This window comes from Candidatus Nitrospira salsa (assembly GCF_965152625.1).
Genome location: NZ_CBCUCO010000004.1, coordinates 487,814 through 545,484, shown reverse-complemented (window position 1 = coordinate 545,484; position 57,671 = coordinate 487,814). Strand labels below are relative to the sequence as shown.

General features: G+C 47.4%; 48 protein-coding genes, 3 tRNA genes and 1 other RNA gene (1 of these 52 cut by a window edge). 27 read left to right on the top strand and 25 right to left on the bottom strand.

The window, feature by feature from the left end; genetic code table 11:
- The 7 genes from ACWQXP_RS16605 to ACWQXP_RS16575 form a co-directional block, all read left to right on the top strand.
- A protein-coding gene (locus ACWQXP_RS16605) for a class I SAM-dependent methyltransferase (RefSeq protein WP_454063980.1) crosses the window boundary here: on the top strand, positions 1–300 show its end. The gene continues 363 nt to the left of window position 1, outside the view; only the last 300 of its 663 coding nucleotides appear in the window; the start codon falls outside the window, past its left edge; it ends in the stop codon at positions 298–300.
- Positions 301–561: 261 nt separating this feature from the next.
- Positions 562–635, top strand: a tRNA-Gln gene (locus ACWQXP_RS16600).
- A gap of 409 nt (positions 636–1,044) precedes the next feature.
- Positions 1,045–4,032 (top strand): PAS domain S-box protein, encoded by a 2,988-nt coding sequence (locus tag ACWQXP_RS16595; RefSeq protein ID WP_454063979.1) that lies wholly within the window; start codon positions 1,045–1,047, stop codon positions 4,030–4,032.
- Complete coding sequence (locus tag ACWQXP_RS16590) at positions 4,029–4,736, top strand: response regulator transcription factor (protein WP_454063978.1); 708 nt, start codon at positions 4,029–4,031, stop codon at positions 4,734–4,736. Before ACWQXP_RS16595 ends, ACWQXP_RS16590 begins: the two co-directional genes overlap by 4 nt.
- A 322-nt stretch (positions 4,737–5,058) precedes the next feature.
- Positions 5,059–5,454: a response regulator gene (locus ACWQXP_RS16585; protein WP_454063977.1), complete on the top strand. Its 396-nt coding sequence runs from the start codon at positions 5,059–5,061 to the stop codon at positions 5,452–5,454.
- A complete protein-coding gene (locus ACWQXP_RS16580) occupies positions 5,447–5,920 on the top strand; it encodes a response regulator (protein ID WP_454064723.1) in 474 nt (157 codons plus the stop codon). Before ACWQXP_RS16585 ends, ACWQXP_RS16580 begins: the two co-directional genes overlap by 8 nt.
- Before the next feature lie 524 nt (positions 5,921–6,444).
- Positions 6,445–7,857: an SEL1-like repeat protein gene (locus ACWQXP_RS16575; RefSeq protein ID WP_454063976.1), complete on the top strand. Its 1,413-nt coding sequence runs from the start codon at positions 6,445–6,447 to the stop codon at positions 7,855–7,857.
- Positions 7,858–8,160: 303 nt separating this feature from the next.
- Here the strand turns inward: ACWQXP_RS16575 and ACWQXP_RS16570 are convergent, their stop codons facing one another.
- A complete protein-coding gene (locus ACWQXP_RS16570; protein WP_454063975.1) occupies positions 8,161–8,751 on the bottom strand; it encodes a Tll0287-like domain-containing protein in 591 nt (196 codons plus the stop codon).
- A gap of 429 nt (positions 8,752–9,180) precedes the next feature.
- Positions 9,181–10,308, bottom strand: coding sequence for a Rieske 2Fe-2S domain-containing protein (locus ACWQXP_RS16565; RefSeq protein ID WP_454063974.1), 1,128 nt, complete (start codon positions 10,306–10,308; stop codon positions 9,181–9,183).
- 549 nt (positions 10,309–10,857) lie between these two features.
- Between ACWQXP_RS16565 and ACWQXP_RS16560 the strand changes: the two genes are divergently transcribed.
- From ACWQXP_RS16560 to ACWQXP_RS16510, 11 genes are all read left to right on the top strand, one after another.
- Positions 10,858–12,363, top strand: a complete 1,506-nt coding sequence (locus ACWQXP_RS16560) for a TM0106 family RecB-like putative nuclease (RefSeq protein ID WP_454063973.1) — start codon at positions 10,858–10,860, stop codon at positions 12,361–12,363.
- Positions 12,364–12,435: 72 nt separating this feature from the next.
- A complete protein-coding gene (locus ACWQXP_RS16555; RefSeq protein WP_454063972.1) occupies positions 12,436–13,578 on the top strand; it encodes an efflux RND transporter periplasmic adaptor subunit in 1,143 nt (380 codons plus the stop codon).
- Between the two features lie 280 nt (positions 13,579–13,858).
- A complete protein-coding gene (locus ACWQXP_RS16550; RefSeq protein WP_454063971.1) occupies positions 13,859–14,578 on the top strand; it encodes an ABC transporter ATP-binding protein in 720 nt (239 codons plus the stop codon).
- A 12-nt stretch (positions 14,579–14,590) separates the two neighbouring features.
- Positions 14,591–15,799 carry an ABC transporter permease gene (locus tag ACWQXP_RS16545; protein ID WP_454063970.1) on the top strand — a complete coding sequence of 403 codons (1,209 nt, stop codon included), beginning with the start codon at positions 14,591–14,593 and terminating at the stop codon, positions 15,797–15,799.
- A complete protein-coding gene (locus ACWQXP_RS16540) occupies positions 15,796–16,998 on the top strand; it encodes an ABC transporter permease (protein ID WP_454063969.1) in 1,203 nt (400 codons plus the stop codon). Before ACWQXP_RS16545 ends, ACWQXP_RS16540 begins: the two co-directional genes overlap by 4 nt.
- 192 nt (positions 16,999–17,190) lie before the next feature.
- The gene (locus tag ACWQXP_RS16535) at positions 17,191–19,197 is read left to right on the top strand and encodes a response regulator (RefSeq protein WP_454063968.1); all 2,007 of its coding nucleotides are present in this window, start codon (positions 17,191–17,193) and stop codon (positions 19,195–19,197) included.
- A gap of 267 nt (positions 19,198–19,464) precedes the next feature.
- Positions 19,465–19,842 carry a response regulator transcription factor gene (locus ACWQXP_RS16530; RefSeq protein ID WP_454063967.1) on the top strand — a complete coding sequence of 126 codons (378 nt, stop codon included), beginning with the start codon at positions 19,465–19,467 and terminating at the stop codon, positions 19,840–19,842.
- Positions 19,843–19,918: 76 nt separating this feature from the next.
- Positions 19,919–20,515, top strand: a complete 597-nt coding sequence (locus tag ACWQXP_RS16525; RefSeq protein ID WP_454063966.1) for a hypothetical protein — start codon at positions 19,919–19,921, stop codon at positions 20,513–20,515.
- Positions 20,516–20,540: 25 nt separating this feature from the next.
- Positions 20,541–21,143 carry a nitroreductase family protein gene (locus ACWQXP_RS16520; RefSeq protein ID WP_454063965.1) on the top strand — a complete coding sequence of 201 codons (603 nt, stop codon included), beginning with the start codon at positions 20,541–20,543 and terminating at the stop codon, positions 21,141–21,143.
- Between the two features lie 271 nt (positions 21,144–21,414).
- On the top strand, positions 21,415–22,326 hold the full coding sequence (locus tag ACWQXP_RS16515; RefSeq protein WP_454063964.1) for a TraB/GumN family protein: 912 nt from the start codon (positions 21,415–21,417) through the stop codon (positions 22,324–22,326).
- Positions 22,327–22,605: 279 nt separating this feature from the next.
- A complete protein-coding gene (locus ACWQXP_RS16510; RefSeq protein ID WP_454063963.1) occupies positions 22,606–23,202 on the top strand; it encodes a class II aldolase/adducin family protein in 597 nt (198 codons plus the stop codon).
- Positions 23,203–23,492: 290 nt separating this feature from the next.
- Here ACWQXP_RS16510 and ACWQXP_RS16505 read toward each other — a convergent pair whose 3' ends face one another.
- Positions 23,493–23,705: a tetratricopeptide repeat protein gene (locus ACWQXP_RS16505; protein WP_454063962.1), complete on the bottom strand. Its 213-nt coding sequence runs from the start codon at positions 23,703–23,705 to the stop codon at positions 23,493–23,495.
- 415 nt (positions 23,706–24,120) lie between these two features.
- On the opposite strand from ACWQXP_RS16505, the gene ACWQXP_RS16500 reads away from it, so the two are divergent.
- Positions 24,121–24,915, top strand: coding sequence for a hypothetical protein (locus ACWQXP_RS16500; protein WP_454063961.1), 795 nt, complete (start codon positions 24,121–24,123; stop codon positions 24,913–24,915).
- Between the two features lie 367 nt (positions 24,916–25,282).
- Here ACWQXP_RS16500 and recR read toward each other — a convergent pair whose 3' ends face one another.
- The 7 genes from recR to ACWQXP_RS16465 form a co-directional block, all read right to left on the bottom strand.
- The gene (gene recR, locus ACWQXP_RS16495) at positions 25,283–25,921 is read right to left on the bottom strand and encodes a recombination mediator RecR (RefSeq protein ID WP_454063960.1); all 639 of its coding nucleotides are present in this window, start codon (positions 25,919–25,921) and stop codon (positions 25,283–25,285) included.
- A gap of 18 nt (positions 25,922–25,939) precedes the next feature.
- Positions 25,940–26,266 carry a YbaB/EbfC family nucleoid-associated protein gene (locus tag ACWQXP_RS16490; RefSeq protein WP_454063959.1) on the bottom strand — a complete coding sequence of 109 codons (327 nt, stop codon included), beginning with the start codon at positions 26,264–26,266 and terminating at the stop codon, positions 25,940–25,942.
- Positions 26,266–28,095: a DNA polymerase III subunit gamma/tau gene (dnaX, locus tag ACWQXP_RS16485; RefSeq protein ID WP_454063958.1), complete on the bottom strand. Its 1,830-nt coding sequence runs from the start codon at positions 28,093–28,095 to the stop codon at positions 26,266–26,268. The genes ACWQXP_RS16490 and dnaX overlap by 1 nt, the downstream gene beginning before the upstream one ends.
- Positions 28,096–28,197: 102 nt before the next feature.
- An RNA gene (gene ffs / locus ACWQXP_RS16480) (signal recognition particle sRNA small type) lies at positions 28,198–28,297 on the bottom strand.
- Between the two features lie 96 nt (positions 28,298–28,393).
- Positions 28,394–28,483 (bottom strand) — tRNA-Ser (locus ACWQXP_RS16475).
- 219 nt (positions 28,484–28,702) lie between these two features.
- Positions 28,703–29,515: a hypothetical protein gene (locus ACWQXP_RS16470; RefSeq protein WP_454063957.1), complete on the bottom strand. Its 813-nt coding sequence runs from the start codon at positions 29,513–29,515 to the stop codon at positions 28,703–28,705.
- Between the two features lie 188 nt (positions 29,516–29,703).
- Positions 29,704–29,949 (bottom strand): hypothetical protein, encoded by a 246-nt coding sequence (locus ACWQXP_RS16465; protein ID WP_454063956.1) that lies wholly within the window; start codon positions 29,947–29,949, stop codon positions 29,704–29,706.
- A gap of 190 nt (positions 29,950–30,139) precedes the next feature.
- Here ACWQXP_RS16465 and ACWQXP_RS16460 point away from each other — a divergent pair.
- The 4 genes from ACWQXP_RS16460 (at position 30,140) to clpX (ending at position 33,933) form a co-directional block, all read left to right on the top strand.
- A tRNA-Leu gene (locus ACWQXP_RS16460) sits at positions 30,140–30,222 on the top strand.
- A gap of 372 nt (positions 30,223–30,594) precedes the next feature.
- Entirely contained in the window at positions 30,595–31,914 is a 1,320-nt protein-coding gene (gene tig, locus ACWQXP_RS16455; protein ID WP_454063955.1) for a trigger factor, read from the top strand.
- Positions 31,915–32,019: 105 nt separating this feature from the next.
- Positions 32,020–32,646, top strand: coding sequence for an ATP-dependent Clp endopeptidase proteolytic subunit ClpP (gene clpP / locus ACWQXP_RS16450; RefSeq protein ID WP_454063954.1), 627 nt, complete (start codon positions 32,020–32,022; stop codon positions 32,644–32,646).
- Positions 32,647–32,673: 27 nt separating this feature from the next.
- The gene (clpX, locus tag ACWQXP_RS16445) at positions 32,674–33,933 is read left to right on the top strand and encodes an ATP-dependent Clp protease ATP-binding subunit ClpX (protein WP_454063953.1); all 1,260 of its coding nucleotides are present in this window, start codon (positions 32,674–32,676) and stop codon (positions 33,931–33,933) included.
- A gap of 118 nt (positions 33,934–34,051) precedes the next feature.
- On the opposite strand, the gene ACWQXP_RS16440 is transcribed toward clpX, so the two are convergent.
- From ACWQXP_RS16440 to mreB, 10 genes are all read right to left on the bottom strand, one after another.
- Positions 34,052–34,276 (bottom strand): PEP-CTERM sorting domain-containing protein, encoded by a 225-nt coding sequence (locus ACWQXP_RS16440; RefSeq protein ID WP_454063952.1) that lies wholly within the window; start codon positions 34,274–34,276, stop codon positions 34,052–34,054.
- 63 nt (positions 34,277–34,339) lie between these two features.
- The gene (locus ACWQXP_RS16435; RefSeq protein ID WP_454063951.1) at positions 34,340–34,756 is read right to left on the bottom strand and encodes a hypothetical protein; all 417 of its coding nucleotides are present in this window, start codon (positions 34,754–34,756) and stop codon (positions 34,340–34,342) included.
- A 620-nt stretch (positions 34,757–35,376) separates the two neighbouring features.
- Entirely contained in the window at positions 35,377–37,845 is a 2,469-nt protein-coding gene (gene topA, locus ACWQXP_RS16430; protein ID WP_454063950.1) for a type I DNA topoisomerase, read from the bottom strand.
- A 6-nt stretch (positions 37,846–37,851) separates the two neighbouring features.
- Positions 37,852–38,985, bottom strand: coding sequence for a DNA-processing protein DprA (dprA, locus tag ACWQXP_RS16425; protein ID WP_454063949.1), 1,134 nt, complete (start codon positions 38,983–38,985; stop codon positions 37,852–37,854).
- 6 nt (positions 38,986–38,991) lie between these two features.
- Positions 38,992–40,551: an Rne/Rng family ribonuclease gene (locus ACWQXP_RS16420; protein ID WP_454063948.1), complete on the bottom strand. Its 1,560-nt coding sequence runs from the start codon at positions 40,549–40,551 to the stop codon at positions 38,992–38,994.
- A 97-nt stretch (positions 40,552–40,648) separates the two neighbouring features.
- Positions 40,649–41,767 carry a rod shape-determining protein RodA gene (gene rodA, locus ACWQXP_RS16415; protein WP_454063947.1) on the bottom strand — a complete coding sequence of 373 codons (1,119 nt, stop codon included), beginning with the start codon at positions 41,765–41,767 and terminating at the stop codon, positions 40,649–40,651.
- Positions 41,764–43,662, bottom strand: a complete 1,899-nt coding sequence (mrdA, locus tag ACWQXP_RS16410; RefSeq protein WP_454063946.1) for a penicillin-binding protein 2 — start codon at positions 43,660–43,662, stop codon at positions 41,764–41,766. Before mrdA ends, rodA begins: the two co-directional genes overlap by 4 nt.
- A 54-nt stretch (positions 43,663–43,716) precedes the next feature.
- A complete protein-coding gene (locus tag ACWQXP_RS16405) occupies positions 43,717–44,223 on the bottom strand; it encodes a hypothetical protein (RefSeq protein ID WP_454063945.1) in 507 nt (168 codons plus the stop codon).
- A gap of 9 nt (positions 44,224–44,232) precedes the next feature.
- A complete protein-coding gene (gene mreC, locus ACWQXP_RS16400; protein ID WP_454063944.1) occupies positions 44,233–45,111 on the bottom strand; it encodes a rod shape-determining protein MreC in 879 nt (292 codons plus the stop codon).
- 15 nt (positions 45,112–45,126) lie between these two features.
- Entirely contained in the window at positions 45,127–46,170 is a 1,044-nt protein-coding gene (mreB, locus tag ACWQXP_RS16395) for a rod shape-determining protein MreB (RefSeq protein WP_454063943.1), read from the bottom strand.
- 544 nt (positions 46,171–46,714) lie between these two features.
- On the opposite strand from mreB, the gene leuC reads away from it, so the two are divergent.
- The 3 genes from leuC (at position 46,715) to ACWQXP_RS16380 (ending at position 51,059) form a co-directional block, all read left to right on the top strand.
- Positions 46,715–48,118, top strand: coding sequence for a 3-isopropylmalate dehydratase large subunit (leuC, locus tag ACWQXP_RS16390; protein ID WP_454063942.1), 1,404 nt, complete (start codon positions 46,715–46,717; stop codon positions 48,116–48,118).
- A gap of 51 nt (positions 48,119–48,169) precedes the next feature.
- Positions 48,170–48,790 (top strand): 3-isopropylmalate dehydratase small subunit, encoded by a 621-nt coding sequence (leuD, locus tag ACWQXP_RS16385; RefSeq protein ID WP_454063941.1) that lies wholly within the window; start codon positions 48,170–48,172, stop codon positions 48,788–48,790.
- A 262-nt stretch (positions 48,791–49,052) separates the two neighbouring features.
- Positions 49,053–51,059, top strand: coding sequence for a cation:proton antiporter domain-containing protein (locus ACWQXP_RS16380; protein WP_454063940.1), 2,007 nt, complete (start codon positions 49,053–49,055; stop codon positions 51,057–51,059).
- Positions 51,060–51,254: 195 nt separating this feature from the next.
- Here ACWQXP_RS16380 and ruvB read toward each other — a convergent pair whose 3' ends face one another.
- Both ruvB and ACWQXP_RS16370 read right to left on the bottom strand, forming a co-directional pair.
- Complete coding sequence (gene ruvB / locus ACWQXP_RS16375; protein WP_454063939.1) at positions 51,255–52,268, bottom strand: Holliday junction branch migration DNA helicase RuvB; 1,014 nt, start codon at positions 52,266–52,268, stop codon at positions 51,255–51,257.
- Positions 52,269–52,422: 154 nt separating this feature from the next.
- Complete coding sequence (locus ACWQXP_RS16370) at positions 52,423–52,974, bottom strand: hypothetical protein (RefSeq protein WP_454063938.1); 552 nt, start codon at positions 52,972–52,974, stop codon at positions 52,423–52,425.
- 206 nt (positions 52,975–53,180) lie between these two features.
- On the opposite strand from ACWQXP_RS16370, the gene uvrA reads away from it, so the two are divergent.
- Complete coding sequence (gene uvrA, locus ACWQXP_RS16365) at positions 53,181–55,688, top strand: excinuclease ABC subunit UvrA (RefSeq protein WP_454063937.1); 2,508 nt, start codon at positions 53,181–53,183, stop codon at positions 55,686–55,688.
- 17 nt (positions 55,689–55,705) lie between these two features.
- Here uvrA and ACWQXP_RS16360 read toward each other — a convergent pair whose 3' ends face one another.
- The 3 genes from ACWQXP_RS16360 to ACWQXP_RS16350 form a co-directional block, all read right to left on the bottom strand.
- Positions 55,706–55,891: a hypothetical protein gene (locus ACWQXP_RS16360; RefSeq protein ID WP_454063936.1), complete on the bottom strand. Its 186-nt coding sequence runs from the start codon at positions 55,889–55,891 to the stop codon at positions 55,706–55,708.
- A gap of 220 nt (positions 55,892–56,111) precedes the next feature.
- Complete coding sequence (locus tag ACWQXP_RS16355) at positions 56,112–56,447, bottom strand: hypothetical protein (protein ID WP_454063935.1); 336 nt, start codon at positions 56,445–56,447, stop codon at positions 56,112–56,114.
- Positions 56,448–57,367: 920 nt separating this feature from the next.
- Complete coding sequence (locus ACWQXP_RS16350; protein ID WP_454063934.1) at positions 57,368–57,547, bottom strand: hypothetical protein; 180 nt, start codon at positions 57,545–57,547, stop codon at positions 57,368–57,370.
- Positions 57,548–57,671: the final 124 nt, after the last annotated feature.

The following is a 57,671-nucleotide window of genomic DNA, read 5'->3' as shown; positions in this document are numbered from 1 at the left end:
GCGCACCATGTACCAAATCCACTTCAATTTTGGTACTTCATTAAAACGACGGCGAAACCGGGAGCTCCTGTTTTGGTCATGGATTTGATTCGCCCGGAATCCACCGAGGAAGCCCACACCCTGGTTGAACAATATGCGGCAGAGGAACCAGAAAAATTACGGCAAGACTTCTATAATTCGCTCCTTGCGGCTTTTACCGAAGACGATGTCGCCGCTCATCTTGCGGAACTCAACCTGAGTCGGTTACTGCTTGACGTGCCCGATGACCGACATTGGATTGTTGAAGGTCGAGTGTTCTAAGAATCTCGAACCGAAGGGCTGCCATTTGATCTTCTTTGGCACGGCAGTTGGTGACCTTTGACACGATAGTTGTACAACTGAATAGCAATTCCTGTTCAAACTATTTTAGAGTCTCAATCCAACTGAAGAATCTACTACAAATCGTCCAAATGACACCAGGAGATTCTACAGAACGAACATCAGAATTTTATTGAAATGGCCCCACCCCAAGGTCAAGATCTTGACTCGGACTGGTTCAGGCCTTAATGTAGAGGTCTTGGTTGGGGGATCGTCTAGGGGCAAGACATTAGATTTTGGTTCTAAGAACCCAGGTTCGATTCCTGGTCCCCCAGCCACTTCTTTTCTTTTGAATCAACTGAATCACTTCAGACCTCTTACTTGATTTTTTCCCTGTATCAAAAACAGGAAGCCTTCCAGCGTCTGTTGCTAATTGGACTCACATCCCTACCACGCCGAATAATGCGTTTCAGGAGTCAGTGAAATCAGGCAGATTGTTCTTATAATTAACGTGATTCACAAAACACATTACCGTTGACAAAGTTGCGAAATACCCTCTTCGAAGGTTTAAGATGAGAAGAATCAAGTAACAGCATCATGCCCAGCAATCACATCAGGAGATCGAGACATTGATTGCATGCAAGTGCACAGCAGATGATATGAAAAGGCTTTGCACGACACTGTTATTGAAGATTGAATGTTCAATAAACGGTCCTGTCATCCTATTCGCCAAAGAAGGATTCCAGCATGAACTCATTTGCTGCTACCGATGTTGAACCAAAATCAAAGTTAGGAAGCCGCTTTACGATCATTACGGTCATGTTTCTCAGTGTGCTCCTTGGGCTGTTGGCCTACACCATCACGACGATCCACCAGGAGCAGTCAAATGCTCGACTTATTGACATCGTAGGTCGCCAACGCATGCTGCTTCAGAAGCACATGAATGAAGTGTTTCTGGCTTCCCAGCTGGTCTCCGCTGACTATCAATCGACCAGGTCCTTGATTCATTCTACCCTCGATGCCCTTATTGAAGGGCAGGCCGTTGCTCATAATCCTACAACGAATCAACAACAAGTACCAGCCATACCAACTCAAGAAATCAGGCGCAAACTCCTAGAGCAACGTAATCACTTCGACACCATCATCGATTCCGCTGACCATTTACTTTCGTTAGTCGCGGATCATGGGGATTTTCGACGACAACTTCAAACCCTTCGCACCCAAAATTCAGCAGCAATCAGTATAGCCGACGACGCCGTCAAACTCTTGAATGTTCATGCTGAGTCGAATTTTTCAACGATGGTGCTATGGGAATCTAGCATTGCGGTGTTAGTCGCATTGCTAGGGATATTTGTTACCGCACAAGGCATACGAGCCGGCCAAAAATTAGAAAATGAAGTGGTAGAACGGAAACGTGTAGAAACCGCATTGCGGAAGAGTGAAATGTTCCTACACTCGATCATTGAAAATATTCCTGACATGGTATTTGTCAAAGATGTAGAAGATCTTCGTTTTGTTCATTTCAACAAATCCGGTGAAACCCTCACGGGGTATACCAAAAATACGATCATAGGAAAAAATGATTTTGACATTTTCTCAAAAGAGCAAGCAGAATTCTTCTCAATGAAAGACCAAGAAGTCATATCATCAAAAGAAATGCTCGACATTCCAGATGAAACCATCCAAACAAAATTTAATGGTTTGAGGCACTTACATACGAAAAAGATTCCGATCCTCAACCAACAAGGTTTCACTGAATATCTGCTAGGAATCTCGGAAGACATTACGGAACGGTTGCTTTCTGAAAATGCCTTACGGCAAAGCGAAGAACGCTACCGAGCACTATATGAGGATAATCCGTCTATGTATTTTACCGTCTCTCAAGATGGAAGAATCCTCTCCGTTAACCAATTTGGTGCTCAACAACTTGGATATTCAGCTGAGGAGTTAATTGGATGGCCTGTTATAGATCTATTCTTGCAAGATGATAGGCTTCCGGTTCAGCAACGCTTTGAGTTCTGCTTGCAAAATCCTTTGTCTCTTTTTTCTTGGGAGTTTCGTAAAGTACGGAAGGATGGGAGTATTCTGTGGGTGAAAGAAGTCGCACGAGCGGTATATAGCAAAGGAGGAGAGATTGTTGTCCTGATTGTTTGTGAAGATGTTTCGGATCGCGTAGAGTCAGAAAACTCTTTGCAAGAATGGAAAGCTTTGACCGAAAGCATCCTAGGTCAGCTACCCAAAGGATTTGCATATCGTTGCCTCAATAACAAGTCATGGTCCATTATATATGCAAGCGATGGCATTAAAGAAGTGACAGGACACTCGACTTCAGCCTTTCTGAGTGGCGAGGTCACATACGATACGCTCATGGCACCGGGGGAAAACGAGCGAGTCTGGCCTATGATCCAAGATGCTCTGGCTCAACACATTCCATATGAAAATGAGCATCAAATCATCACCAAAGATGGAACAAGGAAATGGATACTGGCCCGCGGCCATTTTATTTTTGATGAGATCGGACAACTCCTCTACCTCGATGGATTAAATGTCGACATCACTGAATACAAACGGATCGAGAATGAACTACGGGCCAGTGAGGCACGGTTTCGATCTCTCGTTGAACACGTTCCGTTTTGTATCCAGGAGGTCGAGATCAATGGGAAGATTAGCTCAATGAATCAAGCAGGGCAGAGAATGTTGGAAGTCGAGACCGAGGACCAAGTCATTGATTGTTCATATCTCTTTTCAGCAGACGAGAGCGAACATGAAGTCATAAAAGAGTACTTTACAAAAGCGGTGCAAGGCGAGCCCGTCAGCTTTGAGTACAAGGTGACCACTCATGGCAACGACAAGGTTTTTTCCAAAAATTTTATCCCGCTTCGCGACAGCAACGGAAACATCTTGAAGATTATCGGAATTTCAGATGATATCACGGAACGAACGTTTGCCGAAGAACGCTTGCGAGAAAGCGAGGCTAAACGGATCGAAGCTTTGAAACAAAGTGATGCGCTCAAGTCAGCCTTGCTCTCATCGGTCTCTCATGAATTGCGAACGCCTCTCACCGCCATGAAAACGTCAGTCTCCACGATTTTAGGGAATGCACCAAGCAGGATGACCGAACTCCAGCAAGAGTTTCTTGAAGGAGTCGACAAAGAAATCAATTATATGAGTCGTTTGGTTGATAACTTGTTAGATATGTCACAGATTGAAGCTGGCACGCTCATCCCGCATCAGGAATGGCATCTTCTAGAAGATCTAATCGAAGGCGCGATCCGTCGCACAGAATTAACATTAGAAGTCCGGAACATCGAAGTCTCCATTCCTGACAATCTCCCTCCGCTCTTTGTCGACGCAGTGGAAATACAACAGGTCCTCATCAATTTACTCGACAATGCCATCAAATATTCAATGCCAAACTCGTCGATTCAAATTGATGTCTGCACTGAGGAACAACATATTGAAGTCAAAGTCTCCAACACAGGAGAACCTCTTCTCCCTCAAGATGTCGAGCGTATCTTCGAACGTTTTTATCGTCGGCAAACATCGTACACACAACCCATCAGAGGCACCGGGCTGGGCTTAGCCATTTGCAAAGGGATCATTGAGGCCCACGGCGGGCGGATTTGGGCTACGTCAACGGGAACAGAAGTCACGATGACTTTTACGATCCCCTTAACTGAAGCCATGGTCAGCTTTACCCTTGAAGGACGGCACAAAGTGCAAGGTGAATTATGAGTCAAGGTGCACGAATCCTTGTGGTGGATGATGAGCCACAAATTCGTCGTTCGTTGCAAGTCAATTTGGAAAATAAGGGCTACGTCGTCATCACGGCTGCGTCTGGAGAAGAAGCATTAGATGCTATCGCCCAACGACAGCCTGATGTCGTCATTATCGACCTCATCCTGCCAACGATTAACGGGATTGAACTCACCCGCCGGATACGGAAGCAATCTCCGGTCCCTATCATTGTTCTCTCAGCCATTGGCAATGAACAAAAAAAGGTTGAAGCGCTTGAGACTGGAGCTGATGATTATGTCACCAAACCTTTTGGCATGGAAGAATTAACCGCAAGGGTCAGATCGGCCCTTCGTCGAACGGTCATGGTCCCTGGTACTGAACCAATATTCAAAAGTGGATCACTCACGATCAACTTTGAGCGACGTGAAGTGCGGTTGGATGACGAACCAATCAAACTCACTCCGACAGAGTATGATCTACTGAAATATATGATTCAATTCACAGGTAAAGTTCTGACACACCGAACGCTCCTCACCGCTATTTGGGGAGAAGCGTATGCGGACCAAGCCCAATATCTTCGAGTGTTTATTGGACAGCTCAGAAAAAAAATTGAACGCAATACATCACGACCCCAGTACATTTTGACAGATCCCGGTGTGGGCTATCGTTTCACTCACGATACACAAGAACATCAACCATAAGTTCCTTTGTTGCAAATGGAAAATGCGTTTCATTCTTTCGTATCCAACACTTCTTAATCCCTTCTCTCACCGTCCACTAACACCCCCCCGGCGTCTTTAAACCAGTCCCTTTCAAAAAGAGATGACGAAGCAGAACACAACTCATTCGATGGACACATTTACGCCTTTCCTCAGAATGAGCGAAGGCTACCTCGTGAAATCTTTATATAATCTTTATGAAATACAATCCTGTTACGAATAGTACCCTTACGTCCTTGCCCAGTAGACTATTTAGATAATCAAGAAATGTGATGAAGACTCTCATTCATTTATAGGCTGCGACATGCCAGCACATATTTTAGTTCTCGACGACGACCAGGATATTGCATTGATGTTGAAAGACCGCCTGAACTTTCTGGGATATCACGCAACGACAGCCAACAACGGCGCTGAAGGTCTGGCAATGCTTGAAACCTTGACCATAGACGGAATCTTACTCGATGTCCAAATGCCGGTTATGGATGGATTGACAATGCTGAAACATATACAGGATCAACATCCACAAGTCCCTGTCATCATGATGACGGCTGAGCTCAACAAGGATAGCCTGATTCAATCTCTGGAACGAGGCGCTCGGGACTATCTGCTGAAGCCAATCGACCCTGAACGTCTTATGAAGAAATGTTCGACGGTTTTTATACCGAGAAAGGATACGGTGAATGATTGTGAACATGTTTGAATGCCTAGAGTCATTTGAGGAGATAAAACGTGGTCATAGGCAACAAATTCTGATAGTGGATGATTATGAAAGCGGACGGCTCGTACTCCGGGCGAGACTCGAGATGCTGGGATATCAATGTCATGAAGCTGGAAATGGGGCAGAAGCCCTGAATGCTATCCAGAGCGAACACTTCGATCTAGTAATTACTGACCATAACATGCCCGTCATGACAGGCTTGGAATTACTCCAATGTTTAGCTGAGAGATCAGAAACTCAACGACCTCCAGTTATTTTTGTCTCCGGCCATCTTTCAGATGATTTGCGTAATGCTGCCCTAAGAGTGGGAGCAAGTGCTATTCTGGCAAAACCTTACGACGATGAAGAACTGATGAGAGAAATTACCTGCATCTTCAAACCATTATTGAATCAGAGCCAGAAATCGACGAAACAGGAATGCCGTAGAGGTTTGCAAGTAAATCAATAACCAACTTTGCAGCGCTTGTCAGACTCATAACTTCAACACTTTTGCCACACGGTAACTTCTCACTTCTCTACCTCAATTCGATTTTTTCAATTTGTAGAAATACACACGGCATTTTATCGTCTTAAGAGCCGAGACAATCCCTGGCGTCTTAAAGCGAATTCTGCGTTCTTATTTATAAATATAAATCAGATGTGTTCGCATTTTACGATGGCACGTAAATTGACTTTATCGTCAGAGTATACTAGCGTTAAGCCCATTTTCTGTCCGTTTGTCAGCAACTTACGTGTAAAATGCCTGAAGGAATGAACGAGCGTCCCTCGACAGATCATTTCCAATGACCATCTACCATTGACATCGAGACAGAGCAACACATGCCATGGTCGATTCCATATTATTAGCCTATTCCAAAACTACTCTTTTCATACAATATCTATTGGGTCGAGATAGTCTGCGTGATACGCCATTCACCGACATCGCTCTTTCTCATGAGATTATCAAGGCCTTATTTTATAAGGAGTATTCACATGTTTGATTCATTTAACCTCGTAAGCAGTCGGTTGTTAACACGATATGCTTCCATGAACAGAGTATGGATCAGCGCGGGCGTCATGCTTATGCTCCAGGGGTGCGCCTATTTAGATGTAGTCGATGGTGATGCGGACAAAACACAATTCACATCGATACAAGAACAACGCCTCCATAACCTGGCGACTGACAAGGGAGATGTCGAGGCCCAAGTGCAGTTAGGAGAGTTATATGTCATCGGTCACGATGCTCCTCAAGACCTTGAAAAAGCCAGCTATTGGTATCAGCAAGCTGCAGATCAGGGAAATATCACCGCCCAACTACGCTTAGGTGAAATGTACATGATGGGCCATGGGGTGTCTCAAGATCATGACGAGGCCAGCCGCTGGTATCGCCTCGCCGCCAGCCAAGGAGATGCCTTAGCTCAATTACGGCTTGGCCGATTATATGATCAGAGCAATGGCGTCCCACCGAATTATCAAGAAGCCAGCCACTGGTACCACATGGCTGCCAACCAAGGCGATGCTCAGGCTCAACTCCGTTTGGGGGAAATGTTCGAACAAGGCCATGGCGTACCTCAAGATTATCAAGAAGCCAGCCTGTGGTACCGCATGGCGGGCAACCAAGGCGATGCTCAAGCGCAACTCCGTTTAGGCGAAATGTTTGACCGGGGACGAGGAATACCACAGGATTACTCCGAAGCCATCCGCTGGTATCGCATAGCGGCTGGCCGTCGGAGTACTCAAGCGCAACTCCGTTTGGGCGAAATGTTTGAACGAGGCCATGGCGTACCTCAAGATTATCAAGAAGCCAGCCTGTGGTATCGCATGGCGGCCGAACAGGGAAATCCGTCCGCTCAAATCAGAATGGCGAAAATGTGTATGCAAGGCCAAGGAATGCCAGAGAATCATGCGGAAGGTGTCCGTTGGTACCGCTTAGCCGCGGACCAAGAAGATTCCCTTGCGCAATTCCATCTCGGGAGAATGTATGAAAATGGAATTGGTGTGCCACAAGATTTTACCGAAGCCAGCCGTTGGTATACCCTGGCTGCCACACAGGAAAACCCTCTCGCACAATTCCACTTGGGTGTCATGCATGAGGTAGGGAAAGGGGTTCCGCAGGATTATAGACAAGCCATGGAATGGTACACACATTCAGCAAACCACGGACACTCAGAAGCACAGTTCAAACTTGGAAACCTCTATGCCATACGAGAAGATTTTATCCACGCACATATGTGGCTGAACCTTTGCGCCGCGCAAGGTCACGAAGAAGCGAAAGCCCGCTTATCCAGACTCGCATCTGATATGACGTTTGAACAAATTGCGCAGGCACAAGAACTGGCACGAAATTGGAATAGCCAGAACAGCAAAAAGGCTATAGCGAGCCCAACTACGTTCAAGGCGAGCTAGTAGCCTTGGGAACGATAGTTTTCGGAACGGAGAGAGATGAAAGAGCTCCTTCATGTGAAGAAGATCGTGAAGGCCTATTGATCTGTCAATGATAGATGCCCAAGCTCACCCAGCGCCATGACCGACTTCAAATGTTGGAAGTTCATTGAAACAGCAATAGTCCTGAAAAAGAAAATTCGGCAGACCTATCATTAATCTACCAAGTGGAACAGATAATAATTTCTCCTCGAAGTCCAGCCCATATTACTCAAAGCTGGATATATCCAATTATCTCATAGATTTTCCAATGAAAGTTTTTTTGTTCTATTCTGATAAAGGAAACGAAATAGCGAGACCACCCATCACATCATGAAGTTTATAATTCTTCTTGGGACTGAGAGGATGAGCATTATGACAGTTTACGCAGGAAGACGACACAGCGGTATCAGCATAGATAGCCGTAAAATACCGACGACCATCCTTCTTAATGACACCCGTAAACGGCTTGCTCGGGTCTCCCTCAACAGCCTCTAATCCTGTTCGTTCAAACCATGTCGTCGATCGATTCTTTTCGTAGATTGGCCATAAACTGATCAAACGATACTCAAGACCCGTCCCCTTACTTTTTACTCGAATGCCAGAAAGCGTCAGCATTTGTGCCGGTAACGGAAGAGCCGTCTTTTTTTCCCATGCTTCTTCAGCGACAACCACATCATGTTCCTTCATACGCTGGACAACATGAGTCGTGTATATGGTGCGATCTGCCTCAAGAACCGAGTGAATAAATTCTGCAACGCGCTCAGCCGCAATAACTTCCTTTTCAAGTGTGTCAGGAGCGGCCTGTGAATACCCGATTGACCCAACACTGAATATTAGAGCGATCACACATCCCCATACCATAAAGAGTTGTTTCATACGTGACTCCTCCATCTCTACATATGAATCGTCTTAAGAAAAAATATAAATACGCCTATACGTTAAAAAGGTGACGTGATAATGAACTCGTTGCAATCGTTATAGGGTAAATCTTAGTGGAAGTGCAATGTTCGAGGGTACTCGGCACAGACCATTACGTCATGGGCAAGCCAAGTTTCCCCTTGATAATACATAACTTCTTGAAAATCAGTTGAGTCTCCCTTGAGTGACATCTCAACATCGTCCCATAATTTAACAATGGAAATGGAGCAAGAGAAAAACTGACTCAGCCATCATCGAAAGATGCAGACGCGTTGAGACCCGTACTTAATGGACGACAATGGTTTTTTTTCGAGCAAATCCAGCGCCACTTCAAAAAATGATCGCACCCCAAACATGCGCAAATTCTTGCATTAATAGAATTAGCCATTATGTGCGAGCGAGACCCTCTCGACGCAGTAAAGATTGCAAACATTGAATAACCGGAAACACCTCTTGATTCCAGTCGGCACCTTGCCGATCAAACGCTTTCTGTTCCTCCTCAACAATCCATCGGTCTTGAGCAAAGATCCCATCTGTGAACCACACGATAAACGGCCACAAAAGATTTATTAGTCCTGGGATCGAAGGCTTTCGAATCATCATCAACCCAAACGTATGATTCACGCGTTGCTCACAATCAACTGGCACATACACATTCCACAAATTTAAAGCAGGCTCAGTACTTCCTGCTGTCCAAAACTTGAGAGTTTGATAGGGATACTCCGTGCAAATAGTCATGAGATCCTGCTTCGAACCACCAGCCGATGGGGTTGAACTCCCGAGAATGAGTTTCTCTCCAAGCGGTTGCGTACCTTTAACTCGTGAAAACGTATAGTCAACTTCTACGGCATGTGCCCGTTCCCGAAGCTCCAAAAACACCGTTCGGATTCCACCCATCAGTCGGCGATGCAAAAATTGATGATTCATATCCATCAGGTTCTCATGCATAAACGAGTAATGACAATTCACGATTCGATCAAGATATCGGGTCTTGTAATGGGGGTCATCTTTGAAGGACACTTCTGGAAAGTCAACCTCTGAAAGTTTCTCCAAAGCTCCAGGAAAAACAAACACAAGACCATAGGCCTCTCGGCAAGGATAACTTCTGACACCTTTAGGTCGCGGCTGATCAGATTTTAAGTATGGAACCCCAATACAGATGCCATTTTGATCATAGGTCCAACAATGGTAGCCACACTGAAGATGCTCTCCGTGCACGACTCCGCAATGGAGTGGAACCTGTCGATGGGCACATCGATCTTCGAGAGCATATAACTGACCGCTTTCGGTCCGAACCAAAACAATGGGATCGCCAGCAAACGATACGCCAAGCGTCTTGCCCTTCTTGACATCATTTGCACGTGCAAGCGGATACCAATGATCAGGATGACTTCCGGTTTTTCTCAGATCGGATGTGGGGGTCGTCTGCCGAAATTGAGACCGACGACGTTCCAGAATGAGAGGTACAACGATATCGTTCTGCCCCCCTTCGGATACATGAGGCGGTTTTATCATGAAATCCTCCAAAAATATGGGGAAATGCGAAGAAAAATGTGTGAGAGCCTCGAGGTGATAAAGAGGGGGTTATGAAAGGCAAGAGCTACAATTTATACCACAAATGGGCCAACAGGGATAGGTTGAGTTTTACCTTTGCAGTGCTTGGGTTTTGTGGATAAATGATAATACATGCCTACGAGCACAGCCGTTACTGACGACTCGACCAAATATTTTCTTCTCGCCGAAAATTTTAGATTTTCTTTCACCATAGTGATGCACGACTTTACATGTTCATTCACAAGGTGACAGAAGATTAATTATACAAGATACAAAAGAGGCTCCAAATAGACAAAAAGGCGTATCAGCTCATAAAGATGTCCACTGCTTCGTCGTGTTATGCAATTTTATTAGCTTTGCGCTTTCAAGAAATGAGTACTTGTAGATGAAGGAATCTATTATGTTGATTTCCTTGTTTTCGTTCTCCAATCCTTACGGCCAAGCCCAAACAACTATTTCCACTCTTTCTACACCCAGCAACTTTGCTACACTGGCTCTCAGGACCTCGCTATGCAGCCATACTCTATCACGGCCTCAATGCTCTACAACCTTGTCAGCTGTGAGCATCGCCTCTATCTCGATACATTTGGCGATGCATCCCAGCGCGATGAACCGAACGCGTTCATCCAGCTTTTATGGGAAAAAGGGACGCTGTTTGAACAAGAAGTCATCCAGAAACTCGAAACTCCGTTCCTTGATCTTTCGCGTTATCGAGGAGATGAGAAAGAACGGCGCACTCGAGAGGCAATAGAACAACGTGTCTCACTTATTTATAGCGGCCGATTATCCGTCAATGATCTCTTAGGTGAACCTGACCTCTTACGAAACGACGGAGAAGGTTATGTGGCTGGCGATATCAAGTCCGGGTCGGGAGAAGAGGGTGACGAGGATCAAGGCAAGCCCAAGAAAACCTATGCCGTCCAATTGGGGTTGTATACGGACATTCTCGAACGTTTAAACTGTTCTGCCGGCCGCTGGGCGTTTATTTGGGATATTCATGGAAAAGAAATCCGCTATGAATTTTCGCAGCCCCAGGGCCGTCGAACTCCCGAAACCTGGTGGGAGCTCTACAACACGTTTCGTCAACGTGCCCAAGACATCCTTGAACAACGTCACGAGACGCAAGCAGCCTATAGCAGTGGAATCTGTAAGCTCTGCCACTGGTACAGACCCTGCTTACTGAATCTTCAAAAACAGCATGACCTCACTCTCTTACCTGAACTAGGACGATCAAAACGTGACGCGCTACGCACGCACTTTTCAACGATTCAAAACTTTGCGGCATCTGACCTCAAGAGTCTGATCAATGGCAAAAAAACAATTATTTCAGGCATCGGTCTTGGGACGATTCAGAAGCTTCACGCCCGCGCACAACTAGTGTCTGCCGGGGCACAAGCTCGTCCCTATCTTCGAGAAGCCATTGATTTGCCCGCTCATGACTCGGAAGTATTCTTTGATATTGAAGTCGATCCTCTTCGCGACCACACCTATCTACATGGCTTTATTGAACGTCACCATCAAGATCACTCCAACGAGCAATACGTCGCCTTCTTTGCAGAGAATCCCACACCGGACGCTGAACAAACCGCGTTTGCCCAAGCCATTGAATATCTGCAGCAACATGCTCACTCCATGGTGTACTACTACTCCAAATATGAACGGACGATGTACCGAAAGCTTCAAACAAAATATCCTGACGTCTGTTCAGCCGACGACATTGAAACCCTTTTTTCAAGGGAACGGGCCATCGACCTCTACTTTGATGTCGTCCTCAAAACCACCGAATGGCCAACCAGAGATTACTCGATTAAAACCCTGGCGAAATATTTAGGGTTTCTTTGGCGGGATACTCATCCCTCAGGAGCGGCTTCTATTGAGTGGTTTCATCGATGGGTTGAAAGTGGCGATCAGATTATCCGACAACGAATTCTCGACTACAACGAAGATGATTGCATTGCCACGAGAGTCCTCCTTGATGGGATTAGAAAGCTTCCTATCAAGACCTCCAATCCGTAACATTCGTCCCTGCTTCTCCTCTTGATACGACCCGAAACACGAGCCTCAGAATGATATGATACACTCCTGATTATGAAACGATGGGCTTCCGGATTTCTGGTCTTAATTGGCCTGGCTATAGTTGCCTTGGTCCTCAATGCTTGGCTGTTTACCCCTGACCCTGTTCTCGTAAACATCGTACGAGTTAAAACGGGACTCGTCGAGGAAACCATCACCAACTCACGCGCAGGTACGGTCAAAGCCCGGCGGCGCGCACACCTTTCCTCGGAAATTGGCGGACGCGTGGTCTCCGTTCCACATGATAAAGGCGATCGCGTACAAAAAGGCGATATTTTACTTCAACTCAATAATGCCGCTGAGGCGTCAAACCTTGAAATGGCACAACGTGAACTGGTCGTGAGCAAGGCCAATCGGACACGCTCATGCCTAGAAGCGAGTCGAGCGAAGCGCGAGCATGCACGGTTTCAAGACCTCTCTCGAAAAGAATTAGTTTCGACGGATGAACTCGACAAAGTCCATAGCACAGCCCAAACCAGTGCCGCAGCCTGTCAAGCCGCGGATGCCAGCGTTGAGCGAGCACGGACGCGTATTAAAGAAGCGCAAGCCCAGTTACAGAAAATGGTTCTCTATGCTCCATTTTCCGGAATTCTTGCTGACGTGAAAGTCGAAGTTGGAGAATGGACCACCCCTGCCCCTCCTGGGGTGCCGATTCCCGCGGTACTTGATCTCATCGATCCAACCTCTATTTTTATTAGTGCCCCCATGGATGAAGTGGATTCATCAAAAATTCACCCAGACCAGTTGGCACGGGTCACCCTGGATCCCTATCCCAAGCATTCTTTTATGGGTCGAGTCGTAAGAGTCTCCCCCTATGTCGATAACATTGAAGAACAAAACCGCACGGTTGAGATTGATGTGGAGCTCGATGACCGCGATTTTGCCACAACATTGCTCCCCGGCACCTCGGCAGATGTCGAGATTATTCTTTCTCAAAAAGAACGAGCTCTCAGAATTCCAAGAAGCGCCGTGCTCGAAGGGGACAAGGTTTGGATAGTGGAACAAGACCACATCACGGAACGGGTTATCCAGATGGGGCTGAAGAATTGGGACTATGTAGAAATCCAGGAAGGACTTTCGGAAGGAGAAACGGTGGTCACGTCGTTAGATCAATCCGATCTTCAAGTTGGGGATCTTGTTCAAATGACAAACGAGTGAAGTCACGATAGCTCTGAATCTCCTGTCTCCGATTGACGTACCCCCTACGATGCATGAGACATATGCCATTTCACAGCATCGATTACGGATGCGCTCGGATACGATTGTCGAGGACCTGACTCGAATAGAGAGCCTCACTGGGCATGAGGGGTAATAATGCATCCAATATTTAGATTACAGGTATCCTCGGATACGATTGTCGAGGACCTGACTCGAATAGAGAGCTTCACTGGGCATGAAGGGTAATAATACATCCAATATTTAGATTACAGGTATCCGAGTGATTAATCTCCATCAAGTTTCGAAGATTTACCAAGTCGGGGATCAACCGGTCTATGCCCTGGCCGATATCACTGAACACATTAAGACGGGAGAATACGTGGCCATTATGGGGCCTTCCGGTTCAGGAAAATCGACCTTACTCAATTTATTGGGCTGTCTGCTCCGTCCAACGGAAGGATCGTATCAACTGAACGGAGAAGATATCAACACGCTGAGCGACGCCGAATTATCAAAGTTGCGCCAATCATTAATCGGATTTATTTTTCAATCATTTCATCTCATTCCACGGCTCACCGCGGCTGGCAATGTTGAACTCCCAATGATCTTTGCCGGTATCGCGCCTCAGGAACGTCAGCAACGAGTCGCCACTGCTCTGGAGGCGGTCGGACTGACACCACGGTCACACCATCGCCCTGATCAATTGTCTGTCGGTCAACGCCAACGAGTCGTGATTGCACGGGCCACCGTGATGAACCCCCAGCTTGTTTTAGCCGATGAACCGACAGGGAATTTAGATCGTGAGTCAGGGAAACAAATACTCGGACTTCTTGATCGACTCTATTCTCTGGGACATACGCTCATTGTGGTCACACACGACATCGATGTCGCCAATCGTGCGGAACGTGTTCTGGTGATCAGTGATGGGCACATCGTACAACGAACCAGTTCAAACAACATCAAGAACAGAACTTCAGTGACGGCTCCGTCTTCATCGTAACCCGGATTAACCATGGCCGCTAGAGATCTCGTAGGTTTCGCATGGGCCGCACTCAAAGGTCATCCTATCCGTATCGGTTTGTGTTTGACCGGTATTGCGATTGGCATCATGGCCATCGTCGTCCTGACGGCATTAGGAGAAGGTGCACGACGCTATGTGGTCAACCAGTTCATGTCGATCGGAAGCAATTTACTGATTGTCATACCGGGAAAAACCGAGACCACCGGGGCCTTTCCCGGTTTCGCAGGAGCCCCGCATGACTTGACCATCATGGACAGCCAGGTCATCCGTCGAAGCATTCGCTCGATTCAATTACTCGCCCCGATCTCAATGGGCACGGAAACGGTTCACTATGGCGAACGACGACGGCAGGTTCCGATTGTCGGCACCACAACTGACTTTCTAGAGGCACGACATCTTCGCATGGCACGGGGACAATTTCTGCCAACAGGAGATCCACAACGAGGCGCCCCTCTTGTCGTCCTAGGACACCGCGTCGCACAGGAACTTTTCCCTGACACTTCGCCATTGGGACAATTGATTCGTGTCGGAGACTGGCGAATGCGAGTGATTGGCACCCTTGCACCCCGCGGTACACAATTAAGTATGGATATGGATGATTTAGTGATTGTCCCAGTGGCGACAGGTATGCAGCTCCTGAACCGTCATTCTTTGTATCGTATCCTTCTTCGAGTCCGAAACGTGTCTGAATTGGAGACGACCTGTAACCACATTGTCTCAGTACTGGCTCAACGTCATGGAGAAGATGACAGTACGTGCATCACGCAAGGGGCGGTCGTCAGCACCTTCTCATCCATCCTCAATGCCTTGACACTCAGCTTAGCAGCCATTGGATTGATTTCGCTGACCGTCGCCGGAATTGGAGTCATGAATGTCATGCTCGTCGCCGTGTCGGATCGTACGGAAGAAATTGGGCTCTTGAAAGCATTGGGGGCGAGAAGCAGTCAAATTTTACTGATATTTTTGATCGAAGCCATCATCCTTTCTTTAGCTGGAGGCATGATCGGGCTTGCTCTCGGATGGGTGATCGTACAAGGCCTGATCTCACTCTATCCGGCCATTCCAGCTTCTACTCCCCTTTGGGCTTCAATTTCCGCAGTGCTGGTCTCAATCGTCGTCGGTGTCGTGTTCGGATTGATTCCCGCACGTCGTGCGGGACGGCTTGACCCCATCCACGCACTGGAGCAGCACACATCATGAGACTGAAAGACCTCTTGCTCCTTTCGTTTGGCGCGATTACGGCCCGACCAACCCGTACAGGCCTCTCCTTGCTTGGCATTGCGATCGGCGTCATGACGGTTATTTTACTCACATCGATTGGTGAAGGCACTCGCCGCTATGTACTTTCTGAATTTACCCAATTTGGCACCAACCTCCTGACCATTACACGAGGGAAAACTCAAACCGTTGGCATCCCAGGCGTTCTCGGTGGCACAACGCATAAATTGACGATCCAAGACGCCCAAGCCCTTCGACAGCTTGATGGAATTATTCGAGTGGTTCCATTGTCGGTGGGCAATGCCAGAGTTGAGACTGAAGGTCGGGGACGGAGCGTATCTGTTTTTGGAGTAACCGCGGAGATGCCGGAACATTGGAAATTCTCTGTGCGATCTGGCCGCTTTCTTCCACAGGGAGATCCATTTCGCCGACAATCTGTCGCAGTCCTTGGACCAAAGCTGAAAACCGAACTGTTTGGTGACGCCTCGCCCTTAGGTAGTTTCGTTCGCATTGCGGGATATCGTTTTCGAGTCATCGGCGTTATGACTCCTAAAGGTAATCTCTTGGGATTCGACATTGATGATGCGGTCTATGTGCCTGTCGCTTCGGCGATGACGATGTTCAATATGGACGAACTGATGGAAATACAAGTGGCCTTTGGATTCGGTCGCCAATTGGAGACCATCACGCAACAGATTCGAGATCGGCTGATGGATCGACATCGGGGCGAAGAAGATTTCACGATCGTGACTCAAGCGGCCATGCTTGAGACGATGGATAACATCATGAATGTCATTACCGTCGCAGTCGCCGTCATTGCCGGTATTTCAATGATTGTCGGCGCTATTGGCATCATGACGGTTATGTGGATGGTCGTGCGTGAGCGGACGGCAGAAATCGGACTCTTGAAGGCCACCGGAGCTACATCAGGACAAATCTATCAGTTGTTTCTCTGTGAATCGATAGCCCTTTCCACCATCGGAGGCACCGTAGGGTTAGCACTCGGTTTGAGTTGTGTTCAAATCCTCCCCACTTTCATTCCAGGAATTCCTGTTCATCCCCACCTTCTTTACGTCCTTGCCGCACTGTTCGTCAGCACCATGGCCGGCATCTGTTCCGGAGTCATTCCAGCGCGACATGCCGCATCAATTGATCCAGTTATTGCTCTTCATACACCCTAATCGTTCCCTATGAACCTCTCTCCGACTTGAGATTCGTTTTCTCATGGACTGGTTATCCAATTTTCCCAAATCGCGTTAAAAGAGAAAAAAGAGTGACTCATCATCTTAAGGCTGGTATGATTCTAAGATTGTCACGAGTGGAAACAGGTACGACACTGGTCACGGCTTGAGATAAATGGAAGGGACTATTCCATGACAAAGCGTATTCACCTATCCCGCATCCTCATTGTTGAACAAGAACCGGTCCAACGAGCAACCCTCATGGACCAGTTAAAGGATGAAGGGTATGACGTCATCGGAGTAGGGACCGCTCGAGAGGCAGTCGAACAAGCTAAACAAGATAACTTTGGGTTGGCCATCATTGAGTTACGCCTGCCCGACCACAACGGCATTCAGCTCCTAGAAGAACTACGGGCTGCGACCATAGGTATACGTGTAATTATTTATACCGAGCACAGTTCATTGGACTCTGCAAAGGATGCCGTCAACTTGGGAGCCTTCGCCTATATTGAGAAGGGACAACGCCCCGGCGAGCTCCTCCGTCAAGTCGAACGAGCCATGCGCAGTCAACTTGACCAGTATGCAAGAGAATTGGAAGAATCGGTCGCCGAACGAACGGCCACGCTTCAAGAACGCGAAGAGCGTTTTCGGCAGCTGGCCGAACACATCCATGAAGTGTTTTGGTTGTCGTCCGCCGACAAAACTCAAATGTTTTATGTCAGCCCAGCCTACGAGGCAATTTGGGGGAGGACGTGTGCCAGCTTATGCGAGAATCCGTCCAGCTTCCTTGAAGCCGTTCATCCGGATGATCGTGAACGGATTCAGCTGGCCATTCCAAAGCAAATTCAAGGGACGTACCATGAGTCCTACCGTGTCATTCGACCTGATGGGTCGATTCGATGGATCGAATCTCGGGCCTTTCCTATTAAAAATGAGGAAGGCGACATCTATCGAATCGCTGGCATAGAAGAAGACATTACAGACCGAAAGCGGGTTGAAGAGGCGCTTCAAAAGACTGAGCGAACATACCGTCAGTCGAGTAAAATGGAAGCCATTGGGACTCTCGCCGGAGGCATTGCGCACGATTTCAATAATATCCTGACGGCAATCCTCGGATATACAGAATTAGCCATTGCGACCGTCCCAAAAGAAAGTCGAACGAATCGAAATCTTCAAGAGGTTTTGACCGCAGGCCACCGGGCAAAACATCTCGTTCAACAGATTCTCACGTTTAGCCGGCAAAGCGGGCAAGAGCGGAAATCCATCGACATTCACCAAGTTGTTCAAGAAGCTCTCAAGCTTCTTCGAGCGACCATACCTTCCACCGTTGAAATTCGACAAAATATCTACTCGCAATCCACAGTTTTGGCCGATGCCACACAAGTCCATCAGGTCATCGTCAACCTGTGTACCAATGCCGAATATGCCATGCGAGAAAGTGGTGGACTCCTGGACCTGACGTTGGAGGATGTGGAAATAAAAAATACGATATCAACCGACCATTTAGACCTGAAACCTGGACCATATGTGCGACTAACCGTGAAGGATAGTGGACCAGGCATGACGGCAGAAGTGGTGGAAAGAATGTTCGATCCGTTTTTCACGACCAAGCCGACAGGGGAAGGGTCAGGAATGGGCTTGGCGGTTGTGCACGGTATCATCACGACACATGGCGGAAGTATTTTAGTCGAAAGCGCACCAGGAATCGGCACGAAAATCGAAGTGTATATTCCGACCATCCAGACGGCGATCTGGGACGTCTTTTCTACCAAAGCCTCTATCCCAAATGGGAAAGAAAGTATTCTCTTTGTCGATGATGAAGAAACTATCGTACGGCTTGGCCAAGAACTCTTGACTCACCTAGGTTACACCGTGACCATTCGGACGAGCAGCGTCGAGGCCTTAGATTTGTTTCGCAGCGACCCACATCGCTTCGACTTAGTGATTACAGACCAGACCATGCCTACCATGCCCGGAGATGCCTTGGCTCGTGAGCTCCTCCGTATCAGACCTGAACTCCCGATTATCCTTTGTACAGGATTCAGCCATGTTGTTTCGGCTGAAAAAGCTAAGTCTATGGGCATTCGTGGCTACTTAATGAAACCCTTGGCCATTCGAGACTTAGCCCCTATCGTTCGACATGTTCTTGACGAACAACCCTATTACTCACAACATAAAGAAAAAGCCCCTTCGGCCTGATGAAGACAAGCATTATACCGTTTTCCGTATAGCCACCATTCCGTCATTTCAGAGAAACTCGCCCCTTTATCATCGCAGTCTCAAGCCATAGGCTCACGCAGCGGTACGTACCTCATATCCTGGGCATGTGCGGCCACACGCTCCTCCCGTTTCGATTCTTTATGTTCCTTTTAATAACACGTTAAGTTTCTATTTTATGGCTAACGCGCTACAATCCACGAACGAACTTCAACGCAAGAATATGACAAAAAGACAAACTTAACACTCATGCCATCAATCTTAGTTATTGACGATGACCAACAAGTGTGTGGAGTGCTTCGTGAAGCCTTTGAAGTGGCCGGGTACCAAGTCCATATTGCCCGGGATGGACATGAAGGCACCGCACAGTACCGAGCGGCCCCCTCAGACCTAGTCATCTTGGATATGCTCATGCCAGGGAAAGAAGGGTTTGAAACCATCCGCGAACTGCGTCGTGACTTTCCAGCCATTAAAATCATCGCGATATCAGGAGGAGGCGAACATATCCACGTCAATCTCCTTGATCTTGCAAAACAGGTAGGGGCAAATCACACCCTTAAAAAGCCCTTTAAAATGCAAGAGTTACTCGAACTCACCGCTTCAATGTTGACAGACTCTTCCGCATGATTCACGATTGGCTGACTGCTTCGAATAGGGACGTGTCTCAGGGCAAACCTCCCATAGCTCATCATTGAGACGTACGATGCTGTACTTTCAAATAAAACCTGACTCCGTCTTTCAAGCAATCCTTCATGACGCACTTGAATCGGAACGTCTGGAAATTTCACGTATTTCCATGGAAAATGATATCGATACCTGGGAAGCAGGCTATGGTCGGATGTCAGAAATCTTCACACCCTATAGTGCACTTGTCACCATCGAACAATTATGTATCGCTAGCCAAACAGACACGGTGTACCGGCTGAACGATTATCATTGTCTCTTGATCTATGAATGTCTCAAAAATTATTGTGCGGTGCATCATGACCTGGCTGCACAAGAAGAGGACCAGAGTCTGACCATTTCAGCGTATCGACTTCAAAATATTGACTTTCAAGAAATGGTTGATCTCTATTTTTGGGACACCGACTTTTTATTTCTCTCTGATACCGGTCGCTTACAGAACCTCGACGATGATTCCACTTGCTTAGATACGCTCGAATCGACCATTTTGACAAAGGACCTTCAACCACATCCTCGATACCTCCAACTCACCCTCGTGACGGATCCAATGTGGAGAATTGCTCAACAAGACGAGTTCTTCCATCAACATTCTCGTCATTATCCAGATTTCAGTTAATATTTATCACGTAGAGGATTATCATATGCAAAAGTCTGCACAAACCCAATTTCCTATTCATACTCTTATGCAGGAACGATGGAGCCCCAGAGCGTTCGCAAACGACGTGGTGAAGAAAGAAACACTCCAAAGCCTTCTGGAAGCTGCGCGATGGGCAGCCTCATGTTTTAATGAACAGCCGTGGGGGTTTCTCGTGGCGACCAAACAACAAGAGGGCGAGCACACAAAAATGCTCACCTGTTTAGCTGAAGCGAATCAACATTGGGCGAAGCATGCCCCTGTCCTAATGATTACTGTGGCCAAACTGACATTTGCACACAATGGAAAACCCAATCGCCATGCCTTCCATGACATTGGGCTGTCCGTAGGAAATCTGGTCTTACAGGCGACAGATCTAGGACTAGGAGTCCATCAAATGGCTGGAATTTTTCCCGACGTTGCGAAGTCACTCTACAACATTCCCGAAAACCATGAAGCGGTAACGGGGTTGGCAATTGGCTATATGGGGGACCCTCAGAGCTTATCAGACGAGCTGCGAGAACGAGAGTCAGCTCAACGCACACGGCATCCCTTATCGCACTTCGTATTTACTGAACAATGGGGACAGTCTGCTCCGCTCACAACATAATTGTCACCATAATCATTTTCTTATGAAAAAGTTCTCCCGCGCATTCGCCTTTACACGACGACGTGCCTGTCATCTGTGCATCGACAGAATCATCCACTATGACAACAATCCTTCTGCTTGTTCTCCAGTCCTTTCTCAGCAAGATCCAGAGCATTTCAACCGATTTTCATGACAACATCACATAGCACCATCCATATTGACAATTGAGACTCAGGCCTCTGTTCCGTCAATAAAAAATCATTCGCTCGATGACTTGAAAAGGATTTCACCTATGCGATTCCAACAACAACCGGGAAGTCTCTTTCGATTGATCCTAATTGCACTCACGCTTCAACTCCTTTTGCCACACTCGCTACAGGCTAATGACGTTGGACAGACTCACGCAACAAGTTGCTTATGGAGCGTGACTTCAGGTCCCAATACGATCTATCTCTTAGGTTCTATCCACGTTCTCAAACAAGAGAATTATCCATTACACGATACAATTAATCAGGCGTTTGAGTCGGCCTCGCACCTTGTCTTCGAGGTAAACCTTGATGAAATATCTTCCCCTCTTACACAGAAACGTTCCTTAACCAAAGGCCTATATACAGACGGCCGGACATTGAGAGATGCACTTTCGCCAGGAAATTTTGCTTTTACCAAATCAAAACTCAAAAATCGTGGGTATAGCATTGAAATGTTTAACCGCATGAAACCCTGGATGCTGGCCACAACGATCACCATATTGGAGCTACAGAAACTGGGGTTTGGAACAGATCATGGAGTCGATCAGCATTTTTTTCAGAGGGCGAAAGCCCAGGGGAAAACTGTCGAAGGCCTTGAGACGGTTGAGTATCAACTGAATCTTTTTGATAGTTTGTCGGCTAAGACTCAAGAACAGTTTCTGCTTCAAACCCTTGACGAAATTGACATTCTTGAACAACAAACACACCAATTGGTCAATTCCTGGACACATGGGCAGATTGAAGGCTTAGAAGTGATGTTAGAGAATATGAAGAAATTCCCGGAAGTCTACGAAGCACTGATTACCCAGCGAAACAACAATTGGCTTCCGCATTTCGAGTCATACCTGCAGAAACATGAAACCGCTATGATTGTGGTCGGCACCCTCCACCTACTTGGCAAACAAGGCTTGCTCGCCATGCTACAAGAAAAAGGATACGTCATTAAGCAACTGTGATGACTTCCTTGAAGAAAGTGAATCTATTCGTCTTCTCCTAGCCAGACGTTTTACCTCTCCTCTATACTTCTTGCCTAATCATGTTCCCTATAGACTTCAAGTCAGCAATAGTGGAATATCAAACGGAAACAGTGAACTGCACGTATCTCCATCACGAACCTCTAGCCGACTCAAGAGTCTTTAGTCTTTTTTACGAGATACGATTCACGCTTGCGCACCGAAGCGCTACAGCGCGCAGGCACGCGCAACGAAATACGGACGAAAAGGAGTTCAACACCCATGATTACAGCAATTGGCGATGTTTTACGACGATGTTATGAACGAGGATGGATTACATCACGAGATGGGAATTGCAGCTTGCGACGCGCCAGAAGTGTCTATATCTATATCACGCCATCGGGATGGCGCAAAACGATTGTTCACCCAGAACACATGGTTAAAATCAAATTAGCCAATGGATCCATGCAGATCCCGAAAGATACGAATCCATCGGGTGAGCTCCATATGCATTATCTGTTACTCAAGGGGATGAACAAAACACGGGCGGTTGTGCATGTACATCCCACACATGTCGTCGCAGCAATGTATCGAGGCTTTGATTTACAGAAAATCTGCAAAGACTTTCCTGAAATCTATCGATACACCCGCATAGGACCTAGCGTTCCCATGCTGCCAGCTATCAGCACAGAACTGGGCGATGCCACTGCACATGCATTAGGCGTCACCGACACAAATCCCCTTGGCAACTTCGATATTGTGGGCCAAGCCAATCATGGCGTCTGTTCGATGGCCTCGGATCCCTGGTCAGCCTATGAACATATTGAACGATTAGACCACATTTGTGAAATTGTCTTGAACAGCGGCGTGTCGCCTTGATAGCAAGGGGATATTGAAGAAAACCAAAAAAATCTTTAACTTTTCATGTTCACCCTGAGCTGTTCGACTTGCACATAATAACCCTGTCGAAGGGTCGGAACAATCAAGAGCTAGAGACATGGTTCGACAGGCTCACCATGAATGATAAGAAAAATCATTCTGAGCTCTGAGTTGTTCGGCTGACTCACAGTGTACTGGTCGAAGAGTCGAAGGACTGATCCCAAGCCCTCTATGAATCAATAAACTAAGGCATTCAATGGTTGTACTTTATTTTCTCTCGTTTATTTTCTTCAATAAAGCCCGATAGTTTTTTTTCCTAGAATGGTATTCGGGTGATCGGGCCCCAACGTACGGTGTAAAATCGCTAGCGCTCGCTGATAGCGTGGCTCCGCCTCCGCATACTTGCCCTGGGCACGATAAAGTCCCCCCAGACTGTTCAGGCTCGTGGCCACATTCGGGTGGTTCGGCCCCAAGGCCTCCTCCCAAATCGCCATCAAGTACATACTTGATCCTGCAACGCTAGAGGCTTCAACTGCTCAAGAAGACGATCCAACCAACACTTACTTGGATCAGAACCCTGATTGTCTTTGTGAGCGTATGAAATAAAAACAGGAAGTCGGGTATATTCGAGCGACATTTTTTGTATTCCTTGGGTTACCTTCCTGTCGACGTCGGATTTCAACTCTACCCTCTCAATTTTTACTAAATTTGGCAAGTCTGTATATATCCTTCATATACGTTCACTTGCTTGTGTCATGCGGTCAAACATTTTTTATGCCTTGTGCCTTCTAAAATGCTGAGAACTTCTTGCTCGATCAAGTCATGGCTCGTTATAGTGTCACCCAGTCGACGGTAAAATAAACAACCACATCATTCGTACAATCCCTCATACCACTGCCTCCAGGGAAAGGAGTATTCATGGCGAAGAAGAAGACTTCCCGTTCGTCGAACAAGAAGAGTTCACCCTCTACCACCTCCTCAAAGGGTCAAAAGGCTAAGCCAAAAGCCACTGCGGCAACGAAAAAAACATCTTTAGCCAAAAGTAAAACTAAGCCAAAAACAAAGAGTGTTAAAAAAATAACGACCTCCAAGGTAACACCGAAATCTGCTGCAAAGACAAAACCCAAGACGGCACAAGCCACCAAAAAGCCTGCTTCGACCAAAAAGACTCAAAAAAAGTCCAGTCCTTCGTCGACAAAGAAAACACCCACGACCCAAAGTACGAAAGTAGCCAGACTCAAGAAAGTCAGGTCCAAACCCCAAGCAAAACCGTCCACCAAACGAACGAGAAAAACCCCCAAAAGATCCTCCGCGAAAACTCACACAACACCCCTCAGCACACAAGCCGCAACAGCATCTCGATCGTCCATACCCCAGGCCGCGAAAAAAGACGGACTCTCCGCCAGTGAGCGCTACAACATCGGAGGACTATTCGCCTGTGCCATTGATCAGGCCAGAGATCCGGGATTACGGAAATTGAAAAAAGCGCTGAAGCATCTTGCCCTCACGACTCAAGAGCAAGAAAATCTCGTACGGCTGACGCAGGGGTTTATGATACCCAAGTTATTTGCAGATGAGATTCAGGATGAAGCAACTCGTAACCTGGCAGTCAAAGAATTGGTAGGCTTTGCGAAAACTGAAAGTCATTACGAACGAGAGTGGCAAGCCGATCTAGAACAGTTTTCGATTTGGCTGGGAGTTCCAATGACATAAAAACGTGAATCGTCCTATAGCCGTTCCAATTAGTTTCCGTACGTGTGAAGCGGTGTTTCGCGATGAGTTGTTTTATTTGAATCGGCTGGATTTGGACACCTGCCATCCGGAAATCAGTAGGATTATTGAGTGACGATGTCGAATGTATGTGAGAAACGCGAGGGTTTGCATGTATCGTGTCCAAGCACACTAACTTCCAATCTATGGGGTTTCGCTATAGTCGCTCGTATCTCGCAAGAGTACTTCTCCAAGTTTATTTAACTAAATACGAGATACGATTCACGCTTGCGCGCCGTGTCTACTTCGCCGAAGTGGCTACGAAGGTTGCAAGCGCTACAGCGCGCAGGCACGAACGACGAGATACGAACTAAGTGAGTTCACGACGACCTTCAATCGACTTCAACAGCGTAACTTCATCGGCGTACTCAATGTCCATACCGACGGGGATACCATATGCGATCCGTGAAACACGTACGCCATGTGGCTTGAGGATTTTGGTGAGATAAATAGCCGTGGCTTCGCCTTCGATGGTGGGATTAGTGGCAATGACGACTTCCTGCACTTCTCCAGCCTTCACTCGCTCTTCAAGTTCATGCGCTCGAATGTCGGCTGGCCCGACTCCATCTAAGGGAGACAACGCCCCAAATAAGACATGATACAACCCATGGAAAGCTTTACTTTGCTCAATGGCTTGGAGGGTGCTGGGCTCTTCGACGACAAGAATTTTTGTTCGATCACGCTTCGGGTTCAGGCAAATATCACACAACGACTCTTCTGCGATGTTTCGACATTGCGTACAAAAGGCCACGCGTTCTTTGACATCCCGAATCGCATCAGCTAAACGCAAGGCTTCTTCTTTTTCCGCTTTCATGATGTGGAACGCTAGCCGTTGCGCGGTTTTTTGCCCAATGCCGGGAAGCCGCACAAACTCTTTTGCGAGACGCGCTAAAAATCCACCTTGTTGACGGCCAGTTCCTGAACCTTTTTCGGCAATAATACCTGACACGTATTCCTCCTGTTGAGACTAAAACATACCAGGTATGCCCAGACCACCGGTCAACGACTTCATCTCTTCAGCCATCATTTCTTTGGCTTTTCGTAACGCCTCATTCGTCGCCGCCACTAACAAATCTTGGAGCATGTCGCGATCTTCGGACTTCATCACCTCAGGGTCAATGGTCACGTTTGCAATCTGCATCGCGCCAGTGACTCTCACCGTCACCATGCCTCCACCTGCGGAGGCTTCAACTTCCTTGGTCGCAGCTTCTGCCTGAATTTTCCCCATTTGCTCCTGCATGGCTTGGGCTTGCTTCAACATATTACTCATATTACCAAATGGATTTTTTGACATTAAGCTTTCTCCTCTTTTGGGGAAACACGGTGGGCCGAGACCACTTCGCCACCAAACATCTCAAGGGTTTGTTTTACGATCGGATTCGCACGCACTTCGTCTATGAGGTTTTGATCTTCCTGATCTTGATGTTGCGATCGTTTCTGTCCGATCGTCGGAGCCGCCGGCTTCGTGCCATCGAGTTCGACCACACGGACATTGATGGTATGCCCTGATACCTGCTGACACACCTTCGCCACTAATGCTCGATTTTCAGGTTTATCGGTTCGCCATCTGGCAACGGAAGCATTCTTGGGATACCCGATAACGACCTGCTCAGGATCGACTTGCACCAACGTTCCCATCTCGACAAATGTCCCGATGTTTGGATGGTCCTTCATCAACCGATCCATCACACTTTCCCAGTCCACTGGCGACTTCGCTGTAACCGGCTCTGCCTCAAATCTTTGAGGCGTTTGCGCATCACCGACTCCCATTGATGGTTTCGCTGGTATCGGCTTGCTCGTTGGTTCTGGCCTTGTGGTCACCTTGCGTTCCATCTGAGAACGGTCACGACTATTTGACTGAGGCGACGGTTCCGGACGATGAGAAGCCTGCTTGGCAGGCTGCGGTATTCGAGTATGCACAGAAGAGGTGTCAAGGGCAGAACGATTTGCAACGTTCGAGATTGGCTGACGCGGCAAAGGCGCAGATGCAGGAGAAATTTCCAGCTTAGATTCTTGAGGGGAAGCCTTTCCTAATTGAGTGGCTCGAACGACTGCAGCTTCTAATAAAAATCGCGGGTGCGCACTCATCCGCAGACTATCTTCAGTTTTCGAAAAAATCTGAAAGACCTCCTGCAAAAAAGCTTCGCTCACTTGTTGTGCTTGACTCATGGTGACTTCGACTTCTTCGCTTGGCAGTTCAATTAAGGATTGGACCTGTTCACGAGAGGACACCACGGCTGCGACAAGAACATTTCGAAGACGTTCGACAACCTCTCGGCAATAGATTCGGAGTTCATAGCCTTGATCAAATGCCTGTGCCACACAGGTCACTCCAGCCGCCGCATCTTGCTGAATCAGTGCGTCTACCAGATTTCGTACCAATTCATCCGGGACAGAGCCCAATAAAGCTTCAAGATCTTCATGTCGCACAGCTTCTCCCCCGAATGCCACTGCTTGATCCAGTAAGCTCAAGGCATCACGCATACTGCCATCACTGGCCCTCGCAATCGACGCCAAGCTGCGTTCTTCAATAGACGTTCCTGTTTCGTTAACGACGTGCTGCAATTGGCGAATAATCTCCAATCGCGAAATTCGCCGAAACGTGAAATGCTGGCAACGCGATAAAATCGTGGCCGGAATCTTATGGACTTCGGTTGTCGCAAAGATAAACACGGCATGACTCGGTGGCTCTTCAAGTGTCTTCAATAAGGCGTTGAATGCCGAATTGGAGAGCATATGAACTTCGTCAATAATGTAGACACGATACTTCCCACGAAATGGAGCAAACTTCACGTTTTCGCGCAATTCTCGAACATCATCCACTCCAGTATTGGATGCTCCATCGATTTCAATAACATCAACTGACTGCCCTCGAGTAATTTCATCGCAACTCGCACAGACCTCACAGGGTTCGCCGGTAGGCCCCTTTTCACAATTCAGTGCTTTAGCCACAATTCTCGCTACAGTTGTTTTCCCCACCCCCCGCATGCCGGAAAAGACATAGGCATGAGCCACTCGTTCTCGACCAATAGCATTTTGAATGGTCTGGACGACGTGAGGTTGTCCAATAACTTCATGAAAACTACCTGGCCGATATTTTCTGGCGGAAACCTGATATTCCATAAACTTCTACTAATGTGAAACGTGGAAAATGAAAAGTGGAACTCGACTCAGAACCATTTTGGTACGTATGTTTTGATTTTTCTGGTTATTTGACTTGAAAATCGGGGCCAGGTGATCCTGCGGCACCCAGACTAGCCTGCTTACCGTTGCTTCCTTCCGGACCTGGCGGAGTTCACAGGATTCTGTTGCACAGGGCCCAGCCCCTTTCTCACGGAAATCCTTAAATAAAAAGGTAAAGTGTAAAACACAAAATCAAATTACTGATATTTTTTCGATTTTTATTTTCATTATTTCACTATGGCGGAGAGGGAGGGATTCGAACCCTCGGTACCGTTGCCGGCACACGTGATTTCCAATCACGCCGAATCGGCCACTCTCGCACCTCTCCACAATGCACAAAGAATTCTCTAGTTTGGTATCATGCCAAGACCGTCTTTCACAACTCAGCTCTTCCTCATAATCGTGGAAATGAGACAGCAAGGAAGTGGTCAATCCAACGCCTCTAAAGAAAAGCGATCTTACCACGAGGCCTACAGTGCGACAAGCAACTAAATTACCCGAATCTATTCATCTTCTGTCCTCAACGACATGTTTTACCCTCCTCAGACTATTGAGGGCGCGAACGGGCCTGAAACTGCCGCTGTCGCCTTGTCGACCCATGGAGTGCTGAAAACAGATGCCCTCGAAAAATCAACATGAGCACGCCGAGGATCGGCGTGCTAAGAATAATCAAGAATGAACTTCCGGCGTTGGAAATCCCAAAGTACTCGAGCCAACTTGTCAACAATCGAAATGGTACGGTGAAAATTTGAAAGAAATCGAGACCTCCCCTCATTCCGGCTTGGCTGGAAAATTCAAAAAAGAAGGACAAGCCAAAGGGAGCCAACAGAATGGCAATAGGTAAAAACCACTCGATCCAGTTCTCAAGAACGAATTCATAGCTTTCCCGAACCACTTCCATAGCTGAACCTTGCCGACGTTGATAGATGACTTCCGGCACGGGATTTAACAACACGAAGACAAGAAAGAACACCGCGGTAGTCAGGACGGGACGATAGGGATTTGCCTGCAAGGCCATTTCCAACATCATGAGAGGAAACCACACAAGAAATCCAACGGAAATCACATCCCAAAAATATTGACCTGCACTTTGCGGTATATCCTCCCACTGTATCTTCCTCGCCCCCAGGACAACCTGTTCAACGAGATATAACGTTGCACCAATGACAAATGCATTAGCGGCACCGGCAATCAAGCCACCAAGCATGCCTAACGACGAAGCCAGTAAGGTCACTACCATCATCAGCATGGCAAAACCCACAACAACCAGCGTCATCACCCACCCCCGCAGAAACGAGCGAATGGTAGCCTGCAGGGCCTGCTTATAGAGTTGAGTGGTAGCCTGAATAAACTCTGACACGAAAGAGATCCTAAGGATTCGCGCAAAAACCCCTTTGCACGTGTTGGTGCTGAGACGCATGCAAGGCAAAGCGCAAGCACTGTGCATACTTTTCGGTATGTGAGAGACAAGTAACGCGGCAGGATGGGATGGATCGACGTTCAAACATGTGAAGGTATTTCTACACGAACTCTTAAGGAAACTGATTCCTAACGAGATGATTGAGGTGGGTGTTTCAAGGCTAAGATTTCTTGTTGCATCTGGTCTCGCTCTTGGGAAATTTTCTTGAGTCGACTCGGGCGGTTAAACGTCCACCATTTGAGCTTTTCCTTGAATGTAACCTGCCGTGGCGGGACACTTTCGGCTGATGAATCTTGAAAGTCATAGCCCTTGTGTTCGTCCCGGCTTTCCATAAACGTACGATAGATATCCTGATAAAGGTTTTCCAGTGCCATAATAGTGTTACCATACTCTACTCAGGAAATTCTCGCAAGAAGTCCCAGCTAGCTCATAAACATCTAATCAGATCTGTTGACTTAAAGCTTCAAGAGAAAGTCCAAAAAGTTCCTACTTTCCTAAGTCCCTTATTTTCCATTAGAATCAACCTTCGAGCCTGACATAGTCATTGACTATGTTAATGAATATGCGAGAGTGGCGGAACTGGCAGACGCGCAAGACTTAGGATCTTGTGGGTAACCGTGGGGGTTCAAGTCCCCCCTCTCGCACCATTACTAATACAACGTCGTCCATGGTATAAATGAGTGTTTTTACCTAAAACAACTCTATCCACATGAACCAATCGTCTAACATCTAGATATGCCTTTCGATATATTTGAGGAGAATGAATTTCCAAGAAGCAATGCCCTCATGAGTTTTTACACATAGGGCTAGTGTAAGATGATTAGCTGGTATTATACTTTGTCTTGGGAACAAGGTCTCAATGGCTTGAATGTAAGACGAGGAAAGCCAGCCCAACACACGAATAGACTTTCATAGCATTCAATAGTGTATTCATAGGCTTAGCCTTAAGCTATTTTTTCATATACACTCATTATTTAACCCTATCGCGTGCGTGCTAACTGCAGAGGAGTTACTGCTCCATGAAATTGGAAATGACAGAATTAGGACCAGTCAAACGGGCCTTGAAAATTGAAGTCCCGGAAGATGCCGTCAATGATGAATTTCAAAAGGTCTACGGGGAACTCAAGCGTCAAGTCCGTGTCCCAGGATTTCGTCAAGGCAAAGCTCCGATTGCCGTGTTGGAAAAACGGTATGCCAAGATGGTGGAACAAGATGTTGTCCAACGGATTGTGCCCAGTTTTTATCAACAAGCGGTCAAAGAAGCAGGAGTCGTTCCAGTGGTTGTCGATATCCCGCCATTTGAACGGTTAAAAATACAGCGCAACTCTTCATTTACCTTTACCGCGACCGTCGAGATCAAACCAACAATTAAACTGGGCGATTATCGACCCCCCAACCCGATATCTCTGAAACCCGACGCTCGGACAGTCACTGAAGAACAGGTCGATCAGGCATTGGCAAATCTCCAGGAGCAACATGCGCAAATTGATGCCGCCCCCGATGATGCCGTGCTTGCTGACGGCATGCATGCCGTCTTGACCTTGGAAGGATTGCTTGATGGTCAACCCGTTGAAGGAACGAAAAAAACCGGCCACTTGCACAAAATTGGCTCAAAAACACCGATTCTCGGAGTGGAAGCTGAAGAACACCTGATCGGGCAAACCGCCGGGTCAAGAGTGGACATCAAACAAGAATACCCAGCCAACCATCCAGATGAACGACTGGCCGGAAAAACCGTCACATTCAGCTTCACCATCGACGCGATCAAACAACAAACACTCCCTGAATTGGATGATGAATTTGCAAAAGATTGCGGAGACTATGAAAATCTGGAGCACCTCCGGACAACCATTCGTGAGCAGTTTGATACGTTGCTCAAACGAGATATCGAAGATGGCTATAAAGAACAAGTCATTGATCGGCTCGTGACCATGCACCACTTTGATATTCCAGAGCCTCTCATTGAACGTGAGCTCCAGACCATGATACGTCAAAAGTTGCTACGCGAACATCAAAAGGGTCAGGGCGGCATCGATGATCCGCTTAAACTTCAAGAAGAAGCCAAACGTCTTCAACAAGAGCTCCAGCCTGAAGCCAAGAAACGGGTCAAACTGGGATTAATCCTTGAAAGTATTACCGAGAAAGAGGGGCTGACGGTCGAAGATGATGACATTGAAGCAGAAATGACGAAACTCGCCCAACAGGTGAAACTGCCTGTGGAAGAAGTACGAAAAATGGTTGAAGCCGGGGGCCAGCAATCGCGAGAGGAGTTTCGTGAACGTCTTCTGGCAGAGAAAGCGCTCCAATTAGTATACCAATTTTCTGTGATTCAGGGGTAAGTTATAGACGAAACCTCGAAGAGAATACATTGAATCCATCGGACCGAAACCGTTAAGAAACCCAGATACGCAAACCGATAAAGCCCCTGAGGAGGAACCGACCGTATGCTCATTCCAATGGTTATTGAACAAACCACGCGTGGAGAACGCTCCTACGATATCTATTCACGTCTACTCAAAGACCGAATCATTTTTTTGGGTGCGCCTATCGACGATGTGTTTTCAAACGTCATCATTGCTCAACTGTTATTCTTAGAAGCGGAAGATCCGGAAAAAGATATCAATGTCTATATAAATTCCCCGGGAGGAAGCGTCACCGCTGGGCTTGGGATTTATGACACCATGCAATATGTGAGGTCTCCCATTACTACCATCTGCTTGGGACAAGCCGCCAGCATGGGAGCTCTTCTCCTCTGCGCGGGAACTAAGGGCAAACGATTTGCTCTCCCCAATGCCAGAGTGATGATTCACCAGCCCATGGGAGGGTTTCAGGGGCAAGCAACTGAAATTGATATTCAAGCACGAGAAATTTTAAAAATTCGAGAACGCTTGAATGAGATCATGGTCAAACATTCAGGGCAACCTTTGGAAAAAATTGCCCGCGATACGGAACGGGACTATTTCATGTCAGCAGAGGAAACCAAGGAGTACGGGCTTATTGACGAAGTGATTTCCCGGAGTCCAGAACAGGGCAAGACGGATAGTGACGCGACAAATGGAAAATCTTCGTAAACCTCAATACCATTTATAGAAGCGACTATGGCCAAACAAGCAAAATCCGACGCGAACCTCCGATGCTCCTTTTGCGGGAAGAGCCGCGATCAAGTTCGGAAACTCATTGCAGGGCCAACCGTCTACATTTGCGATGAGTGCGTCGGACTGTGTAATGACATTATCTCAGAGGACTGGCAAGAGGCTAAAGAAGAAATTTCATCAAAACTTCGCAAGCCTGCTGAGATTAATGAGTACCTTGGACAATATCTAATCGGTCAGGAACGCGCAAAAAAAATTCTCTCCGTCGCCGTGTATAACCATTACAAACGGATTGCCGCAAATGAATTAGATGATATCGAACTGCAAAAAGGCAACATTCTTCTTGTTGGCCCGACTGGAACTGGGAAGACCCTGTTTGCGCAAACACTTGCCCAATATCTTGATGTTCCCTTTACCATTGCCGATGCCACCACACTCACAGAAGCCGGGTATGTCGGTGAGGATGTTGAAAATATCATCCTCAAACTCCTTCAGGCCGCAGACTACGAAGTCGAACGAGCCGAACATGGCATTGTCTACATCGACGAAATCGATAAGATTACCCGTAAGTCTGACAGTCCTTCGATTACCCGTGATGTATCTGGAGAAGGCGTGCAGCAAGCGCTCCTAAAACTTATTGAAGGTACCGTCGCCAATGTTCCTCCGCAAGGAGGTCGCAAACACCCGCATCAAGAGTTTATCCAGGTCAACACTAATAACATTCTGTTCATCTGCGGCGGAGCCTTTGTCGGCCTGGAGAGCATTATAGAACAACGTCTGAACCAAAAACGGATGGGATTTAGATCTGAAACCAAAGGAAAACGCGTTAAAGCTTCAACCTCGCTCTTACAATTTGTCCAACCGGAAGATTTGCTTCAATACGGACTCATCCCAGAATTTATCGGCCGCCTTCCCGTCATCTCCACCCTGGACGAACTGGATGAACAAGCCCTAATTCAAATACTGACCAAGCCCAAAAATGCGCTCATTAAACAATATCAAAAACTTATGATGTTCGATAAGGTGAAATTAAAATTTACGGATGGGGCATTAACCGTTATCGCACGAAAGGCTCATAAGCAAAAAACCGGGGCTCGGGGACTGCGAGCCATTCTTGAATCAAAAATGCTGGAAGTGATGTATGATATTCCCTCTCACCCGGAAATTGAAGAAGTGCTGATCACGGAGGACGTGATCCGGGGGACCGGCGAACCGATGAAAGTCCTACAACAAACCAAAGGCGTCAAGCCTGCCGTTGGATCGTAACCCAAAAGTCGTTTCTTCCTAATTCGTTCGTGAAAAAACTCTCATAAGTATTGTCCTTTGACTCTGAGACTAAACAAACAAATGCCGGAAGAACTTGTGTTCTCCCGGCATTTGAGTCTTACCTTCTAAGACAGACAGAAACAATACTGGCGGCTTGCTCCTTCTTGTTTCGACAGGCACGCCACAACCCCATCCCAACCATACCGGTTGCAAATAAAGCCATGGTGCTAGGTTCAGGAGTAGCGGTTACGGGAACCGGATCACCCCAGAGTTTAACATTGTCAATGTAGGCGTCTTCATAGTTTCCAGAGTAGGAGTCCGAGACATCAGTCCAAAACCGCAACTGAAGCTTGGTGTCGGTGGCAGAAGAACCTAGATATTTCGTATTCCATGACCATCCACATCCTCACAAAGAATGACTCGCAAGTTTTGTCCAGGTGTTACTCCCTAACGTTCGAAAGTCCACGTACAGCATGTCAGAATAATCAGAGGCAGAAAGAGGCGTAAAGTCATACATCAAAGATATGTTCTGATAACCACTTGTATTAATCCAACGAGTGGCCGCCGCATCAGGAAGTCCTGAGAGCGAATCTCGAAGCTGGAGGTGGTTGTAACTAATAGCAACATCGTTATAGCTTTTTTCAGTTTCATACCATCCATTACCGACAGTCGAACTGTGGCCATAATAGCTCCGATTGAAGTTACCTTGAAAAATGAGAGTACCGGCAGACGCGGTCGATGCCATACCACACATGATTACCAGAGCGGCAATACCCGTGGTCAAACCTTTTGTCAGGTTGCGTGAACGCCTAGAGATACTCATAAGTACCTTCTCATAAAGAACGCGAGAAAAATAAATGTTATAAAATTAGTAAACGCCTTGATAGCCTTAATTGAGCAAGCCCAATGCCAAGACGACCCATTGCATTCAATGTATTGAGATAACAATGAAATTTGATCGGACGAACTGAATATCCAGACTAATAACCTAACGAATAAAGGGAAAGGCTCGAATCTTGAAATGACTTGTAAAGAAACTTTTTACTTTTCGGGTGAGTGATGAGAGGCTTCACATGATCGTTGAATGACATCTCAACGGTGGATGTATTCTATTCATCTATTGATACGGTTTTTGTATTTTTTTTACTAGAGGATAAACAGAAAGGTTTTCTGACAGGGAAAATCAAGGGAATCAGAATATTGAAATCACGATCGTTGTCGTTTCTGTAGCTTTCAATCGATTAGAGAACGCTTGAGCAGTCTGTTGATGGATGCTTGAGAACTAGACTTATACGTAAATACTGACGGAAATACGCGAGAAAGATAGATTGTGTCTGGGAAAGGGAGAAAGGAGGCTTAGATGTAATTGGTACATCACGGTTCGTGAACAACGTCAAATAATAAACTCTCATAAACAAGAAGTGGATAAACCATTCACTTAGACTACCCCGTCTCTTCATAACCGCAGCCTTCTTTTTGGCAATAGATACGACTTCCGGCTTGTTTGCTAATTTTTTCGACCAAAAATGGCGCCTGACAATTCGGACATGCTCGCTTCACCGGTTTATCCCACAACGCGTAATTACAGTTGGGGTACCGGCTGCAGGAAAAAAACGTCCGTCCCTTTTTGGTTCGTTTCTGAACAAGATCCCCATTACAATCGTCAACCGGGCACTTCACGCCAAGTTTGATCGGCTTTGTACTTTTACATTCTGGATATTGCGAGCATGCCAAGAAACTTCCGAAACGACCACGTTTGACGACCATCGGGTTTTGACATTTATCACAGACTTCGTCGGTCACTTCAGCAACTTCTTCAACAATCTGAATGACTCCGCTTTCGTCCTTTGTAAATTGCTTGGTTGTCTTACATTCGGGATATCCTGGGCAGGCAAGAAAGTATCCACGTCGTCCCCACTTAATGACCATGTTCTTTCCGCATTTTTCACAAATAATTTCTGTTGGCTCTTCCTTGCCTTTGACCCCTTCCATCTTTTCTTCTGCCACACCTAATTCTTTCGCGAATGGCGAGTAGAACTCTTTCACCGTCGAGATCCAATCTTTTTCACCTTCTTCAATTTCATCAAGTTCACTTTCCATCTTTGCAGTAAACTTCACATCGAACACATCGGGAAAGTGGCTCACCAATCGATCATTCACCATTCGCCCAAGCTCAGTAGGTTTAAAACGCGCCTCTTCTTTTTCGACATATTGTCGATCTTGAATCGTCGAAATAATCGTGGCATAGGTCGAGGGCCTTCCAATGCCCTTTTCCTCAAGTTCTCTAATTAATAAAGCTTCATTGTAGCGTGGTGCCGGCTGCGTAAAATGTTGTTTAGAGAGCAAACCCGGCTCTTCGCTTTGCACGAGCGTCAGATGTTCACCTACTGAAAGTTCAGGCAATCGAATGTCCTCGTCACTCACACTCTCAGCCTCACTAATTGTCGGAGATGTGACTTGATCGACACCTTCAACATACACACGACGAAACCCATCAAATTTCTCTACAGTTCCTGTCGCACGAAATCCATACTCATTAGCCAGGATGTCAACTTTTGTCACGACATCAAGGCCCTGAGCCATTTGAGCAGCGACAAATCGATTCCAAATGAGTTTATACAGTTTAAAGAGATCTGGCTCTAAATAGGAACGAATACTTTCAGGGTCACGTTGAACAGCTGTTGGCCGGATGGCTTCATGAGCTTCCTGTGCCGCTTTTTGCGTTTTATAGACATTGGGTTTCGCCGGTAGATACTGATCGCCGTAGGTTCCCTGAATATAGTTTCGTAATTCTTCCTGCGCTTCCGGTGCAATTCTCGTGGAATCCGTACGCATGTAGGTAATCAACCCGACCTGCCCTTCTTGACCGACCGCAATGCCTTCATAGAGACGCTGGGCTAACATCATGGTCTTCTTCGCCGAAAATCTAAGCTTTCGCGCCGCTTCTTGCTGGAGTCGACTGGTGATAAAGGGAGCTGACGGATTACGACGACGATCTTTTTGCTCAATATTTGATACGGTAAAGGTTGCAGCTTCTAATGCTTGTGTAATGTTATTGGCCTCCTCTGTCGTCCGAACTTCAATTCGCTCTCCACGAAACTCTTGCAGTCTGGCCTGAAATGGGGGAGGGTTCTGCCCTTGTAATGCCGCAGTCAGCGTCCAATACTCTTCCGGTTCAAAAACTTCTCGTTCCGCTTCCCGCTCACAGATCACACGAACCGCCACCGATTGAACCCGTCCCGCACTCAATCCACGACGAATTTTTTTCCATAGCAGCGGACTCAACATATAGCCCACAATCCGGTCAAGCACTCGCCGGGCCTGCTGGGCATTCACCTTCTTCATATCAATCACACCAGGAGATTCCAGCGCGCGCTTCACGGCTGATTCCGTGATCTCATTAAACAGCACACGGTACACTTGATGACCTTTGGCATTCAGTTCTTCCGCAATATGCCAAGCAATGGCCTCTCCTTCACGGTCAGGGTCCGGGGCCAGATAAATATTTTTGGCATTTTTCGCATGAGTTTTAATGTCGGTCAGGACTTTAGTCTTTCCTCGAATGACGACGTACTGCGGTTCAAAATCATGCTCGAGGTCAATCCCCAGTTTACTTTTTGGAAGATCCTTAATATGTCCAACTGACGCAATCACTTGATATCCTCTGCCAAGGTATTTCGAAAGCGTTCTGGCTTTTGTTGGAGATTCGACGATCACCAGGGATTTTCCTGCAGACGGTTTCGCCGCCGGTTTTTTGCTCGGTGGCGACTTTTTGGCTATTGACGTTTTTTTCACAGTTGACGATTTTTTTGCTGCGGACGTTTTTTTCGCAGTAGGCGACTTTTTAGTCGTTGACGTCTTTTTTGCACCTGATTTCACCACTGACACCTTCTCCTCTTCAAGTGACTTCATAATCGATTATCGAATAGACGTTCGAATGTACTGGGAGCCAGCTAACTGACGAATGACCCCTTTCATCTCCAATGACAGCAGAACACTCATAACGTCAGAAGGGGAACACCCTGCTTGAGAAAGTAATTCCTCGAGAGAAATTGGCTCAAAGGAAATACGGTTGTACAGTGCTTCTTCTTGCTTATCAAGAAAAGGCATTGGTTCACAGGACCTATCTTCTCTTGCATTCAAGCGTTCCCGAAACGAACCTTCAAGCTGTGGAAGCAATTCTTCCAGAATATCTTCGAGACCTTCTACTAACTTAGCCCCTTGCTTGATGAGATGATGAGGGCCACGACTCGTTTCATTCGACACAGTCCCTGGCACAGCAAATACCTCACGATTCTGTTCAAGCGCCAAGCGGGCCGTAATCAATGATCCGCTTTTTTCTGTTGCTTCCGTCACCACCACTCCAACGCTCATGCCACTAATCACTCGATTTCGTTGCGGAAAATGATAGCCATGCGGAACGGCCCCAGGTGAAAACTCTGATAAGACGGCTCCATGCTGTTCGATGCACTCGCGTAACGACTTGTGCTCTGGTGGGTATGTTCGATCAATACCACAACCTAAGACGGCTACCGTACGTCCCGTCGAACAGGTTAATGCTCCTTGATGAGCCGCTTGATCAACCCCTCTCGCTAACCCACTCACAATTGTGAACCCGACTGACGCCAGCTCCTGGCTCAACATACGAGTGAAAGCCAACCCAGCAGGAGTCGCTTTCCGTGAACCCACAACCGCAATTGCCTGATGATCCACTTCATCAAGCTGCCCTGTCAAATACAGAAACGGCGGAGGATCGGAAATAGTCTTTAAGCGTAACGGGTACTCAGCATCGAGAATCGTGATAACTGAGAAGGCTCCTTGTTCAATGGCCTTGACTTCCCGTTCGATCGCCAAGAGCGTTTGATCATCCGGACGCTGTGTCATTCGCTGAGCAGCAGGTAAACTGAGTCCTTCGTGAGCCATGAGGTCTCCAACGGACGCCGCCTGAACAGCTTGCGGTGAACCAAATCTCAAGATAAGCCGAGAGACCGCTCCTGGCCCAACGCCTTTGGTCGCTTTTAACGCAAGCCATGCTGCAAAATCCTCCCTCATCCATCATCACGCAGATCGACTGGCCGCTCGCGCCTCTGCACGGTCGAGACTTCCTCCGACAACCATGATGTCATATTGTTCAAGGTTGAGAAGTGGATCTGCCTTAATGTCAATTTGGCAATGGTATTGTTGTTCTAATTGCTCAATTCCGACATGCTCAGCATCAAACAGGAGTTCCACGACGCGTGGATTGGCTCCGATGACAAGGCGTTGCTGACCTCGTGCACTACCCACCCTTCGGATTTCTCGAAAAATGTCGTAAATAACCGTCATGGCCGACTTCGTGTACCCGCGTCCTTCACAATCATTACACACATCAGAGAGCGTGCGAAGTAAGTCTTCTCGAACTCTCTCGCGCGAAATCTCAATGAGGCCAAGATCCGAAATACGTGAAATTCGTGTTTGAGCCTTATCAGAAGCCATGGCTTCCACAAACGCCCGATACACCTTGTCACGGTTTCGCTCTCGCTCCATATCGATAAAATCAATGATGATCAGTCCACCGATTCCCCGTAACCGAATTTGATAAGCAATTTCTCCTGCCGCCTCGAGATTATTTTTGAGAATCGTTTCTTCTTGATCTCGTTTACCCACAAACCGTCCTGTATTGACATCAACCACCGTCATCGCCTCAGTATGGTCGATCACGATATGACCACCGGATTTCAGCCAAACCTTTCGGCTCAACCCACGGGCAATTTCCAATTCAATGCCAAGATAATCGAATAGGCCTTCATCTTTTTTATCATAATGGTGCACTCGAGAGGCCTGTTCTGGAAGATACCGCCGCACAAAGTCTTTGACCTCATCAAAGTCTGGCTTTGAATCAATAAGTAAGCGATCTACTTTTTTGGTAAAGAGATCGCGAACCACTCGAAGCGTCAAGCTGAGATCTGTATGCAAAAGAGCTGGAGCTGGCTCTCGATCATACTTTTTGATGACATCTTCCCAGAGCGCACTTAAAAACTTCACATCTGACGAAAGATCCTCTTCAGCCACACCCTCACACACCGTCCGAACAATATAGCCAAATCCCGGAGTTCGGATTCGTTTCATGATTTCCTTGAGCCGGGAGCGTTCTTCGTCATCGGCAATCCGGCGAGAGACACCAATGTGATCCACATTTGGCATGAAGACTAAAAACCGACCAGGCAACGACACATAGGTCGTCACCCTGGGACCTTTGGTTCCAATGGGGCCTTTAGAAATCTGCACTAACAACTCTTGCCCTTCTTCTAACAATTGCTCTATCGGACGAGCCGTCTGACGACGCGGCCTGGGCATATCAGGCCCTTTTTCATCTTCCTCACTATCGATCAGCGTGTCCCCGGGCTCCGTGCCGACTGACAAATCAGACACATGCATAAACGCGGCACGATCTAATCCAATATCGACAAAGGCCGCTTGCATGCCTGGAAGCACCTTCACCACTTTGCCGGTATAAATATCCCCCACAAAGTCCTTCTTTTTGGCCCGATCCACGTACAACTCAGTCACAACTTTGTTGTCCAACACGGCCACTCGTGTTTCTTCTCGAGTCACATTGATGGCAATCTCAACACCCATCAGCACCTCCTCTCCCCTCATCGTCGGGGGAGATATCACATCGAACCTTCACACCAACCTCCCTTTCACCATACTTGTTTTCACACGTCTTGCCAACTTAGGTCAGTGTTAACCGGTGACGTTTCACATTTAAGAGCAGTCCAAGCGCGGCCAAAGTCATAATCGTCGCACTTCCCCCGTAACTCATCAAGGGTAATGGAATACCGACAATCGGGGCTAATCCGACCGTCATGGCCAGATTGACGAGGAATCCAAAGGCAATTACACACACGACTCCCACCGCGAGGAGTGCCCCAAGCGTATCCCTGGCCTTGGAGGCAATCTCTAACCCCATCAAAAATAATCCGGCATACATCGTCAATAAGAGCAGCACCCCTAGGAAACCCCATTCTTCCGCAAACACAGCAAACACAAAGTCCGTATGCCCTTCCGGAAGAAATTTAAACTGAGTCTGGGTTCCCCCGTAAAGCCCCTTTCCTAGTAACTCGCCAGAACCAATCGCAATCCTGGACTGTAACCCATGATACCCTTTTCCGCCAGGGTCATAGTTCGGATCGACAAAACTCAGTATTCGTTCCTGTTGATACCCATGTAATGACCCCCATACACCTCCCCAAGCAAATGGAAAGAGCAGTAAGGCCGTCAGAACGACCAGACCAAAGGCTCGCGACCTCACCCCAACAGCTAAGACCAGGACAATATAGATCGACAAAAAACTCAAACTACTTCCGAGATCCGGCTGCTTCAGGATTAAAAGAAAGCCTGGCAACACAATTAGGCCGGGAAAGACTAGACGCTGAAGCCACCCGACTCGGTGTTTAACCCCATAATACGTCGCCAACGCCATGATTAGGGGAATTTTCACCAACTCAGACGGTTGAACAGCAAGTGGACCTAGTGGAATCCAACGCTGCGACCCGCGGCTACTTTTCCCGGCAAACAGAACGATAAGCAAAAGGATCAACCCTATCCCATAGAAAATATAGGAAAACCGAGAAAGCTTATGGTAATCAATCCCTGCCGTCGCCACAAAGACTAACGAACCAATCACCACCCACATACTTTGCTTCAAATAAATGGGAATGCCGGATGAGGGATTGGCCGGTGTCACACTATAAATAGACAATATTCCTATGGCCACAATCCCAAGAATAATTCCCAAAAAACACCAATCGAATCCATCAAACCCACGACGTAGCCTATAACGATCAATCATAAGCTCGGCCGCTCCTCTAGTGGTTTAGGAGACGACTCTACCCCGTCTTCGTGTCCTACAGATTCAATTTGCTCCTCTGATGCCATTTCCCCACCTGAGGTAAATTTCACATGAGCCTCAATCAACTCTTTGGCGATAGGGGCTGCCGCGGAACCACCATGGCCCATATGCTCGGCTAAGACCACCACCACAATGGTCGGCTCATCCACCGGTGCATACGCCACAAACCATGCATGATCACGAAACTCTTTCGGAATATCTTTTTCTGGGCCTGATCGCAACGCGACAACCTGGGCTGTCCCAGTCTTACCCGCGATGGAGACCAAAGAAGACTGGGAGCGTTTGGCCGTGCCTTTTGTGACCACCGCTTCCAATCCCTGACGAATTTGCTGAAAGACGGCCGGTGGTATCGGTAATTGCCTGCTTGACGATAGAACCACTTCTTCCATCATCCCGGTTCCACGCTTTCGAATCGCATGAACGAGCCGAGGGGTGACCACACGGCCGTTCATGGCGGTGGCGGCAACTACCTGAGCCATTTGCAAGGGCGTGGCAGTCATGAACCCTTGTCCAATCGAGACAGAAATGGTTTCACCAGGATACCACGGTTCGTTTTTCACTCTTCGTTTCCACTCCCCTGTCGGAACGAGTCCTGAGCGTTCAGAAGGGAGATCAATTCCTGTTTTCTGCCCGAGACCAAACTGCTTAGAATATGAGGCAATGGTCTCAATACCCATTCGATTCCCTAACTTATAAAAATACACATCACACGATTGGGCTAATGCATCAATCAATTCGACCGACCCATGGCCTCCACGCTTCCAATCTCGATAGGTCCGTCGACCAAACCTAAAACCGCCCTGACAAAAAACCTCATCGGTTCCTTGGGCCGTTTGCGACCCTAACACTGCCGCGGCCATCACAATTTTGAAAGTTGACCCAGGAGGATACTGCCCTTGAATCGCGCGATTCGTTAACGGATGTCTCGCATCATTGAGAAGCGACTTCCACTCGGCAAAGGGTAATCCGCCAGATAACGCCGTCGGGTCAAAACTCGGCCGGCTTGCCAGAACCAAGACACCTCCTGTACGGGGATCAAGTGCGACAACGGCACCAGCTTCATCTTCCAATAAATCTTCAGCCAAACGTTGAAGACGAATATCGAGCGTCAGATAAAAATCATCGCCGGCACTGGGTTTACGGACAGAAATCGACTGTTTTTTATGGCCAAGCGCATCAACCTCTAGAAGTTCACGGCCTGACACACCTCTCAGCGCCCGGTCATATGTCCGTTCAACGCCGTATTGTCCGACCATACTCCCTTGATGAAGTCCCTGATATTCCTCCTCCTTCAGTTTCGCTTCGGAGATCTCTCCGACATATCCAATAACATGCGAAGCATACCCACCGATGGGATATTTTCGCAGGTACTCAGGTTGAATAAATGTTCCGGGAAGTGTTAGGCGATGCGATTCGACGATGGCCGCCTCTTTGAGTGATAAGCCGCCTTTAATTTTGACCGTCGCACTTCGCCTTTGCGCAGAGAGCTTGTCCACTAAATCTTTCTCTGTGAAATGTAAACGCGCAATGAGTTCGTCAACAAGCGCGTCTCGATCATTAACATCTTCAAGAGAGACGTAGAGGTTAAAGCTCGGGACGTTATTTGCGAGAAGTTGACCATGACGATCATACAAGAGTCCTCGAGCCGGCTCTAGCATGATAGACCGAGTCCGATTATCTTTAGCCATTTCCTGATACTCATGCCCATCACGAACTTGCAATTGCCACAGGCGAAGCCCGAGCAAGGCAATCAGCAACAGTAGCCCGATCTTGATCAGAATCAATCGGCCCTGAATATCAACTAATTCGCTCGCTTGCTGATCGCTTTCTAGCATAATCCTTGGTCTTGTCCCTCGAAGGTGATGAACTCACTCTGCCATGAGCCATTGTTATCGAAAACTGGAGAATTCCACTCCAGAATCAACAAAGTTCAACTTACTCAGCATCCAGTACACGCCAAAAGCTAGTAACGCATCAAGCAGCCCCTGGGGCAGAAGAATTGTTCGAAGCTCCTCGATCAGCAACAACCAATCGGTATGCGGTCTTGCGGATATGAGTGAAATGACCCCGCTTGCACACGATAAGAGAAACGTGGGGAGAAAGATGGCTTGCGCTGTGGTGTTAGAAAGAGTCTTCGCGACCATCCCAGAAAGAAAGCCCGCGAGCCCTTTGGTAATGAGATTGACGATTCCCGCGCCGCCTGAAAATAAATCCTGGATAAACCCTAACCCCACACCTAATCCAAGACCTCGCCGTTTTCCAAAGAGAAACCCCACGAGACAGGTGGCGACTAAACACAAATCAGGTTCCACCCCCCATGGACTGATCCGACCCAATACCGTGACTTGAATCGGCACCAACAAAAAGAGAAGAGTCAAATAGAATACACTATACATAGGCTCACATTATCGTACGGGCGCAATCATCGGGAGAAGTTCCGAATCTGTCAATTGGCCCGATGCCGTGACCACGAGAACCCCTTCGAGTTTGGAGAAATCCACCATCGGATGGATTTCTGCTGATTGAAACAACTCCGCATCACCCGTTTCCAATTGACGAACATGACCAATCGGAAGACCTCTTGGATAATCTCCCGTCAACCCTGATGTGACCACCATATCACCAATTTCAATTGTTGAAAGAGGCGGCAAATATTTCATCCGCACAAATCCTTGCGCCGTTCCTTGCACAATTCCCTCATCACGACTGCGCTGTATCATTCCCGCGATGGCAATATTGGGATCTGTTAACAGAAGCACAATGGCCGTCGAAGGATTCACGTTTACCACCCGCCCGACGACTCCGGTGGCAGCAACCACGCCCATTTCTTTTGAAATCCCATGTTCGCTTCCTTTGTCAATAATAATGGCGCGGTACCAATTAGTGGCATTGCGTCCAATCACGCGTGCCGCCACCGTACCCATTGACGCCTGTTCTTGAAAATCCAACATGACTGACAATTGTTCGGAAACAATCATTTGCTCGCGTAGTTGACTGATCTTCGCATTTAATTGATCGACCTCTTGCTGAAGTTGAAGATTTTGTTCATAGACACCCTGTAAGGCGAGGTAACGATTCCAGACGTCTCGAATGCTGAAATCTAATGAGGATAAGCCTTGAATGGGGACAGCAAGGAATTGCGCAACAGGATGTCTAATGCCATCGAGGATCCCTTGAGTTTGCCGAGGCAATAACAGAATCAGGATGACCGCAGCGGTAAGAATGACCAAAAAAACTCGCCGCACTCCAGAGCTTACGATGCCCGTGAGACCTGACTTACTCATGGCATTTCTCTATCATCAACGCTGGACAGAGGACATGGTCGACACGCTCCGTAGGAGAGCCAGTTCATCAAGAATCTTCCCCACACCAAACACTACCGACGTGAGCGGATCATCAACGGTGACAATGGGCAGTGCGGTTTCTTCACGAAGCCGAGCATCAAGACCTTGCAAGAGAGACCCTCCCCCAGTTAAAACAATCCCGCGATCAATGATATCTCCGGCAAGTTCGGGTGGCGTATTTTCAAGCGCCAGACGAATGGCACCAACGATCGTGGCAATCGAATCCTGCAAGGCGTCTCGTACCTCAGTATCATGAATTAATATGGTTCGCGGGATCCCTGAAATCAGGTCTCGACCTTTCACGGCCATTTGCTTTTTTTCAGGAAACGGATGAGCAGAACCCACTTCCATTTTTATACGTTCTGCCATATGCTCTCCAATCAAGAGGCTATATTCTTTTTTCAAATAACTGATAATGGCCGCGTCGATTTGATCACCAGCAACTCGAACCGATTCGCTGTACACGATGCCTCCTAAAGAAATCACTGCAATATCCGTCGTGCCCCCCCCAATATCCACCACCATATTCCCCGAAGGCTCCGTAATGGGAAGCCCTGCTCCAATCGCCGCCGCAACAGGTTCCTCAATAAGATAGACTTCTCGTGCTCCTGCCAGTTCAGCTGACTCCTTGACCGCTCGCTGCTCAACCTGCGTAATACGCGAAGGGACGCCAATCACAATTCGAGGACGAACGAGCGTATGCCGCTTATGAACTTTATGAATAAAATAACGAAGCATGCGCTCAGTCATATCAAAATCCGCAATTACCCCTTCTCTCATTGGTCGAATGGCCACGATATTCCCTGGCGTTCGGCCAATCATTTTTTTGGCCTCTTCTCCGACAGCCAGAATTTTATTACTGGAGCTTTCAATTGTGACGACAGAGGGCTCATTCAACACGATACCTTTATTCTTCATGTAGATCAGCGTTGAGGCCGTACCAAGATCAATCGCCATATCACTCGACAATAAACTGAGAAAATTACTGATGAATCCCATGTACTACGTTCCTTATCACACTCGCTCAGCCGTATATTGAGCCATGAACACTATCCCTGCATGTTGATGAGTAGCTCGATCTTTTTGATCCCATGCATTAGCCAGCTTGGTATCAGGACATTATAGAACAGAAAATCACTATTTCTTCACATCTCCACACACGACCTCCAACTCAATCAACAAGATTAACGTTTCAGTCGCAAGAATCACGATTGACGAAATATCAACCCTTTAATAGAAGTGTGGAGCTGTGGACAAGTTACCAGGATGGATTAGACTGGTGAACGGGTTTGGCTTCTGAACACAACAAGAGGCCCTGTCAGAACTCTAGAAATTCCGCCTGAGCTCGGACGTCCCTGCTAATATAGCAAATCTCATAAGTTATGACAAAGATAGAAATTTTCCTTGAACACTCGTATGAACAGAGACTCAAGTGCCACGGACGTCTAAAAATCGTGAGTGAACGATGTACATAGACTTGCCAGAGATATGGAAATTGGGTTATTAGAATCAGATCAAAATCAACTAAGCGTTAGGATCGCTCATGTCAGCCAAGACTCTCTTTCAGAAAATTTGGGATCAACATGTTGTTCAAGAAGATTCTGATGGAACAACCCTGCTGTATATTGATCGTCATCTCGTCCATGAAGTGACATCACCGCAAGCCTTTGAGGGACTCAGGATGTCCGGTCGGCGACCTCGACGTCCGGCAGCGGCGTTAGCCGTCCCCGACCATAATATTCCGACAACCGATCGTCGCCTCGGTATTGTCGATCCTATGAGCGCAAAGCAAGTTGAAACGTTGTCCGACAATTGCCAAGAATTCGGGATTACCTTGTTCGGCATGAATGATGTTCGCCAAGGCATTGTACATGTCATCGGACCTGAACAAGGATTGACGCTGCCTGGGATGACCATTGTCTGTGGCGATTCCCATACATCTACGCATGGCGCATTTGGGGCCTTGGCTTTTGGTATCGGCACCTCTGAAGTTGAACATGTCTTAGCCACTCAATGTCTCGTGCAAAAAAAGCCTAAGACCATGGAAGTGCGCGTAGAAGGATCACTCTCTAAATTCTGCTCTCCCAAGGATGTCATCTTAGCCATTATTGGCAAGATTGGAATTGGAGGCGGCACAGGCCATGTCATTGAGTATACGGGGTCTGTCATTCGATCATTTTCTATGGAAGGTCGAATGACACTTTGCAATATGTCCATTGAAGGTGGAGCACGTGCAGGACTAGTTGCTCCCGATGAGACCACGATCTCTTATGTTCAAGGCCGACCCCTGTCACCCTACGGTCCGCTCTTTGAACAAGCCAAACAACACTGGCAAAGCTTAACGACCGACTCAGATGCGCAGTATGATCATGTCATTGAAATACGTGGAGAAGATATTGCGCCACAAGTCACTTGGGGCACCAATCCAGGGATGGTGACGGGTGTTGATGGCAAAATTCCAGACCCCAAAAATTTGCCTGACGAAAAGACACGTCACGCAACTGAACAGGCGCTCACATACATGGACTTAAAGCCTGGAACGCTAATTCAGGACATTAAAATTGATCGGGTGTTCATCGGTTCATGCACCAACTCCAGAATTGAAGATCTCCGGATCGCGGCCAAATATTTTTCCGGTAAGCGAGTCGCTTCCGGCGTTCATGCCATGGTCGTACCAGGGTCAGGACTGATCAAAAAACAAGCTGAAACTGAAGGGCTCGATAAAATTTTTCTCGAGGCTGGCGTTGAATGGCGAGAAGCCGGCTGTAGTATGTGCCTGGCCATGAATGCTGATGTGCTGAAACCCGGCGAACGTTGTGCTTCAACGAGCAATCGAAACTTTGAAGGCCGTCAAGGAAAAGGATCACGGACACACCTTGTCTCTCCAGCCATGGCTGCTGTCGCCGCCATTGAAGGGCACTTTGCGGATATCCGCCACTGGGCATAATCTGAGGCTCAATTTTCAAAAATTTTTTCTTTCCTGACGGGTGTTTCACATATGGAACCTTTTACCACTCATACCGGCTTGCTGGCTCCACTGAATCGACTAAATGTCGACACGGACCAAATCATTCCCAAACAATATCTCAAAACGATTCACCGCACAGGATTGAAAGAAGGACTCTTTGCCGATTGGCGACAAACTTCAGACGGGACTCCCGACCCTGAGTTCTTCAGCAATCAGCCTCGATATCAGAAAGCGACGATTCTCTTAACCGGTGAAAACTTTGGTTGTGGTTCTTCCAGAGAACATGCGCCTTGGGCGTTGTTGGATTACGGCTTTCGTTGCATCATTGCTCCAAGCTTTGCCGATATTTTCTACAACAACTGTTTTCAAAATGGAATCCTACCTGTAACGCTGAACGCACATGAAGTCCAATCCCTATTTGATCGAGAAGTCATGCATAAGCCATACTCCGTGACCGTGGACCTCCCTGAACAGCAGGTGATTCTGCCTGATGGTGATCGCTACTCCTTCACCATTGACCCATTTCGAAAAGACTCCCTACTCAAAGGTCTTGATGCTATTGGTTTAACCTTGCAAAGCCAAGAGGCGATCGACGCATATGAAGTCCGTCGGCTGAAAGAATCCCCTTGGTTATTTCAAGATATGGCATAACACGAAATCCACTCGCCATTTGCAGCGCGCCTCAGACTCTTTTTGCTTTTGACTTGAATCAGGCATTCGTCCCGTCCTTTCCTTTAGCAACTGAATACGATACGGTTGTCACAGGAGAAACTTCTCCCGAAGCTCACGTCCGCATGATTCAGAAGGTCATGCGAGGTGGGCTCATGCATTCATCATGGATTGAATTGACAAACGCATGAGTAGAGCGATTGCTTGAATCTTCCTTTGCTGCGTGTCAATTAGCGAATAATCAATGCCTGAACATTCCATCCTACAAGACGTACTCACGATTTTCTCCGTATCCATCGGTGTCGTATTTTTATTTCAGAAACTCAGGCTACCTTCTATTGCAGGCTTCCTGGTCGCCGGAACCTTGGTTGGACCGTATGGCCTCAATTTAATATCAGATCGTGAGCAGATTAAAGTTCTCGCAGAAATTGGAGTTATTCTTCTTCTCTTTACCATTGGTATTGAATTCTCATTGGCTCAGCTCAAGGCCTCGCGACGAGTGCTGCTCATCAGTGGCCCAGTTCAAATATTTGGGGTCATACTGTGCGTCACCATTGGAGGAGTCGCCATTGGACTTTCTGTGCAAGAAACAATTTTTTGGGGAGGTCTCCTGTCATTGAGCAGCACGGCCATTGTTCTTAAAGCATTGGGGGAACGGGGGGAAATGGATACCCATCATGGCCGTTCAACGATCGGCATTCTACTCTTTCAAGACTTGGCGGTGGTCCCCATGATTTTGATTACACCACTGCTGGGAGACGAACAGGCCGGCAATATGAGTGACATCGTTTTTATCTTGATAAAATCTGCTTTGGTCGTCACGCTAATCGTCGTCGCGGCTCGAGTCATCACCCCAAAATTATTAGAGCATATTGTACGGACCAGAAGCCGAGAACTGTTTCTGCTCACCATTATCGTCTTAGGATTGGGGACAGCCTGGCTTACCTCCCTGACTGGTCTCTCACTCGCCTTAGGAGCCTTTTTAGCCGGACTATTGATTTCAGAGTCTCAATACAGCCACCAGGCACTCGCAGAAGTTCTTCCGTTTCGAGATAGCTTTAATAGCTTGTTTTTTGTCTCGATCGGCATGCTGATTGACCTGCGTGTCATTGCCTCGCATCCAGCCTTGATTCTGGGGTTAGTTGTTGCCGTCCTGCTTGGGAAATTTCTGACGGCTGCCGGTGCGGCTCTCGCCGCAGGGGCTCCAGTACGATCAGGGATTCTGACCGGCGTGGCACTAGCGCAAGTTGGAGAGTTTGCATTTATTCTGGCACAAGAGGGGAGAAAAGCTCATCTCCTTGAGGCACAAACCTATAACATTTTTCTCTCAGTCTGTGTCCTCTCGATGATCATCACGCCATTTCTCATTCAATGGGCACCAAAACTTGCAAGACGTGCGGAAGCCCTTCAACGAGTCCATCATTGGTTCGGACACAAGGAGTCAGGCGTTCTGGCTTCAGCCCCCTTAAAAATCAAAGACCATGTCATCATTGCGGGATATGGATTGAACGGACGAAATTTGGCGCGCGTCCTTCAAGACATGGAAATTCCGTATCTCGTCCTCGACATCGGAGCAGATTTAGTTCATGCGGCCAAAAGCCATGGGGTTCACATTCAATATGGTGATGCCACGAATCCAACCGTATTGAAACAGGTTCAAATTGAACAAGCACGCGCGATTGTGATTGCCACCTCAGACCCATTTGGTGTCCGGCGAACGGTCCAACTGGCGCGTGAACTGAATACTCACATTCACATTGTCGTCCGAACTCGATACCTGAAAGAATTAGAGGAACTCCATGACTTAGGGGCCAATGAAGTCATACCTGAAGAGTTTGAAACATCCATTGAAATCTTCACACTGGTCCTTCAGTGCTACAAAGTTCCTAAGCCTGTCATTTTTGAAAAGGCGGAAGAAATTCGTCGTGAAGGATATGCGCTATTACGGAGAGCAGAACTCCCAGCTCTTGCTCATCGTTTTCGAAAGGGCGGTTTTGCCGATGTAGAGGTGGAAACCTGGAGAATCGAGGAAGATTCACCGGCGTTAGGCCATACACTCTTACAAGTTGCTATACAGCGAAAAACAGGAACGGTCGTCGTGGCCCTCACACGAAACGGAATCACCCAGTCCAAACCCTCAAACGAGACCGTTCTTGAAGCCGGAGATATCCTCGTACTCCTTGGCTCTCGTGAACAGATCCATAAAGCCATTGCGCTTGTTTCTGACATACAAGCAATATTGCCAGCGTGAGAGTTTATAGCCGTTTTGAATAACTTCCAAAGCTTGGAATGTATAATTTCGCTCTGCCTGCCTAAATTGCTCAATTGGAAATTAATTGGACTCGCTATAATCCTTTCAATATTCCGAAAGATGAACAGCAACAGCTGGCTTATGCGAAGGGTCGTCATTCAGAATGAATGAGGCGATTGAAGGCTGGAATACTCTTTAGTTGGGATCTAAAAAGAAGGGAGAAGATTCCCCAAAATGCTTGCGTGTCAGATCCGTCACCTGGCGACCACGAGCTGTACGATCAAGGTATCCGGATTGAATAAGATACGGTTCATAGACATCCTCAATGGTTACTTTTTCTTCCTGAACTGCTGCGGCAATGGCTTCGACTCCAACCGGCCCCCCCTTAAACTTTTTGATAATCGTTAAGAGGATTTTTCGATCCATTTCGTCGAAACCCGCTTCATCAATGCCCAACCAGGTCAAGGCGTCACGGGCCACCTCTTGAGTCAGAATCCCTTCAGCCTCCACTTGAGCAAAGTCGCGTGCACGCCTAATCAACCGATTGGCGATTCGAGGAGTACCCCGTGACCGGCCAGCAATTTCTGCTGCCGCCTCAGGCTTAATCTCTACACCAAGAAGTCCTGCCGTTCGTATGACGATCAATTGCAATTCCTCTGGAGAATAGAAGTCGAGTCGATAGACCAACCCAAACCGTTCACGAAGCGGAGAAGTCAGCGAACCGGCCCTCGTCGTCGCGCCAATGAGCGTAAAGGGAGGAAGGTCGAGTTTCATCGTCCTCATCGATGGCCCCTGCCCAATGACCAGATCAATTTGAAAGTCTTCCATGGCGGGGTACAGTGCCTCTTCGACAGCAGGAGGCAATCGGTGAATTTCATCAATAAACAGCACATCTCGCGGTTGGAGATTGGCTAAAATGGCTGCAAGATCGCCCGCATGTGTCAGAACTAAGCCGGAGGTCGAACGGATGGTGCCTCCCATTTCATTGGCAATCACATGAGAAATTGTCGTTTTCCCAAGTCCTGGCGGTCCATAAAAAATCGCATGATCAAGGGCTTCTCCCCGTCGAGAGGCGGCTTCGATACAGACGCGGAGCGATTCCTTCATACGTGGCTGGCCAATATAATCACGTAAACGCTGAGGACGTAGCGTGCCTTCAAGACTCTGATCATCTTCGAGAGCCTGAGTGGAAAGAAGACGTTCACTCATGGAAGGGTCATCCAATTGGAGGTAGCTATCACAATTCACTAGCCGTCTGAAACACGAGGGGGTTCAATGCTGAAGAATGACTCCTCTGTTAGGAAGGAACCTTGAAGTCCTGAATGGGAGAAAACCCTATTGCCGACACCACGAATATCTGTCCTTAAAACGAGTTATACAAATCAGAACACCCTAAACAAAATTCGACATTGACGCTACTATCAAGAAAATTTACGAGAAAGCCTTTTTCTTCATAGAGCAGTTTAGCTCCCATCAACGTCTCGTTTTTAAAATCTTCATTTCCCAGCAATTCGCGGATTTCTTGGGCGGTTTTCGACGTCAACACCGTTCGAAAAATTCCTCGAACTTTATGGCTAAACCGATCATTCATGAAAATTAAATCGACTTTCCCGTCAACGATACGCACACCAGCCATGGCTCCGGTCGGCTTGCTCTTATCCCAGAGCAAGATGAACGTGCCTTCTTGTTCGGCACGAATCCCGGCAATTTTCTCTTCGAGTAACAGTTCAACAGCTGTGGCTTCGGGATCGCCTAATTTCACTTGGTACAATGAAACTTCGACTGCATCGATACTTTCAGGATCTTGCACACTATTACGGGTGAGCTCATAACGAGCCCCAAAGGCGAAAGAGGCCTGAAGAATGAGACCGGTTATCAGCACATTAACAAAAAACTTGAAAGTTCCATGATTCATGAGTAGCCCCCAGAATAGTAAATTAAATTTCGGGAAAATAGTTGAGGAAACATGGCATGAATGATCACGAGCGGTCCCCTGCCGTTGGGAGACACTCCAAAAACGATTGTATCTAACGCTCCAGGTCCGGTCAATAATGGGTCATATCTGGCCCTCACGGCCTGACAAAACGTGCTCGTGGCCGTATGGTATACTCCGGAATACGTATGAGTGGACACATCACGATTAAAGGTGCTCGCGAGCATAATCTCAAAAATCTTGACCTCGAAATCCCACGTGATCAATTTGTTGTCATTACTGGCCTGAGCGGATCCGGAAAATCATCGCTGGCCTTTGACACGATTTACGCTGAAGGCCAGCGTCGTTATGTCGAATCGCTTTCCGCGTATGCCCGTCAGTTTCTCGAACAAATGGGAAAGCCCGATGTGGATTCCATTGAGGGACTCTCTCCCGCTATTTCCATTGAACAGAAAAATACGAGTCGTAACCCCCGTTCCACAGTCGGAACGGTGACGGAAATTTATGATTACTTTCGACTTCTCTATGCACGCATTGGTCGGCCATTTTGTTATCAATGCGGGGACCCCATCACCGCGCAATCCGCACAACAAATGGTTGAAACGATTCAACTTCTTCCTGTCGGGACAAAATTTCAAATCCTCGCCCCGATTGTGAGAGGACGAAAAGGGGAATACCGCAAAGAACTGCTTAACGCCCGACGAGCCGGCTATATACGAGCACGCATTGACGGGCAGATGACAGAACTCTCAACAGAGATCAAGTTAAAAAAGCAACATAAGCACACCATCGAAATTGTTGTCGATCGCTTAGTCATGAAAACCGATGACGCATTCTCACGACGACTGGCTGATTCGATCGAATCCGCACTGAAGCTTGCCGAAGGGCTGGTTGGGATCCTCACCGACAACGACCAAGTGTCACTCTACAGCGAACATTCAGCCTGCATTCGATGCGGAGTCAGCTACCCAGAGATCACACCACGAATCTTTTCATTTAACAGCCCACACGGGGCCTGTCCGGCTTGCGATGGCATTGGTGTGACGATGACTGCAACGTGCCATGAACACGAGGATTATTCACATCGAGACCCTTGCTTCACGTGCGGAGGAACTCGACTCAAACCGGAAAGTTTAGCCATCAAAATTGCCAACCAGTCCATTGCCGACGTGACCAAACTCTCTGTTCAGGATACAGCTGACTTTGTCGATATCCTTCCGTTAAGTGACCGCGAACGATTAATTGGACAACGGATTCTTAAAGAAATACGAGAACGATTAGACTTTCTTATCAATGTAGGCTTGGAATATCTCACCCTTGATCGACCAGCTGGATCACTCTCGGGGGGGGAAGGTCAACGAATTCGACTGGCCACACAAATTGGGTCCGGACTCGTTGGGGTCCTCTATATTCTCGACGAACCGAGCATTGGTCTACATCAACGCGACAATCAACGATTGCTCCAAACCTTGCTTCGGCTTCGAGATATGGGCAATACCGTCGTCGTAGTCGAACATGATTCAGAAACGATGTTGGAAGCCGATCATTTGCTAGACTTAGGACCAGGAGCTGGAGTTGAGGGAGGGTACCTGATCGCGCAAGGATCGCCCAAGGCCATTATGAAAAACCCCGAATCGCTGACCGGGAAATACCTTCAAAAGACGCTTCAGGTATCCCTGCCAACTCGTCAACGTTCCGCGAAGGGAATAATAAGTATTGTCGGGGCGAATAAATTTAATCTTCAATCGATCACAGCCAATATCCCGCTCGGACTCTTGACCTGTGTGACCGGGGTGTCAGGATCAGGAAAAAGTACCCTGATCATCGAAGTGTTGTTTCATTCTCTTTCACAAATACTCTATCAGAAAAAACCAAAGATTGACGGTTGCAAGAGCCTGAAAGGTGTCCAAGCCTTGGACAAGGTCATCGATATCGATCAATCCCCGATCGGAAGAACACCACGATCCAATCCAGCAACGTATACCGGACTCTTTAGTTTCATTCGTGACCTGTTTGCCAATTTACCCGAATCGAGGATTCGCGGGTATAAACCCGGACGATACAGCTTTAACGTTAAAGGCGGACGATGCGAGACATGTCAAGGCGACGGATTAATTAAGATCGAAATGCATTTTTTGCCGGACGTCTATGTGACATGTGAGGCCTGCAAAGGCAAACGATACAATCGAGAAACACTGAATGTTTTGTACAGAGGGAAAACCATCGCGGATATTCTGGATATGACTGTGGCAGAGGCTCTGGAGTTCTTTGCTCCATTCCCATCTATTCGAACGAAGTTACAAACGTTAGCTGATGTCGGATTACAATACATCAAGCTCGGTCAATCAGCCACAACACTTTCCGGCGGTGAAGCCCAACGAGTCAAACTCTCAAAAGAGCTTTCAAAACGCGCAACCGGAAGAACCCTGTATATTCTTGACGAACCCACAACCGGGCTGCATTTTGCCGATATCCAACGATTGCTCGAAGTGCTCAACCGCTTGGTCGAATCGGGCAACACGGTATTAATCATTGAACATAATCTCGATGTCATTCGCAATGCGGATTGGATCATTGATTTGGGGCCGGAAGGCGGTATCCGTGGAGGCACCATCGTGGCCGAAGGACCTCCCTCGCACATTATGAGCGTGACGAAGTCGTGGACGGGACGCGCGTTACGAGAGGACTTTCAATAATCGCGAACGTTGGATCGTTAAGAAGACTTCTTCGTATAAATATTCAAACCGATCTTTTCCTCTTCTCGGCCCGGAATCGTGACATTGCCTTCAGTCGTGGCAATAATCGTCGTTTTCCCAGACGAAGACGGGCCAAAATCTTTTGAAAGATCGACGGTAATCGTCAGCATATTTCCTTCTACTTTCATATCAACATTTTTCATATCGCACTCCTCATTCAAGCAAGAGAAAATTTCCAAAACTATAGCGAATTTAAAGAAGTTTCGGTCGAGCCAGCATGACTAACCAAGCGTAATTACCCACATCAAACATTAAAAGTTATTCAAACGGCTATAGTGTTTCATGCAAACACGAAGTCTCCAGGCAAATACCTATTTCGAAACATCCACACAAGCCATGCCAGGCACATTGAGGTTTTATCGATCACGACACGTGTCTTTGCGACAAGATGGCAAGTGACAGTAGGACTAGTACGCCTATCATGTACGGGAGTAAACAGGAGTACAGAGTAGCCTTCAGGCCTTGAGGGCTTAACCCATCTTGGCGATTACCCGACTCTCCTCTATTTTCTTTATACACAAACTCATAGGAGAGAATAACAATCGCTAAAGTCAGTGCAAACACTCGGCTCATTTGTGGCCATGTGTAGATGCCCCCCATAATAAAGTCCATCGTATGAAACCCACTGAATAGACCCAGTAAGGGAGCGACGATGAACCGAATGAACAGCGCGCCATAGCCCTGGCGTGGGGCCATCATGGAAGAAACTCTAGCATCTGTCTTCATGATTTGAGAACGGTGGCGTGAGGATCAAGAGGCGCAACGGATGCCGACCCAGTCGAAGTTGATTGACATGACTGACATACCCGAGGTCGTTTCTTTAAAAAAGAAACTTTTCCGCTGACTAAACAACTATGGTGAACAAATCGCTCACAAAGCGTACAGCGCTCCCATCCACCACGTAACAAGGTAAAATTCCTCGACAACCCTTCACCGCACACCCCACATAATTCGGGAATGATCGCAAGCGTCATAGGCTGCCAAGTGCCTGCTCGATTTCGTATGCTCATAACCTTGTAAGTATACTGAGCTCTTGCTTCGAATACAATCAACCTGTCAATAAATGAGAAAAGAAGAGAGACGTCGGTTCGTTATTTCTGCCGTCACCACAACGCTTTCTCTGGCAAAGTTGTTGACAAGAAAAACTGAGAGTAGACGTGTCAATCTTTCAACAAAAACTCTCACTCACTCCCGTATCTAAAACGATTCACCCTGTATGACTTTGTGCAATGAATCTAAGGAGTGATGACTTCTATGGATGTTGGAATAAATGAATAACCCTATAAAATGTAAAGGGTTTTCCATAATTCATGTCATGGAACTTTTCTTGCTTATTCTTGCTTACTCGTAACGTGACGATGAATGAAACAGGGGGTATTCTGATGAAAGTGGTCTGTTCGTGGTGTCAGAGTGAAGGTCGAAAGACTTTTCTAGGCTTGAAAGCGTCAAGAGCAGACTCTCGCATCAGCCACGGAATTTGCCAGAGACATGCAGGACTGTTACGAACGGCAGAGTTCACTGCGGAAAGAATGAGACAACCTTCTTCTCAAGAAATTCATACACGTCAGCCTCAGCCCTCAATCACTTTTGGAGTGCCTGCCACTCCTGCTCACTAACAATCAGGATTCTCGGGAACGCCTGCGAGGAGCTTGTCGGGCATCGTTAAGACGACTTTTGACCATAGCCAACCCGAAGTTTCCAACGCGGATCGTACGACGATAGTCAATCCAACCATAGAGAAAAATACCCATGACTAAGATGAAGCCGACAATGTATAATTCCACTGAATTTCCAAACATATGCCTACTCTTTTATGATATGTGAATGATGACAACCTCTGGCTGTTCTTCCTACCATGGATTATCGGTGTCACTAGAGGATTCTTGAGATTTTTGGTCGACCTCGCATACTGACTGCTCCTCA

Coding starts and splice junctions, on each gene's coding strand:
- ACWQXP_RS16595 (WP_454063979.1), top strand. CDS start 1,045: ATGAACTCATTTGCTGCTACCGATGTTGAACCAAAATCAAAGTTAGGA.
- ACWQXP_RS16590 (WP_454063978.1), top strand. CDS start 4,029: ATGAGTCAAGGTGCACGAATCCTTGTGGTGGATGATGAGCCACAAATT.
- ACWQXP_RS16585 (WP_454063977.1), top strand. CDS start 5,059: ATGCCAGCACATATTTTAGTTCTCGACGACGACCAGGATATTGCATTG.
- ACWQXP_RS16580 (WP_454064723.1), top strand. CDS start 5,447: ATGTTTGAATGCCTAGAGTCATTTGAGGAGATAAAACGTGGTCATAGG.
- ACWQXP_RS16575 (WP_454063976.1), top strand. CDS start 6,445: ATGTTTGATTCATTTAACCTCGTAAGCAGTCGGTTGTTAACACGATAT.
- ACWQXP_RS16570 (WP_454063975.1), bottom strand. CDS start 8,751: ATGAAACAACTCTTTATGGTATGGGGATGTGTGATCGCTCTAATATTC.
- ACWQXP_RS16565 (WP_454063974.1), bottom strand. CDS start 10,308: ATGATAAAACCGCCTCATGTATCCGAAGGGGGGCAGAACGATATCGTT.
- ACWQXP_RS16560 (WP_454063973.1), top strand. CDS start 10,858: ATGCAGCCATACTCTATCACGGCCTCAATGCTCTACAACCTTGTCAGC.
- ACWQXP_RS16555 (WP_454063972.1), top strand. CDS start 12,436: ATGAAACGATGGGCTTCCGGATTTCTGGTCTTAATTGGCCTGGCTATA.
- ACWQXP_RS16545 (WP_454063970.1), top strand. CDS start 14,591: ATGGCCGCTAGAGATCTCGTAGGTTTCGCATGGGCCGCACTCAAAGGT.
- ACWQXP_RS16540 (WP_454063969.1), top strand. CDS start 15,796: ATGAGACTGAAAGACCTCTTGCTCCTTTCGTTTGGCGCGATTACGGCC.
- ACWQXP_RS16535 (WP_454063968.1), top strand. CDS start 17,191: ATGACAAAGCGTATTCACCTATCCCGCATCCTCATTGTTGAACAAGAA.
- ACWQXP_RS16530 (WP_454063967.1), top strand. CDS start 19,465: ATGCCATCAATCTTAGTTATTGACGATGACCAACAAGTGTGTGGAGTG.
- ACWQXP_RS16525 (WP_454063966.1), top strand. CDS start 19,919: ATGCTGTACTTTCAAATAAAACCTGACTCCGTCTTTCAAGCAATCCTT.
- ACWQXP_RS16520 (WP_454063965.1), top strand. CDS start 20,541: ATGCAAAAGTCTGCACAAACCCAATTTCCTATTCATACTCTTATGCAG.
- ACWQXP_RS16515 (WP_454063964.1), top strand. CDS start 21,415: ATGCGATTCCAACAACAACCGGGAAGTCTCTTTCGATTGATCCTAATT.
- ACWQXP_RS16510 (WP_454063963.1), top strand. CDS start 22,606: ATGATTACAGCAATTGGCGATGTTTTACGACGATGTTATGAACGAGGA.
- ACWQXP_RS16505 (WP_454063962.1), bottom strand. CDS start 23,705: ATGTACTTGATGGCGATTTGGGAGGAGGCCTTGGGGCCGAACCACCCG.
- ACWQXP_RS16500 (WP_454063961.1), top strand. CDS start 24,121: ATGGCGAAGAAGAAGACTTCCCGTTCGTCGAACAAGAAGAGTTCACCC.
- ACWQXP_RS16490 (WP_454063959.1), bottom strand. CDS start 26,266: ATGTCAAAAAATCCATTTGGTAATATGAGTAATATGTTGAAGCAAGCC.
- dnaX (WP_454063958.1), bottom strand. CDS start 28,095: ATGGAATATCAGGTTTCCGCCAGAAAATATCGGCCAGGTAGTTTTCAT.
- ACWQXP_RS16465 (WP_454063956.1), bottom strand. CDS start 29,949: ATGGCACTGGAAAACCTTTATCAGGATATCTATCGTACGTTTATGGAA.
- tig (WP_454063955.1), top strand. CDS start 30,595: ATGAAATTGGAAATGACAGAATTAGGACCAGTCAAACGGGCCTTGAAA.
- clpP (WP_454063954.1), top strand. CDS start 32,020: ATGCTCATTCCAATGGTTATTGAACAAACCACGCGTGGAGAACGCTCC.
- clpX (WP_454063953.1), top strand. CDS start 32,674: ATGGCCAAACAAGCAAAATCCGACGCGAACCTCCGATGCTCCTTTTGC.
- ACWQXP_RS16435 (WP_454063951.1), bottom strand. CDS start 34,756: ATGAGTATCTCTAGGCGTTCACGCAACCTGACAAAAGGTTTGACCACG.
- topA (WP_454063950.1), bottom strand. CDS start 37,845: ATGAAGTCACTTGAAGAGGAGAAGGTGTCAGTGGTGAAATCAGGTGCA.
- dprA (WP_454063949.1), bottom strand. CDS start 38,985: ATGAGGGAGGATTTTGCAGCATGGCTTGCGTTAAAAGCGACCAAAGGC.
- ACWQXP_RS16420 (WP_454063948.1), bottom strand. CDS start 40,551: ATGGGTGTTGAGATTGCCATCAATGTGACTCGAGAAGAAACACGAGTG.
- rodA (WP_454063947.1), bottom strand. CDS start 41,767: ATGATTGATCGTTATAGGCTACGTCGTGGGTTTGATGGATTCGATTGG.
- mrdA (WP_454063946.1), bottom strand. CDS start 43,662: ATGCTAGAAAGCGATCAGCAAGCGAGCGAATTAGTTGATATTCAGGGC.
- ACWQXP_RS16405 (WP_454063945.1), bottom strand. CDS start 44,223: ATGTATAGTGTATTCTATTTGACTCTTCTCTTTTTGTTGGTGCCGATT.
- mreC (WP_454063944.1), bottom strand. CDS start 45,111: ATGAGTAAGTCAGGTCTCACGGGCATCGTAAGCTCTGGAGTGCGGCGA.
- mreB (WP_454063943.1), bottom strand. CDS start 46,170: ATGGGATTCATCAGTAATTTTCTCAGTTTATTGTCGAGTGATATGGCG.
- leuC (WP_454063942.1), top strand. CDS start 46,715: ATGTCAGCCAAGACTCTCTTTCAGAAAATTTGGGATCAACATGTTGTT.
- leuD (WP_454063941.1), top strand. CDS start 48,170: ATGGAACCTTTTACCACTCATACCGGCTTGCTGGCTCCACTGAATCGA.
- ACWQXP_RS16380 (WP_454063940.1), top strand. CDS start 49,053: ATGCCTGAACATTCCATCCTACAAGACGTACTCACGATTTTCTCCGTA.
- ruvB (WP_454063939.1), bottom strand. CDS start 52,268: ATGAGTGAACGTCTTCTTTCCACTCAGGCTCTCGAAGATGATCAGAGT.
- ACWQXP_RS16370 (WP_454063938.1), bottom strand. CDS start 52,974: ATGAATCATGGAACTTTCAAGTTTTTTGTTAATGTGCTGATAACCGGT.
- uvrA (WP_454063937.1), top strand. CDS start 53,181: ATGAGTGGACACATCACGATTAAAGGTGCTCGCGAGCATAATCTCAAA.
- ACWQXP_RS16360 (WP_454063936.1), bottom strand. CDS start 55,891: ATGAAAAATGTTGATATGAAAGTAGAAGGAAATATGCTGACGATTACC.
- ACWQXP_RS16355 (WP_454063935.1), bottom strand. CDS start 56,447: ATGATGGCCCCACGCCAGGGCTATGGCGCGCTGTTCATTCGGTTCATC.
- ACWQXP_RS16350 (WP_454063934.1), bottom strand. CDS start 57,547: ATGTTTGGAAATTCAGTGGAATTATACATTGTCGGCTTCATCTTAGTC.